The organism is Thalassobius sp. Cn5-15 (assembly GCF_022347685.1).
In the GTDB taxonomy this organism is placed as follows: domain Bacteria; phylum Pseudomonadota; class Alphaproteobacteria; order Rhodobacterales; family Rhodobacteraceae; genus Thalassobius.
On the sequence record NZ_JAKRGF010000004.1, the window covers coordinates 56,672 to 112,883 of the forward strand.

Consider the following 56,212-nt stretch of genomic DNA (forward strand, 5'->3'; position numbering starts at 1 on the left):
CCGCGCCGTGCAGGGTTACGCCTGTTGCGCGATTGTGATGGAACTCGGTTGGATGAGGCCCTGATCCTAACCTTTGAGGATCGTGCCAGTTTCACTGGCGAGTCGGTGGTCGAGCTGCAATTGCACGGGTCCGTCGCTGTCGTCGCTGCTGTTTTGCGTGAATTAGGATCCATTTCTGGCCTCCGTCAGGCGGATCCGGGTGAATTCACCCGTCGCGCTTTGGAAAACGGGCGCTTGGATCTGGCACAGGTCGAAGGTCTGGCAGACCTGATCGAAGCAGAGACAGAAGCGCAGCGTCGTCAGGCTTTGCGCGTCCTATCCGGCGACCTAGGTAGCAAGGCGGAAGGCTGGCGACGGGATCTAATCCGCGCGGCCGCGTTGATCGAGGCAACAATTGATTTTGCTGATGAAGATGTTCCAGTTGATGTGTCACCAGAGGTGACGCAACTGCTGACGCGCGTGATGTCATCATTAAATGAAGAGATTGCCGGTGTTTCCGCCGCTGAACGTGTGCGTACCGGGTTTGAGGTTGCCATTGTTGGCGCTCCGAACGTTGGAAAATCTACACTTCTCAATGCTTTAGCAGGACGTGATGCAGCGATTACATCTGAATTTGCGGGAACGACCCGCGATGTGATCGAGGTGCGTATGGATATTGCCGGCCTACCTGTCACGTTGCTGGATACCGCTGGATTGCGCGAAACGCAGGATAAGATCGAGGAGATCGGTATTCAAAGAGCCCGAGAACGTGCTGCCTTGGCTGATTTGCGCGTGTTTTTGGTGGAGGGTGATCAGCACCCGGACTTCACACCAGAAATGGACGACATCGTGTTGAAGGCTAAAGCGGATCTACTAGATGATAAGTCAGGCGCAGTATCTGGTATCAGTGGAGATGGGGTCGTCGGATTGATAGACGCTGTTTCTGAAAAACTGTCGCAACGTACGGCGAATATTGGGATTGCGACCCGTGAACGTCATCGGATTGCAATGGAACGCGCGGTCGAAGCCCTAACTAGCGCAAAAATGTTCGCTGCGATGGGGGAGGATATGACCGAACTGGCTGCTGAGGAGATGCGCACGGCAATCCGCGCACTTGATGCGCTGGTGGGACGTATTGATGTTGAAAACCTGCTGGATGAGATTTTTTCCAGCTTTTGTCTTGGGAAGTAAGGAGTGTTTCACGTGAAACAATTCGACTTCGATGTTGTGGTGATCGGTGCTGGTCACGCTGGTTGCGACGCCGCTGCTGCCGCTGCACGAAAGGGCGCGAAAACCGCTTTGGTAACGCTCAAACGCCAAGGTATTGGCGTAATGTCCTGTAATCCGGCCATCGGCGGACTGGGGAAGGGGCATTTGGTCCGAGAGGTGGATGCATTGGATGGTGTGATGGGCCGCGTTGCTGATGTGTCCGGCATCCAGTTTCGCCTGCTGAACCGTCGTAAAGGCCCCGCGGTGCAAGGTCCGCGATGTCAGTCGGATCGTAAACTCTACCGTGAGGCGATGCTGGCAGAGATGGAAGCGCAAAGAGGCCTTGAAATCATTGAAGGCGAAGTTACTGATTTCATTATGAAAGGTGGTGTCGTTTGTGGTGCGATTTTAGATGATGGAACTGAGCTGAACGCGAAACAAGTGGTTTTAACCACTGGAACCTTCCTGCGCGGCATCATTCACATCGGTAACGAACAGCGTCCCGGTGGACGTATGGGGGATAAACCTTCCGTGAAATTGGCTGAGCGTATTGATAGCTTCAAATTGCCGCTTGGGCGCTTGAAAACCGGTACACCGCCACGTCTGGATGGTCGAACCATCAAATGGGAACTGCTGGACAGCCAACCAGGTGATGATGATCCTGTTGTATTTTCTTTTATGTCTAAAGGCGTTACCGCGCCGCAGGTCAAGTGTGGCATCACCCATACAAATGAACGTACACATCAGATCATCCGCGATAATCTGGAGCGTTCTGCGATGTATGGTGGACATATCGATGGCGTAGGACCGCGTTATTGTCCGTCGATTGAAGATAAAGTTGTACGTTTTGCCGACAAGACCTCTCATCAAGTTTTCTTGGAGCCTGAAGGCGCAGATGACTATACCGTTTATCCGAATGGGATTTCGACCTCTCTGCCTGAGTATGTTCAGTTAGATTACATTCGTTCAATTTATGGCCTGGAAGAAGCGGTGATCTTGCAGCCGGGGTATGCGATCGAATATGATTACGTGGATCCCCGTGCTTTGGATGACGTTCTGTCGGTAAAAACCGTTCCAGGCTTGTTTTTGGCAGGCCAAATCAATGGCACAACAGGATATGAAGAGGCTGCAGCGCAGGGACTTGTCGCTGGCGTGAATGCCGCGGCGCGCGCGTTAGGGCAGGCCCCCGTGACTTTCAGTCGCTCTGACAGCTATATTGGTGTTATGATCGATGATTTGACAACGCGCGGTGTGACAGAACCGTATCGAATGTTTACCTCTCGTGCTGAATTTCGCCTGTCATTGCGGGCAGATAACGCAGATCAACGCTTAACACCGAAAGCGATTGAGCATGGATTTGCCTCGGAACGTCGACGTGAAGTGTTCGAGGATAAGATGCAGCGGCTAGATTCTGCACGTAGGCGTTTGGAGGAGACGACTTTCACACCACGACAACTGTCTGCGCATGGGTTGAAGGTGAATCAGGACGGCGCGCGCCGAAGCTTGTTCCAGATCTTGGCGTTTCCTGATGTTGATTTTTCTAAACTCATTGATCTAGATCTGACGCTTGCAGATATTGATGTTCCAATCCGCGAACAGCTGGAAAAGGATGCACTATATGCGAATTATATTCAGCGCCAACAGCGTGACATAGAGGCTGTAAAACGGGATGAGCAGCAGGTAATTCCTACGGATTTTCAATATGATGCGATTGATGGCCTGTCGAATGAGCTGAAGTTGAAATTGAACCAAGCGCGCCCAGCAAACCTTAGTCAAGCGGCTCGAGTGGACGGTATGACACCTGCTGCTTTGACGTTGTTGCTGGCGAAGTTGCGTCAGGCAAAACGGGAGAAGCGCGCGTGAATGACCTCGGACTTGATGTTTCACGTGAAACATTAGATCGGCTACACGCCTATGTCGCGTTGCTGGAGAAGTGGAATCCGCACATAAATCTCGTGGCGCGATCGACGTTGAGTCGGATCTGGGAGCGGCATTTCGTCGACTCCGCACAGATTTTTGGTTATGCGCCGGAATATGCCGATCATTGGGTTGACCTTGGCAGTGGGGGCGGCTTCCCGGGGCTCGTTGTGGCAACGCTTTCGTTGGAATTACGGCCCGACATGCAGGTTACGCTGGTTGAAAGTGATACACGCAAGGCGACATTCTTGCGTACTGTCATCCGCGAACTAGGATTGAAGGCAACAGTCATTGATCAGCGGATTGAGGCTATTAGACCGTTGAATGCAGATGTGTTGTCTGCACGGGCGTTGGCTGATCTGACGATGCTTTTGAGTTTTGCCGATCAGCATCTCAGCGAAACCGGCATTGCGTTGTTTCCGAAGGGGGCCACTTGGGAAAAAGAGGTTCAAGATGCACTGCAAACATGGCGATTCTCCTCAGAGCGTTTTACAAGTAAGACAGAGTCCGAAGCCGTTGTTCTGAGAATTAGGGAAGTGTCGCATGTCTGATCCCACCCGTCCGAAGGGGCCAAAGATCGTTTCCATCGCCAACCAGAAAGGTGGCGTGGGCAAAACCACAACCACGATCAATCTAGGCGCGGCGTTGGCGGCGCAGGGGTTGAACGTTTTGGTTGTGGATTTGGACCCGCAGGGCAATGCGTCCACTGGATTGGGAGTAGAGAACGATGCGCGGGAGTTCACGACATACGAGTTGCTGCTGGATGAGGTGGATTTGGATCAGGTGATTCAGCCGACCAGTACGCCTGGGCTCAGTATTATTCCGGCAACTGTTGATCTTAGCTCGGCTGATATCGAGCTGATTTCCAATGAAAAACGAGTGTTTTTGTTGCATGACGCATTGCGTCAACATGCGATGGATCGGCTGAATTATGATTATATTTTGATTGATTGTCCGCCGTCCCTGAACTTGTTGACGGTAAATGCTATGGTGGCATCCCATTCAGTTTTGGTGCCGCTGCAGTCAGAATTCTTTGCGTTGGAAGGTCTGTCGCAATTGATGCTGACAATTCGTGAGGTGCGCGGCACCGCCAATCCTGATCTACGGATCGAGGGCATTGTTTTGACGATGTATGATGCGCGTAACAATCTGTCGCAACAGGTTGAAGCGGACGCCCGCGATAATCTCGGCGAATTGGTGTTTGAAACCGTGATCCCGCGCAATGTGCGGGTATCTGAGGCGCCGTCTTATGCGGTGCCGGTATTGGAATATGATCCGAATTCCAAAGGTGCGCAGGCTTATTTGCAATTGGCGCGTGAGTTGGTTGGAAAATCTGTTCGCGTTGCGGCACAGTAAGAATAGCAGGAGGTAACGATGGTTGATCGTCCGAAAACTCGTGGCTTGGGGCGCGGTCTTTCCGCTTTGATGGCGGATGTAACACCGCCGTCGACTGCAGTGGAATCGGGGCAGGGAGACGCTGCACGTCGTCCTGATATGATGGTGCCTATAGAGAAGGTACACCCGAATCCAGACCAGCCGCGTCGCACCTTTACTGAGGACCAGTTGCAGGAACTGGCCTCCTCGATCAAGGAAAAAGGTATCATTCAGCCGCTGGTCGTGCGCGAACGCCCTGGTGATAAGGGTGCCTATGAAATCGTTGCCGGTGAACGCCGCTGGCGCGCAGCGCAGATTGCAATGCAGCATACGATTCCGGTGATTGTGCGCGATTTCGATGATACTGAGGTTCTGGAAGTTGCGATCATCGAAAATATTCAGCGGGCAGACCTGAACCCAGTGGAGGAGGCTGCTGGCTACAAGGCGTTAATGGATAAATTCGGCCATACGCAGGAAAAACTGTCAGAGGTTTTGGGTAAAAGCCGCTCCTATATTGCGAACCTTGTACGCTTATTGCAGCTACCCGATGAGGTGCAGGAGTATTTGCGCGATGGTAAGTTGAGCGCAGGCCATGCGCGCGCGTTGATCACATCTGATGATGCGGTGTCGCTTGCTAAGAAAGTGATTAGTTCTGGCTTGTCTGTACGTGAGACGGAACGTTTGGCGAAGAAAACCGTTTCTGAATTGTCTGAGATTGATCAATCGCGCCCGAAAGCGCCGCGTAAGTCTGTGGAGAAAGATGCTGATACCCGGGCGCTGGAAGCGGATTTGTCGGCTGCATTGCGCATGAAGGTTTCGATTGAGCATGGTGCAGGCGGTGAAAGCGGCAAGCTGATTATCTCTTACGATGATTTTGATGGTTTGGATGAGCTGTGCCGCAAACTGTCGGTTGGTAGCTGATTTGTTTCACGTGAAACATTGAATAGGGGCTGTGCCCGGACTAATTGTTCGGGCGGGTCCATATGAACAACAGCACGCAGGACAGCGTCACAGCCTGGATCAAAATCACCTTCACCGGCACCCCAACGATCATGGATACGCCAAACACCGCGATGATAGAGATGGTGGCGTAGCGCTTTCCGCGCGGGTTGATCGCACCGCGTTCTTGCCATTCACGAATTGAGGGACCAAAGGTAGGGTGTGTGATCAACCAGTTGTGCAAGCGCTCGCTGGATCTGGCAAAGAAGAACGCCGCCAGCAGCATAAACGGCACAGTAGGTAAGAGGGGCAGGACTACGCCTAATAGCCCCAGCCCAACGCTGATCAATCCTAAAGCTGCCCAGAGGTAGCGCATTTCAATCCACCAATAACTCTTTGATAACTGCATTAAGGACCATGCGCCCGTCCTCTGTCACTTGGACAGAGTGTCCCGTATCAAGGATCATTCCAATATCAGAGAGATAGCTCAAACGTTCGACGTTCAAGGGCTGGCCAGCCAGCATTTCGTATCGGTGTTTGTCTAGGCCATCACGGATGCGCAGCCCCATCATCAGGTATTCACCTGCTTGATCTAGTGGGGCAATGACATGTCGGGCCTCTGCGCTTTCACCCGCTTCGATGCTGTGCAACCATTTACCGGGTGTCTGTTCGGTGTTGGTCCCGTGGCGTTGGCCGTCCACAGTAATCCGGCCATGTGCGCCCGGACCGATGCCGATGAAATCGCCGTAGCGCCAGTAGATCAGGTTATGGCGGCTTTCAGCGCCGGGTAAGGCGTGGTTGGACACCTCATAGGCCTCCATCCCGGCCTCGGTACAGATCTCTTGTGTTGCAGTGTACATGTCAGCGGCGCTGTCATCTTCGGGTAGGCCACGCAGCAATCCGCGATCATAACGGTCGCCAAAGGCAGTGCCCTGTTCGATTGTCAGCTGGTAGAGGGACAGGTGATCAATCGCCATGCCGAGGGCCTGACGCAGTTCTGCCTGCCAATCGGATAGCGTTTGGTCCTGACGGGCATAGATCAGGTCAAAACTGACGCGGTCAAACTGGTTGCGGGCGATGTCAAAGGCGGCCTGTGCTTCGGCCACGCTATGCATACGGCCCAGGCGTTGCAGGTCGCGGTCGTTGAGTGATTGAATTCCCATCGACACACGGGACACCCCAGCCTGCGCGTAATCGCGGAAACGGCCAGCCTCGACCGAGGTGGGGTTGGCCTCTAGCGTGACCTCCAGATCATTGGCCTGTGGCCAGATCTGGCGCACCCGTTCTAGGATGCCGTGGACCACAAAGGGTTCCATCAAAGAAGGCGTTCCGCCACCGAAGAAGATGGATTTCAGTACCCGATCCGGTATTTCCGTTGCGTAGCGGTCCAGCTCTTTCAGGTAGGCGTCCAGCCATCGGCGTTGGTCAATCTGGCGGGAGACGTGCGAATTGAAATCGCAGTAAGGGCATTTGGCCGCGCAGAACGGCCAATGCAGGTAGAGGCCGAAGCCCCCTTGCTGCCAGTCGGTGGCCAGCGCCGCGCTGCGGTCACTGGCCTGTGTGGTGGCAGGGGCAGGTGATTTAGCCAAAGCAACCGGCAAGGAAGGCCTGAACAGCGCGGCCACGATGGCTGATGCTGTTCTTTTCTTCCTTCTCCATTTCAGCGCAGGTGATGTCATAGCCATCGGGCATGAACATCGGATCATAGCCAAAGCCGTGGGCACCACGGATCGGCCAGACCAGCGTGCCGGGCATCACGCCTTCAAACACCTCGTCATGACCATCGGGCCACGCCAATACAAGTGTGCAGCGGAACTGTGCGGTGCGGGGTGCGTCGGGGCCTTTGGCGGTGATTTCGTCATTGGCGCGGGTCATCGCCATCATGAAATCACGTCCATCGCCGGTTTCGGCCCAATCGGCGGTGTAGACGCCCGGGGCGCCGTCCAGCGCATCAATTGTAATACCGCTATCATCGCTCAGTGCCGGCAGGCCGGTGGCCTTGGCCGCTGCATGGGCCTTGATGCGGGCGTTGCCGACAAATGTATCCTCAGTCTCTTCCGGCTCCGGCAGATCCATCGCGGCGGCACCCACCACGGTTACTCCGTGGGGGGCCAGCATTTCGGTCATTTCTTGTAGCTTGCCTGCGTTATGCGTGGCGACCAGTAGCTTATCACTGTCAAATTTGCGCATCAGATCATTCTCCAACCGCAGCCAGCTGAGCGGCGGCCAGTTCGGCAACACCCTGCTCGGCCAGATCCAGCAGCTGGTTCATCTGGTCGCGGCTGTAAGTCGCGCCTTCGGCGGACATCTGGGTTTCGATCATCTGGCCGTTGGCCAGCATAATGAAATTGCCGTCAACGCCTGCTTCACTGTCCTCGGGATAGTCCAGATCCAGCACCGGCTGACCGGCGTAGATGCCACAGGACACCGCTGCGACGGGAGAGATTAGTGGGTTTGAGGTGACCTGACCGGTTTTCATCAGTTTCTGCACTGCCAGTTTCAGGGCAACCCAGCCGCCGGTGATCGACGCACAGCGGGTGCCGCCATCGGCCTGAATAACGTCACAGTCGACGGTGATTTGACGCTCCCCCAGTGCGGAACGATCTACGCCTGCACGCAAGGAACGGCCAATCAGGCGTTGGATTTCTACGGTGCGACCACCCTGTTTGCCCATCGCCGCCTCGCGGCGCATGCGCGAAGTGGTCGAACGCGGCAACATACCGTATTCGGCGGTTACCCAGCCAAGGCCCGATCCTTTGATAAAGGGCGGCACGCGGTCCTCAATCGTGGCGGTGCACAGCACGTGGGTGTCGCCCATGCGGATCATGCAGGATCCTTCGGCATGTTTGGTCACGTTGGTTTCAATCGAAACAGGGCGCATTTGGTTCAGCTGACGGCCGGATGGGCGCATGATTTTGGTCCTTGTTTAGGAAATGTCGATAGAATTGAGTGGGGGATACAGGGCTAGGGGGGCGTCTTGCAAGCCTGTCCTGCCTGCCTGTCCAGCAAGTGTGATTGACCTTTCTCCACCATACGATTTAATGAACGACAGAGGTAGAGATGACAGATCGCAGCAAAACCCTGAACCAGATGAACGACCGCTCCCGCGAGGTGTTTCGCCGGGTGGTAGAGGGGTATCTGCACAACGGTGATCCCGTTGGCTCGCGTACACTGACGCGCGAAATGAGCGAAAGAGTCTCCGCCGCGACCATCCGTAATGTGATGAACGACCTTGAATACCTTGGTCTTCTGGATAGCCCGCATATCAGCGCTGGTCGAGTGCCGACGCAGCAGGGGTTGCGGATGTTTGTTGATGGGCTGCTAGAGGTGCGCGATCTGGATCACACAGACCGTCACGCACTGGACCAGACGGTCAGTAGCAATGAAGGCGATGTTCAGGACGTGCTGGATCGTGTGTCAACCGCGCTGTCTGGCGTCACACAGGGTGCTTCTCTCGTTCTGACGCCGAAACATGAGGCTGCAATCAAACATGTGGAGTTCGTCAGCTTAGGTCCTGACCGTGCGCTGGTGGTTCTGGTGTTCGCAGACGGGCATGTGGAAAACCGCGTGTTCACCCCGCCGGTGGGGCAGACCCCGTCCGCGATGCGGGAGGCGGCGAATTTCGTAAACGCCTTTGTCGAGGGTAAGACGCTCAGCGAATTGCGCACGTCGATGAAACAGCAGATTGAGGCGCGCCGCCAAGAGATTGACACGCTCGCCCATGCGCTGATCGACAGCGGGATGGCAGTTTGGGCCGAGGATGGCGATCAACACGAACGTTTGATCGTGCGTGGCCGGTCGAATCTGTTGCAGGCAGAGGGCGCCGAAGAGGATCTGGACCGCATCCGCGAGCTGTTTGATGACCTGGAACGCAAGCGTGACATTGCTGATTTCCTTGATCTGACCGAGGCAGGCGATGGAGTTCGCATTTTTATTGGCTCTGAGAACAAACTTTTTTCACTTTCGGGTTCCTCTTTGGTGGTCTCTCCATATATGAACGCTGACCGTAAGATTGTTGGTGCGGTAGGGGTGATCGGTCCCACACGACTGAACTATGGCCGGATTGTTCCGATTGTGGACTACACGGCGCAGTTGGTGGGGCGGATGATTTCGGATCGCAGCTAAAGTTGGAAAAGGTGGCACATGCCTAGAGAAGACGAATTCCTCGACGATATCGAGACCAGCGAAGCCGAACTGGAAGCGGAAGAGCTGGCCGAAGACGCGGCGCTGGAGCTGGAAGAAGAAGCAGACGAGCTGGAGGCGCTGCGCGCCGAGCGTGACGATTTCCGTGATCGGTTCATGCGGGCCTTGGCGGACGCTGAAAACTCGCGCAAGCGCGCGGACAAACAGCGCCGTGAGGCAGAGCAATACGGTGGCTCGAAACTGGCGCGTGATATGCTGCCGGTTTACGATAACCTGCAACGCGCGATGGATGCGATCAGCGAAGAACAGCGCGAAGCCATGGGCGCGATGCTGGAAGGTCTGGAGCTGACCCTGCGCGAGCTGAAGAACACCTTCAAGAAGCACGGTATCGAAGTGATCGCACCCGAGGTGGGTGACAAGTTCGATCCGAACGAACATGAAGCGATGTTCGAGGCACCGGTGCCCGGCACCAAGGCGGGGGAGATCATTCAGGTATCCGCCGTGGGCTTCATGTTGCACGACCGCCTGCTGCGTCCGGCGCAGGTTGGCGTCAGCTCGATGGCTGGCTGATCTCGCCCATCTCACGCGCGCCGATTCTGGCAGGCGTCGATGAGTGCGTATTTTTGATTTTTGAAAGGGGCGGCATCAGTTTGGAGGCCGCCCTTTTTCGTGGCTATTTTTGGGGCTGAGATTTGGATCTTAAGGTGCAATCACACGAGCCGCGCGGATGAGATCGACGAGAGAGCCTGCAAAAAATCGAAAAATAGTCTCTAAACCACTTAAAATAAGGGCCTTAGAGCCTGTTTCGATGGAAAAATCCTAGCACCGTTTTTAGACGATTTAGCTCTTTGTCAGCTCTTTCAGTTCATAAACTAGCTGCAACGCTTCGCGTGGAGACAAATCATCGGGCAGGATGGTGTTAAGACGCTCCTCCACCTCGGATGGGCCTTTTGTGGCTGTCGGGGGCGGCGGTGGCGGCGCGGCGGAGAAGAGGGGCAGGTCATCTATGACCGCCTGCTTCTTGCCACCTTCGCGTTCACCTTTTTCCAGGGCGTCCAGCACCACGCGGGCGCGGGCAACAACCGCATCGGGCAGACCGGCCAATTTGGCCACCTGCACGCCATAGCTGCGATCCGCTGCGCCTTTGCGCACCTCGTGGAGGAAGATCACCTCTCCGTCAAACTCTTTCACCGCGACGGTGGCGTTGTCTACGCCTTTGAGCTTTTCGGCGAGGTTGGTCATTTCGTGGTAGTGCGTCGCGAATAGGGCACGGGACTGGTTCACGTCGTGTAGATGTTCCAGTGTCGCCCATGCGATCGACAGGCCGTCATAGGTCGCGGTGCCGCGGCCGATCTCATCCAATATTACTAGTGCGCGATCATCAGCCTGATTGAGGATTGCGGCGGTTTCGACCATTTCCACCATAAAGGTAGAGCGCCCCCGCGCCAGATCGTCAGAGGCGCCAACGCGGCTAAACAACTGGCTAACGATGCCGATTTTTGCAGACCGTGCAGGTACATAGCTGCCGACCTGTGCCAGCAGGGCAATCAGCGCGTTCTGGCGTAGGAAGGTTGATTTACCCGCCATGTTCGGACCGGTCAGCAGCCAGATATCGGCGCCGGCGGATCCGTCCGCCAGATCGCAATCATTGGCGATGAACGGCGCGCCGCCTTGTTTGCGCAGCGCCAGTTCTACAACCGGATGGCGGCCACCGCTGATCTGTAGGGTGCGGCTATCGTCTACCTCTGGCTTGGCCCAATCCTCAGCTCGGGCCAGATCGGCAAGGGCTGTGGCCAGATCCAGTTCTGCCAGCGCGCGGGCGGCGACGTTGATGTGATCGGCGTGGGACAGAATGGCCTGACGCAGATCCTCGAACAGTCGCTTCTCAATCTCTAACGCGCGGCCACCGGCGTTGAGGATTTTTGTTTCCATTTCTGACAGCGGTACGGTGGTAAATCGGACCTGATTTGCGGTGGTCTGGCGGTGCTTGAACGTGTCGGACAGCGGTTCGGACAGCATCTTGTCCGCGTGGGTTGCCGTGACCTCCACAAAGTAGCCTAAGACGTTGTTATGTTTAACCTTCAGGGAAGAGATGCCGGTCAGTTCCTGATATTCGGATTGCATTGTGGCGATGACGGAGCGGCCCTCATCCCGCAGGGTGCGTACTTCGTCCAGCTCCACGTGAAACCCTGGCGCGATAAATCCGCCGTCACGTGCCAAGAGAGGCGGTTCCGCGATCAGTGCGTTATCCAACAGGTCTATCAACGCGTCATGGCCGATGAGGGCGCCAGCGGCGTTCTGCAACAGGTCGGGCAGGGCGGTGGCGGTTAGCGGTTCGTGGATCTGTGCGGCCTGCGCCAGACCGTTGCGTATCGCGGCCAGATCGCGGGGACCGCCACGGTCCAGACCAAGGCGCGATAGGGCGCGATCAAGGTCTGGCACCTTGCGCAGATCATCGCGCAAATTGGCCGAGAATCGAGACTGTTCCAGCGCAAAATCGACTGCTGCCAGTCGATCGTGAATGACATTCAGCACCCGTGAGGGGCTGGACAGACGCCGTTCCAGCAGGCGTGCACCAGCAGCCGTAACAGTGCGGTCAATCGCGGCCAGCAGCGATCCGGCACGGCCGCCGGACATGGATTGCGTTAGTTCCAGATTACGGCGGGTGGCGGCATCAATCTGCATCACCCGTGCCTGCGCATCACGCACGGGTTTTTGCAGCAGCGGCAGTTTGCCTTTCTGGGTGATCTCCAGATATTCCACGACGGCGCCCATTGCGGATACTTCGGCGCGATTAAACTGTCCGAACGCGTCCAGCGAGCTGACAGAGAATAGCGTACACAGCCGCTTTTCCGCCGACGTGCTGTCAAATGCAGACCGAGATAATGGTGTGATGGCAGAGCCAGATTCAGAGACTATTTCAGCTAAATTCGCGTCTGACTGTTCGGACAAAATTAGTTCTGATGGCATCAAGCGGGCCAGTTCCGGCCCCAGCCGTACTGATGGCAGTGCCATCGCATGGAACGCGCCAGTCGAAATATCGACCCACGCAAGCGCCGCCTCATCCCGTACGGTGGCATATGCAGCCAGATAGTTGTGGCGCCGTGCCTCTAGCAGAGAATCCTCAGTCAGTGTGCCGGGGGTGACCAGGCGCACCACATCGCGTTTTACCACCGACTTATAACCGCGCTTTTTCGCTTCTGCGGGACTTTCCATCTGTTCGCAGACGGCGACACGGAATCCCTTGCGGATCAAGGTGAGCAGGTAGCCTTCGGCGGCATGAACGGGGACGCCGCACATGGGGATGTCTTCGCCGTCATGCTTGCCGCGTTTGGTCAGGGCGATATCCAAGGCCTCTGCCGCCGCGACCGCGTCGTCAAAAAACATCTCATAGAAGTCGCCCATCCGGTAGAACAACAGCGCGCTTTCATGTGCTGCCTTAATCTCCAGATATTGCGCCATCATTGGCGTTACTGCTGCTTTGGCCCCGGCCACCCCATGTCCCCCTGGGTTCGCTTGATCTTGGCGCTGACAATAAGCGGTGGGGGGAATGGGCGAAAGGGGCAATAGAGCGGTGCCGGATGGCGCAATATTGTCAAGAAATGTCGGATTTCTAGGAAAAGCATCCCGACGGTGGTTGAGGCCCGTCGCGGCAACCTGTATGCAACCCTGTAATAGAGTAATATTCGGAACGAAAAACCGCCATGACAAAGCAGAAAATTACGTCAAGTGAGGCGCTGGCCTTTCATTTGGAACCGACCCCTGGCAAGTGGGAAGTGACCGCAACCGTTCCGATGACCACCCAGCGGGACCTGTCCTTGGCCTATTCGCCGGGCGTTGCTGTCCCCTGTGAGGCGATCGCGGAAAACCCTGAACTGGCCTATGATTACACCAACAAGGGCAACCTTGTCGCGGTGATTTCCAACGGCACCGCAGTGTTGGGTCTGGGTAATTTGGGTGCTTTGGGATCGAAACCGGTGATGGAGGGTAAATCGGTCCTGTTCAAGCGGTTTGCCGATGTAAACTCCATCGATATCGAGCTGGATACCGAAGACCCGGATGAGATCATTCAGGCGGTGAAGCTGATGGGCCCGACCTTTGGCGGGATCAACCTAGAGGACATCAAAGCGCCGGAGTGTTTTATCATTGAGCAGAAGCTCAAGGAAGAGATGGACATTCCCGTGTTCCATGATGACCAGCACGGCACAGCGGTGATCTGCGCCGCGGGCCTGATCAACGCGCTGCATCTGTCGGGTAAGAAGATTGAGGATGTGAAAATCGTCCTGAACGGGGCAGGGGCGGCGGGGATCGCCTGTATCGAACTGTTGAAGTCGATGGGCGCGCGGCACGAAAACTGCATCGTGTGCGATACAAAAGGCGTTATCTATCAAGGTCGTACCGAAGGTATGAACCAGTGGAAGTCGGCCCATGCGGTAAAGACTGAACTGCGCACTCTGGAAGAGGCGATGGAAGGTGCTGACGTTTTCCTTGGCGTGTCGGTGAAGGGTGCGGTGACACAGGAAATGGTGCAGGCTATGGCAGAGGATCCTGTGATCTTCGCTATGGCGAACCCTGACCCTGAGATCACGCCTGAGGAAGCGCATGCTGTGCGTCCTGATGCTATCGTGGCCACCGGTCGATCAGACTATCCGAACCAAGTGAACAATGTCCTTGGCTTCCCCTATCTGTTCCGTGGCGCGCTGGATATTCATGCCCGTGCTATCAATGATGAAATGAAGATCGCCTGCGCCGAAGCGCTGGCCGAACTGGCGCGTGAGGACGTGCCGGATGAGGTGGCCATGGCCTATGGCAAGTCGCTGTCTTTTGGTCGTGATTACATTATTCCTACACCCTTTGATCCGCGTTTGATCCACATGATCCCACCGCGTGTGGCCAAGGCAGGCATGGACACAGGTGCTGCCCGTCGTCCGATCATTGATATGGATGGCTATGAGCTGTCGTTGAAATCGCGGATGGATCCGACGGCCAACGTGATGCGTGGCATTCACGCCCGTGCCCGCAAAGCGCAGGCGCGGATGATCTTTGCTGAGGGGGATGATCCCCGTGTGCTGCGTGCTGCCGTGCAGTATCAGCGCGCCGGTTTCGGTAAGGCGCTTGTGGTGGGTCGAGATGCAGAGGTGAAGGCCAAGCTGGAAGCGGCCGGTATGGGCGACGCGGTGCGCGAGCTGGAGGTGGTCAATGCCGCCAATTCTCGTCATCTGAACCAGTATAAGGATTTCCTTTATAAGCGTCTGCAGCGAAAAGGGTTTGACCGTCATGACGTGCATCGTCTGGCCAGCCGTGACCGCCATGTGTTTTCATCTCTGATGCTGGCGCATGGGCATGCGGATGGCCTGATCACCGGTGCCACGCGCAAGTCCGCCTATGTGATGGAGCTGATCAACCACGTCTTCGACGCCGATGCGGCGCATGGGGCTGTGGGTGTAACTGCGCTGTTGCACAAGGGTCGAATCGTGCTGATTGCCGATACGTTGGTGCATGAATGGCCGGACGAGCAGGATCTGGCGACGATCGCTGAGAGGTCTGCCGATGTGGCCCGTCACATGGGGCTGGAGCCGCGCGTGGCCTTCGTCAGCTTCTCCACCTTTGGCTATCCGGATTCGGAACGTGCGAATAAAATGCATATCGCGCCACAGGTTCTGGAAGCACGCGGCGTGGATTTCGAGTTCGAGGGCGAAATGACCGTCGATGTGGCCCTGAACACCACCGCGCAGGAAGCCTATCCATTCCAGCGCCTCAGCGGTCCTGCGAACGTGCTGGTGGTGCCTGCGCGCCACTCGGCGTCGATCTCGGTTAAGTTGATGCAGGAAATGGCAGGGGCCACGGTGATTGGCCCGATTTTGGCGGGTATCGACAACTCGATCCAGATTTGTTCGACCAACTCTACCGCCAACGACATCCTGAACATGGCGGTTCTGGCGTCTTGTAAAGTAGGCTAAGCGACTGCAAATAAATAGGATTAACGCGCCTGATGGAGTGATCCGTCGGGCGTTTTCTGTTGAGCGCTCCCTCCCTTGGGGGAGGGTCTGGCGCGGCCCTTACGGGCTTTAGCGCGCTCTTGCCTTTGATCCACATTCTACGCCATCTTGCGCCAAATGGAGGCACGTCATGGCAATCTGGAACCTCGGATCGATCAATGCGGATCACTTCTATCGGCTCGATCATATTCCCGCCCCCGGTGAAACGATCCTCAGCGGCGGATTGACCACGGGTCTGGGCGGCAAAGGCGCGAATATGTCCGTGGCAGCGGCCCGTGCTGGTGCGCGTGTGACCCATATCGGCGCGGTTGGACGCGATGGGGGTTGGGCTGTAGAACGCCTGCTGGAATACGGTGTTGATACGCGCCAGATCGCCACCAGTGTCGATGCTACAGGTCATGCCATCATCATGTTGGACCCAAGCGGTGAGAATTCGATCATCGTGCACCCCGGTGCCAATGTGACCATCCCGACAGACCAGATTGGTATTGCCCTGACAGAGGCCACGCCGGGTGATACCTTGTTGATGCAGAACGAAACAAATGCCCAAAGTTTTGCCGCTGATACAGCAGTGAAACTGGGCCTGCGCGTCGCCTACGCCGCAGCTCCATTTGAGGCAGAGGCAACCCGTGCCGTGCTGCCGCAGGTCGATCTGTTGTTTCTGAACGCAGTTGAGATGGCCCAGTTGAGCGCCGCAACAGGACAGGGGCCAGCAGATCTGGGTGTACAGACTGTCGTGGTGACCAAGGGCGCGGCGGGCTGCACACTGTATGATCAAGCGGCGGGCTGGGCGGCGCAGGACATTCCTGCGCCGGAGGTTGCGGTGGTCGACACCACCGGCGCGGGTGATACGTTCACCGGCTATTTCCTCGCCGCGCTGGATCGTGGTGCGCCGTTATTGGCAGCGGCCGAGCTGGCGATCAAGGCGTCGGCGCTGATGGTTACCCGTGCAGGCACCGCGGATGTGATCCCCGACCTCAAAGAGGTGCTGGACTGGGCCGTCTGAGGTGGCTGTTCGGGGCGATTAACCAGATGCTAACCACTCTGCGCCAATGTGGAGCGTATGAGAGAGCTAGGCGAATCCCCTTTTCCGCTGTTTGATCACGCATCGCGCGTGCATGCGCCTGTTGTGAAGCCTAAGGCGCCGAAACAGCCCAGCTATATTCAGGGGCACCGTAAACGCCTGCAAAAACGATTTCTGGACGGTGGTTCGGACGCGTTGCCGGATTACGAATTGTTGGAATTGGTCCTGTTCAACGCCATCCCGCGTCAGGATGTGAAACCGCTGGCCTATCGCCTGTTGAACACCTTCGGTGATTTCAACAATGTGCTGTCCGCCCCCATCCCCCGTTTGCGGGAAGTGGACGGTGTCGGTCCCGGTGTCATATGTGAATTAAAGGTGGTGGAGGCTGCCGCGCATCGTCTGTCCCGCGCGCGGGTGCTGAAACGGCAGGTGGTTAGCAGCTGGGAGGCGTTGCTGGATTATTGTCACACCACAATGGCGCACCGCGATACGGAACAGTTTCGGGTGCTGTATCTGGATCGCAAAAACGTGCTGATCGCAGATGAGGCGCAGGCGCAGGGCACCGTTGATCACGTGCCTGTCTACCCGCGCGAGGTGGTGAAACGCGCTCTAGAGGTGAACGCATCCGCTCTTATTTTGGTACACAATCACCCCTCCGGCGATCCCACGCCATCACAAGCTGATATCGACATGACGCAGCAGATTGCATTGGCGGCGCAGGCACTGAACCTGACGCTGCATGATCACCTGATCATCGGCAGATCACAGGAGGTTTCCTTTCGCAGCGAAGGTTTGTTGTAACGTGGGGCCGTTAGTGCACCCAAACCTCAACACGACGGTTCACCTGGCGACCCCAGGCGCTGTCATCACAGGCCATTGGCAGCGCCTCGCCAAATCCCCGCGCATTGAGTGTCAGCTGTTCTAGGTTTGCCGTCTCTGCCGCCTGCTTCACAGCCAGCAGGACCGCGCCCGCCCGTTTTTCGGCGATCCTTTGATTGGCAGCCGCGCCGCCATTGCCATCGCTGAAACCTGCAAACAACAGGTCACGGGCATCGTACTGTCCCGCCTCCAAGGCCTGCGCCAGAAGGGCGACGTTTGATCGTGATTGCGCATCCAGGCGCGCCGACCCCGCTTCAAACCTGAAAGACAGAGATAGACGTTTGCGATCGGATAGATCGGATACCATGGTTTGCAGCGCCTTCAGTCCGACTTCTGGTCCTGCTTGGGCGATGGCATTGGCAAAACGGTCACCTTGGTCGCGGATCGCAATCTCTTCGGGTGCCTGATCAGTCAGGCCAGCGCGGCGAATGACCAACTGCGCAGCATCAGACCGGGTGAAACGGATGAAATCACGGCCCAGTTTCGGCAATCGCCGGGCGGGCAGGTACAGGAACATCGGTGCAGACAGGGGATAATCTTCGGTTTTCAGGCTCAATCGATCGGCCAGCAGGCTGAACCCGCAGGCGCCAGTCAGGCCCAGTGTTTTGTTCGCGCCTGCCGCACTGGCGCTGATCAGCCCCAGACCAAAGGGGTCCTGTGCCACGGCTTTGCCCAGTGCCTGATCGCTGATGTGGCGCAGCGCACCTTCGGTCAGTGTTCCACCAGCGGGGCGCAAAAGACGATCCACCACCACTTGCCATATGCCCGCGCTCTCGTTGCGCAGGTGTAGTGTGATAGGTGCATCGGGCCCGCCCAAATCGGACCAGTTGGTGATCCGACCTGTCAGTATCGCTGCCAGTTTCGGAGTAGAGATTTTGGCGACTGGATTGTCTTGCGCCACCACTGGCACCAATCCGTCCAGCGCCAGAACACGGCCGCGGCGCGCATCCTGCATGTCGCCCAGACCTGCCAGCATCGCATCACTGCGTTCGCGTGGTCGCATTTCGCGTTGGGCCATCACGATGTCCGCGTCATTGGCCAGCAAATCGGTAAATCCCTGATCCGTATTGGCCAATAAAATGGTCAACACACCGACGAAGCGTGCGTTGGCCGCATCTTCTAGCGTCAGAACCAGTTCATTTGTGTTGGGCTGGGTGCGGGTCACGCGATATCCCTGACGGTCGGCAAAGGCCTGGATCAGTGCAGGGACCAACAACCGGCCCATGGTCTCGGAGCCCGAAAAGGTCAGGCGCGCCACGTAATCGGTCAGGTTTGGGCAGGCGGGCCCGTCGCACAAGACGCCGGATCCATCAACGGTCAGTTCGCCATAAAGGGTTTGAACGCGGTAAAATTCACCATCAAAGCCCAGCAAATCGCCAGAGATTTCGACAGTGCCGTCGGGCGATGTCAAAGTGACGTCCTGCGCCAAAACGGTTTGAACCATCGCGCTGATAAGAAAAAGTGCGGCGCAAACCGCCGCACGCAAAATAACCATTCCGCTTGCCCCTGCCTGAGGTGTTTCCACCGCTTAACGTGCGGCGAGTTTCAGGTCTTGTAGCAGGTTTTTCAACAACAGAAAGTCACCAACCGTGTCACAGCCCGGCACAGCCAGCGACAGTTCGCGCACCTCTAACTGGCCACTGGGATGCCATTGGATCGCTTCGGCCTGAATGTCGCGGTTGCAGTTGGCGGCTGTCACTTCGGCCTCAACAGACAGTTGGACGTTGCCGCTTTCGGCCCGTGTGACGGGGACGGTGTAGACCTCCGCACGGTAGCTTTCGGTCAGGTCGCGGTCCCCTAGCAGGATCATCTGGCCCTCCGCTTCGGTTGTGCTGAGGGCGCCAGACCAGACATGGCCTTCTTCGCCGTGGCCGGCACCGAATTCATGGGCGTGTAGGCTGATGCCCAGATCCCCACGCCATTGTGCGGCAGCGCGTTCATATTGGCCCATATCTGGCACCATGACGTGGCCGACAGCGCCGTCGCCATTGCCCAGATCAGCGATAAATACGGCAGAGTCTGAAAGTGCGGGCGCAGTCACAACCAACTGACCGTTTGCATCAGTGAGGTGGGTGAACATCAGCCCGTTGTGGTGCAGCGTAACGCGCTGACCCGGCAGGCAGGGCGCGTCGAGGGAGATCAGAACCATCGCGCCTGTCTGAGCCGTCAGGGTGATTGCGGGATCGCAGGCGCGATCCTCAACCTCCAGAAGGGGGGGCGCCAGATCCTCAAACGGGGCGGTGCTGACCAACTGGTCCAGTTGCAGCGCACCGGAAGTTTCGGCGATGTTTTTAGTGGGGTTTACGGGCTTGGACGGCGCAGACGTTTCTGCAATCGCTGGAGTCGGATCGGCGGCGCCAACTGTCAGTGTGATATCGGTGAGGGCGAATGCATCAGAGCGAGCGGTCTGTTGTGCATTTTGCACAGTTGCCGAGGAGACGCCCTGAACGGTCGTGCCATTTTGCATAAAGAAGCCGATAGCGAAAACCATGGCCAGCGATACGGCGGCCATCTGGTAACGTTGTGTCTGCTTTGTTTCCTTCGTCAGTGCCTTGGTCATTGTCCCGCCTCCGGTCAGAAGAACCCAACCCTGATAAAACGCGGCAAAAGGGGCACAAACATGGCACAGGCGCGGAGTCTTTGGGGACACCGCGCCTGTTGATAAGCGTTTTGTGGGGCGTGGCGGTTAGGCCATCACGATTAGGCGAGGCGCCCGTGGCAGTGTTTGAACTTCTTGCCCGAACCACAGGGGCAGGCATCATTGCGGCTGGGATTGCCCCAGGTTGTGGGGTCGTTTTCATCAAACCCGTCGACCAGCGGTTCACCTGCCAGTTGCTCAGCGGCCGGTTGCTGGCCGGTGCCAGCCGCCGGGGCGGGGGCCGCAGCGGCGGCTGCTTGTTGCATCTGTGCCTGTTGGGCCATCATTTGTTCCATGATGGCACGTTGTTCGTCCTCGGTCATCGGGCGAACCTGACCCAGTTTTTGCGACACATCTTCGCGCAGGCTGTCGAGCAGTGTTTCAAAAAGTTGGAAACTCTCAGTCTTGTACTCGTTCAGCGGATCGCGCTGCGCGTAGCCTCGAAAACCAACGACAGACCGCAGATGTTCCAGTTTAAGCAGGTGTTCACGCCATTTGGCGTCGATCGTCTGCAGCAGAACCTGCTTTTCGATGCCGCGCATGTTGTCGGCACCAAAGGCTTCGGCCTTTTCGGCCATGTTGGCATCTGCAGCTTCTTCCATGCGTTCTGCGATATCGTCACCATCAACACCCTCTTCATCACCCCAGGTGATGACCGGCACATCCAGGTTCAGCTTTTCAATCGCAGCGGCGTAGAGACCTTCGGTATCCCATTGATCGGCATAGGATTTCGGCGGGATATACGTATCCACCAGATCGTCGATCACCTGATCGCGCATGTCCTTGACGATTTCGGACAGGTCCGCAGCCTCCATGATCTCACGGCGCTGGCCAAAGATGACTTTACGCTGTTCGTTCATCACATCGTCGAATTTCAGCAGTTGCTTACGAATGTCGAAGTTGCGGCCTTCGACCTTCGCCTGCGCGCGTTCCAGCGATTTGTTGACCCATGGGTGCACAATCGCTTCGCCTTCTTTCATGCCCAGTTTAGACAGCACCGCGTCCAGGCGTTCAGAGCCGAAGATGCGCATCAGGTCATCTTCAAGGCTGAGGAAGAAGACCGAGCGGCCCGGATCCCCCTGACGGCCAGAACGACCGCGCAGCTGGTTGTCGATGCGGCGGCTTTCGTGACGTTCTGTGGCCAGAACAAACAGACCGCCTGCATCCTTGACCGCCTGTTCGTCGGCCTCATGCGCTGTTTCGATCTGGTCGCGGATGGTGGCGTGATCACCTTCGGGGTTGGCGGCAATCGCTTCCATCACCTTGAACTCAACGTTGCCGCCCAGTTTGATGTCTGTACCACGGCCTGCCATGTTGGTCGCGATGGTCACGGCGCCCAGTTTGCCGGCGTCGGCGACGATCTGCGCCTCTTGTTCATGCTGGCGGGCGTTCAGAACGTTGTGTGGCACCTCGGCGGCAGTCAGCAGCTGACTGAGAAATTCGGACTTCTCGATCGAGGTGGTGCCAACCAGAACCGGCTGGCCCTTGGCATGCGCCTCTTTGATCGTCTTAACCGAGGCGTCGAATTTTTCGCGCACGGTGCGGTAGACCTGATCGTCTTCATCCTTACGGGCAACGGGACGGTTGGTGGGCACTTCAACAACGCCCAGACCGTAGATTTCGGCAAACTCCTCTGCCTCGGTCGCGGCGGTGCCGGTCATACCACCCAGTTTGTCGTAGAGACGGAAGTAGTTCTGGAACGTCACCTGTGCCAGCGTCACGTTTTCAGGCTGGATCTGGCAGCCTTCTTTGGCTTCGATCGCCTGATGTAGGCCTTCGGACAGGCGGCGGCCTGTCATCATACGGCCGGTAAATTCGTCGATCAGCACCACGTTGCCGTCACGCACGATATAGTCTTTGTCACGGGTGAACAATTTGTGCGCACGCAGGCCTTGGTTCACGTGGTGAACGATTGTGGTGCTTTCGGGATCATACAGGCTCTGCCCCTCGGGCAGGATGCTGTTTTTCAGCAGCAGTTCCTCAAGAAACTCGTTGCCTTCATCGGTGAAAGAGACGTTCTTTGTCTTTTCATCAATGGTGTAGTGCTCTTCTTGCAGCTCAGGGATCATCTGGTCGATTGCGATGTACATATCGGTGCGATCTTCGGCCGGTCCAGAGATGATCAGCGGCGTCCGCGCTTCATCCACGAGGATCGAGTCAACCTCATCCACCACGGCAAAATAGTGATCGCGCTGCGCGATTTCCGATAGTTCGGATTTCATGTTGTCGCGCAGGTAGTCAAAGCCCAGCTCGTTGTTGGTGGCGTAAGTCACGTCACAGGCGTAGGCCTCGCGCTTCTCGCCTTCGGGCTGCTGCGGGTAGACAACGCCGGTGGTCATGCCAAGGGCGGTGTAGACCTTGCTCATCCATTCGGCGTCTCTTTTGGCAAGGTAGTCATTCACGGTGACGATATGCACACCACGGCCTGTCAGTGCGTTCAGGTAGGACGGGAAGGTCGCAACCAGCGTTTTACCTTCACCGGTTTTCATTTCCGAAATGTTGCCCTGATGCAGAAATATGCCGCCCATCAGCTGGGTGTCAAAGGCGCGCAGACCCAGGGCCCGTTTCGCCGCCTCACGGCAGTTGGCAAAGGCTTCGGGCAGGATTTTGTCTAGGCTTTCACCACCTGCGACACGCTCTTTAAACTCCGCCGTTTTGTCGATCAGACCCTGATCGGTCAGTTTTTCAAACTCAGGCTCCAGCGCGTTGATCTGCTCCACCAATGGGCGGGTTGCCTTGACCTTGCGGTCGTTCGGCGTGCCGAAAATCTTCTTGGTAAGCGTTCCGAAACCCAACATTTTCTTTCCGATCCGGTCATTGACTATAACGTGTGGCGCATTTGCTTGCCGCTTGTGTACGCAACGCATAAAACAATTACGAAACCCAGCAATATAATGGCCTCAAAGCGATGTAAGGGGCGGCTGGTGCAGTGTCAACGTTGCGCACCTTTTGCGCGCCACCAAAGGGCCTTTCCCATGCTGAATCTCTTGTCAAAACGCCTCACTTTCCTGTCAGTCGCCGCTTTTGCAGCCGCGACGATGCAGCCGTTGCACGCTGATGATGTGCCAACGGTAGACTCTGTCGTGGCTACGGTGAACGGGGCAGAGATCACGCTGGGCCATGTGCTGCAGTCACGCGCTGCGCTGCCGCAGCAGTATCAGCAGTTGCCCGTTGAGGTATTGCTGCCCGGCCTAATCGACCAGTTGGTCCAGCAGACCCTTCTGTCGCAAACCGCGGGCGATGCGCCCAAATCGGTGAAGCTGGCCATGGAAAACCACGAACGCACCCTAATGGCTGGCGTGACGCTGGATGCAGTAATTGCCGACGCGGTGACCGAAGATGCACTGCAAGCGGCCTATGATGCCAGCTACGGTGCAGCAGAACCGACACAGGAATACAACGCCTCCCACATTCTGGTTGAGGATGAAGCCGCCGCCGCCGCACTGACCAAAGAGGCACGCGAAGGCGCCGATTTTGCTGACCTGGCGAAAGAGCATTCCACCGGCCCGTCCGGCCCCAACGGCGGTCAACTGGGCTGGTTCGGCACCGGGGCCATGGTGCCCGCGTTTGAGGCGGCGACCATTGCACTGGAACCGGGTGCGATTTCCGAACCGGTTGAAACCCAGTTCGGCTGGCATGTGATCAAGCTGAACGACGTGCGAGAGAAAGCCGCGCCGACCTTGGACGAGGTCCGCGGTGAACTGGCCGCCCAAGTGCAACAACAGGCGATCGAGGCCCGAATCGCAGAACTGACCGAAGGTGCCAGCATTGATCGTAGCGCGGCCGATGCGCTGGACCCCGCGCTGCTGAACAGCATCACGCTGGACGCGGAGTAAACGCAGATGGCTGGAAACATCCCTGTCTCTCCGCTGGCTCCTGCCAGCTTCCCTCAGTTGCCCGTTGTTCAGGGCGCGACCTTTGCCTCCGCTGCAGCGGGGGTGAAATATCAGGGCCGCACTGACGTGATGCTGGCGCTTTTGAAGCCCGGCACGACGATGGCAGGTGTGTTCACCCGTTCCGCCACACGGTCGGCCAACGTTCTGGATTGTCAGGCGAAAATTGGCGCTGACAGCGATGCTGGTGCGGCGATCATCGTGAACTCCGGCAATTCCAACGCTTTCACCGGCAAGGCGGGTGAAGGGTCGGTCGACGCGATCTGCACCGCAGTGGCTGAGGCAGCTGGTCTGCCCGCGGCACGCGTTTTCACCTCCTCCACCGGGGTTATTGGTGAACGTTTGCCCCATGACCGCATCACCGCCAAACTGGCGGAACTTACGGCAGGGCAACAGGCGGATGGGTTGGAAGGCGCGGCGCAGGCGATCATGACCACCGATACTTTTGCCAAGGGCGCAACCGCGACGGTGCAGATCGACGGTGCGCCCGTGACCATCGCGGGCATTGCCAAGGGTTCGGGCATGGTGGCGCCGGATATGGCGACGATGCTTGTCTATATCTTTACCGATGCTGCCGCTTCCCGCCCGGCGCTACAGGCGATGCTCGGCGCGCATACCGACAAGACGTTCAACAACATCACCGTGGACAGCGACACTTCCACCTCTGACACGCTGCTTTTAGCGGCTACAGGCGCGTCTGGTGTGAATGTGGACGGGAATGACACCTTTGCACAGGCGCTGCATGACGTGATGCTGGATCTGGCACATCAGGTGGTGCGCGACGGTGAAGGCGCGACCAAGTTTTTGGAGGTCCATGTTACCGGCGCCGCATCTGATGCAGATGCACGCACCCATGCGATGGCGATTGCCAATTCGCCGCTGATCAAAACCGCCGTAGCGGGTGAGGATCCGAACTGGGGCCGCGTTGTCATGGCTGTGGGGAAATCCGGCGCAGCGGCGGATCGCGATCTGTTGACCATCCGGTTTGGCGATATTGTGGTCGCGGAAAACGGCTGGGTGTCAGAGAGCTATACCGAAGACGCCGGCGCCGCCTATATGAAGGCGCAGGATTTGGTGATCGGCGTCGATCTGGGACTGGGCAGTGGCACATCCACAGCATGGACCTGTGATCTGACCCACGGCTATATCACCATCAACGCAGACTATCGTTCGTAAGAACACCATCAAAGGAACCGCCCCTCATGAGTGATCACGCACAACAGACCGCAGCGCCCGTCAAAACCGTTCTGGTGTCTGCTGTTGCCCTGATTGATACAGAGGGGCGGATTCTGCTGGCCCAACGCCCAGAGGGCAAATCCATGGCCGGCCTCTGGGAATTTCCCGGCGGCAAGGTTGAGCTGGGTGAAACCCCTGAACACGCGCTGATCCGCGAACTGCAGGAAGAGCTGGGCATTGATACCTGGGAAAGCTGTCTGGCACCGCTGACCTTTGCCAGCCATTCCTATGAAAAATTCCACTTGTTGATGCCGCTTTTCGCATGCCGCAAGTGGGACGGCATCCCGCAGCCGCGCGAAGGTCAGGTGCTGAAATGGGTGCGCCCAGCCGATCTGCGCGATTATCCGATGCCGCCCGCGGATGTGCCATTGATCCCCATTCTGCGCGATTGGCTGTGATCTCAGCCTAATTTTTCCGCTTTTGCGCAAATTTATCCGCGTAAACCTGACCTATGGGTTATTCCGGCTTTACTCTTGCGTATAGGTCCGAAGTGAAAATTGCGTTTTTTACTAGGTTCTGGGTATCAATTATGTACTCTAGTCCCATCATTTGTTGGGGAGAGTGATATGATCAAGACCATTCGTATCGGGAACTACATCTCGGTTCAGGGTAATTTCGTCAAGAAAACAGAGGGTGGAAAAATGGTGGTGCGCGTCGGTGACAAGCTGTTCACCGGCACCCCGGTCGGCCAATGCGCCTGACCTGTGACATCTGATCTGCAGCAACCGATTTATGTGAAGCAGTCAGGGTACAGACCCACCAAGAATACCAGAGGCTCCTTGCAGACACTGTAATGTGGCCACTCACGGGGAAAGGGAAAGCGGGGATGCTTTCCCTTTTCTTTTACTTTGCACAACAACTGCGCGCTGTTGCTGTGAGGTTGGAAACGAAAAGGCCCCCGCCGATGGCAGGGGCCTTAATTCATTCACAATGAATGGATTAGTCCAGCTTACGTTCGATCTCTTCACGTTCGAAGATCTCGATAACGTCGTCGGGACGGATATCGTCATAGTTTTCAAACGCCATACCGCATTCCTGACCGGACAGTACTTCTTTGACCTCGTCTTTGAAGCGCTTCAGCGTCTTCAGCGTGCCTTCGTGGATCACCACGTTGTCGCGCAGCAGGCGCACGCCTGCGGAACGGCGCGCCACGCCTTCGGTGACCAGACAGCCGGCAACTTTGCCAACGCCAGTAACCTTGAAGACTTCTTTGATCTGCGCGTAACCGATGAAGTTTTCGCGGATCTCTGCCGATAGCAGGCCGGATGCGGCAGCTTTGACGTCGTCTACCAGGTCATAGATGACCGAGTAGTAGCGGATTTCCACGCCCTTCTGGTTGGCGGTGTTCCGGGCCGATGCGTTTGCACGCACGTTGAAGCCCATGATCGGCGCGCCAGAGGCTTCTGCCAGACCAACGTCAGTTTCGGTGATCGCACCCACACCGTAGTGCAGAACGCGCACGCGCACTTCGTCGTTGCCGATCTTTTCCATCGCCTGAACGATTGCTTCGGCAGAGCCCTGCACGTCGGCTTTCACCAGAATGGGCAGTTCTTGCACATTCTCGTCATCCTTTGCCTTCTGCATCAGCTGTTCCAGCGTTGCAGCGGCACCGGCGGCGGCGCGTTTTTCTTTGGCGGCGTTATGGCGGTATTCCGCGATCTCACGCGCCTGCGCTTCGGTTTCAACCACGTTCAGGACATCGCCCGCCTCGGGTGTGCCGTTCAGACCCAGAACCTCAACCGGAACCGAGGGACCAGCAGTCTGTACACGCGCACCTTTGTCGTCGACCAGCGCACGGACGCGGCCGTACTGCTCACCCACAACGAAGATGTCGCCTTGTTTCAGCGTACCTTTTTGCACCAGAACGGTGGCAACAGGACCACGGCCAACATCCAGCTGTGCCTCGATCACGGCACCTTCGGCGGCGCGGTCGGGGTTGGCTTTCAGTTCCAGAATTTCGGCCTGCAACGCGATCGCGTCCAGCAGTTCATCCAGACCCTGACCGGTGATGGCTGACACCTCAACGTCCTGCACATCGCCGGACATGTCTTCAACGATCACCTCGTGCTGCAGCAGTTCTGCGCGCACTTTCTGAGGATCCGCCGCAGGGCGGTCGATTTTGTTGATCGCAACGATCATCGGCACACCTGCCGCTTTGGCGTGGTTGATAGCCTCAATCGTCTGCGGCATGACCGAGTCGTCAGCTGCAACAACCAGAACAACGATGTCCGTTACCTGCGCACCGCGCGACCGCATGGAGGTAAAGGCCGCGTGGCCCGGCGTGTCGAGGAACGACAGAACCGCGCCATTATCGGTTTTTACCTGATACGCACCGATGTGCTGGGTGATGCCGCCCGCTTCGCCGGAAACAACCTTGGCATTGCGGATTGCGTCCAGCAGCGAGGTTTTACCGTGGTCAACGTGGCCCATGATGGTCACAACGGGGGGACGCGATTTCAGATCTTCGTCGCTGTCGTCGATCTGCTGGATCACGTCCTCAACGTCAGAGTCGGAGACACGTTGGATATTGTGGCCAAACTCTTCGATGATCAGTTCTGCGGTGTCGGCGTCGATGGTTTGGTTCTGTGTGACCATCATGCCCATTTTCATGAGCGATTTCACCACATCGGCCACACGTTCGGCCATACGGTTCGCCAGTTCCGACACCACGATCGCCTCGGGCACCTGAACGTCACGGACAACCTTTTCGCGCTCAACCGGTGCACCCATGGCTTTCTGACGGGCGCGTTCCTGTTTCCGCTTCATCGCGGCCATGGACTTTTGACGGCCACCTTCGCCACCGGTCAGCGCCTGATTCACAGTCAGCTTGCCCGAACGGCGGTTGTCGTCGCGGCCTTTGCGACCACGCTCTTCGCGCTCTTTTTTGCGCTCGGGCGCGGCGGGGGCAGGCGCAGCCTTGAGGTTACGCGCAGGTGCAGCGGCCTCTTTCTTGGGCTGGGCGGCTTCAGCGGCAGCGCGTTTGGCAGCCTCTTCGGCTTCTTTTTTCTTGCGTGCGTCTTCTTCAGCCTTGGCTTTCAGGGCTGCTTCACGCTCACGTTCGGCACGCTCTTTGGCTTCGGCCTCTTCGCGGCGACGCTGACGCTCTTCTTCGCGTGCTTTCTCTTCGGCTGCGCGCTTCTCAGCTTCCTCGGCCTCACGGGCCTTTGCGGCCTGCAGCGCGCGCATGCGACGCTCCATTTCCGCGTCGGAGATGCCCGCCGGGCGTTTTGAGGGATCGCCCCCCGCTTGGCCGGGACGACCACCGCCGGGTTTGGCTGCGCCGGGCTTGGGCACCACAACGCGTTTGCGCTTGGTCTCCACCACGACGTTTTTGGTACGGCCATGGCTGAAGCTCTGCTTCACATTACCCGGACGGGCACCGCCACGAACTCCCAAAGTCTTTTTACCGTCGTTTTCGCTCATCTGGCTCTCTTCATCCTTTCCGGTGGTCATCGTCGCCACCACGGGTGCGTATACCCTTAAGTCTTGCGGCATCCTCTACTACACGATGGGTCAAACCACCAGCGCCTAGGGCCACATGAATTACAGTTTGTCGCCCAAAGGCCTGTCCCAGCTCATCCGCAGTGAGCCAACCAATGAACGATCCGCCTTCCGGCGTGCGCAGTTTCGACTTGCCACGGCCCGAACCATCGGACGCCTGGATCAGCACTTCGGCGTAATCCTTGACCAGCCAGTCTTTGACCTTTTCAAATCCGGTGATGGCATCGCCCGTCTTACGGGCGAGGCTGATCAGATCAACAACACGACGCACCAGCATCGCCTCAACCTGATCCACCAGATCCTCTGGCACCGTGACTTGCTGTTTGGCGCCACGGTTAAACGCGCCTTTCTTTGACGCTTGCTGTAGCGCGTTCCGATCAGAACTGACCCAGATACCGCGCCCCGGCAGTTTGTCAGCGAGGTCCGGCACGATCTGGCCGTCCGGACCCACAACGAAGCGGATCAGCCCAAACTTAGGCTGCACTTCGCCAGTGACAACGCACTTGCGCTCAGGACCGTTTTCCCGATCCTTGGATTTTCCGCCGCGCCCCATGCGACCAGCCTCCGAGGCCTGAAAATCAGGCCTCGGCCTCCTCTGCGGGGGCACCTTCTTCGCCTTCGGCCTCTTCTTCGGCTGCCAGCTCTGCCGGATCGACCCAGCCAAGGGTGATACGGGCGGTCATGATCAGATCCTGTGCCGCTTCAAGAGTTACACCGAAGGGTTCCAGCGTACCGTCGTCTTTGCTGCGCTCACCGTTCACAGTGGTCCAGCCGCCGGCCAGCTCCCAGTCCGCGCAGGTGGCGAAGTCTTCCAGCGTTTTGACGTCATCTTCGGCCAGCGCCTGGATCATCTGCGGGGTCAGGCCTTCAAATGCGAACAGGCTGTCCTCTACGCCCAGTTCACGGGCGCGTTCGATGGCAGCGTTTGCCTGTGCTTCCAGATAGTCGCGGGCACGGGCCTGCAGTTCGCCAGCGGTGTCTTCATCAACACCGTCGATGACCAGCAGTTCGTCGATCTCAACATAGGCCACTTCTTCGAGGTTGGTGAAGCCTTCAGCAACCAGCAGCTGAGCGAAGAATTCGTCCACGTCCAGCGTCTGAACGAACAGCTTGGTGCGCTCTTCGAACTCTTTCTGGCGACGTGCCGATTCGTCCGATTCGGTCATGATGTCGATGTCCAGACCGGTCAGCTGCGACGCCAGACGCACGTTCTGACCGCGACGGCCGATGGCCAGGCTCAGCTGTTCGTCAGGAACAACAACTTCGATACGCTCGGCGTCTTCGTCCAGAACAACCTTGGAAACCTCTGCCGGTTGCAGCGCGTTCACCAGGAAGGTCGGCACATCTTCGTTCCACGGGATGATGTCGATCTTTTCGCCCTGCAGCTCGTTCACAACGGCCTGCACACGGCTGCCACGCATACCTACACAAGCACCAACCGGATCGATGGAGTTGTCGAAGGACACAACAGCGATCTTGGCGCGCGAACCGGGGTCACGGGCAACGGCCTTGATCTCGATGATGCCTTCGTAGATTTCCGGCACTTCCATTTTGAACAGCTCGGCCATGAATTCAGGCGCGGTCCGGCTGAGGAAGATCTGATGACCACGGGTCTCACGGCGCACATCCTTGATGTAGCAACGCACGCGGTCGTTCGGGCGGTAGCTTTCGCGGCCGATCTTTTCGTTACGGCGCAGCGAAGCTTCGCCGCGGCCGTTCAGATCAACAACAACGTTGCCAAACTCTTCGCGTTTGACGGTGGCGTTGATGATGGTGCCAACCTTGTCTTTGTATTCCTCGAACTGGCGGTCACGCTCTGCTTCACGAACCTTTTGCAGGATCACCTGCTTGGCCGACTGTGCCGCGATACGGCCCAGTTCTACCGGCGGAACCTCTTCGACGTAGGTGTCGCCTACCTCGGGGTTTTCCATGTACTGACGCGCCTGCGCGACAGTGAATTCAGCCTGATAGTTTTCCAGCTCTTCGTCCTCAACCACGGTACGCACGCGGGTGAAGGTGGCGCGACCGGTTTTGCGGTCGATGGAAACGCGGATGTCCATTTCGGCGCCGTAGCGCGACTTGGCCGCGCGGGCCAGCGATTCTTCCATCGCTTCGACCACCAGACCGGGGTCGATCATTTTTTCACGGGCGACCGCTTCGGCGGTTTGCAGCAGTTCCAGCTGGTTAGCAGAGGTAATTGCCATCTTTATTCATCCTCCTGAGAACCGGATTCGTCGGTTTCAATCTCGTCAAATTCGTCTTCGTTGATCAGGCCAGCGTCTTTACGCTGTTTCAGCATTTCCTTGATCAGCTCATCGGTCAGAACCAGTTTGGCGTCAGACAGCCAGTCAAAGTTCAGACCAACGGTCACTTCTTCATCGCCACGCTCAAGGTTCAGCAGAACCTCTTCGTCCTCGACACCTGCCAGCACACCTTTGAAACGGCGCTGACCGTCGATCAGTTCGGTGGTCTCAACCTTGACCTCATAACCCTCATAGGTCTCAAAATCCTTGAGACGGGTCAGAGGACGGTCGATGCCGGGGCTGGAAACCTCAAGGGTGTAGTGATCCAAAATCGGATCCTCTACGTCCAGCACGGCAGATACGGCGGTCGAGATGCGGGCACATTCGTCCACTTCGATCCCGCCTTCGGGACGCTCTGCCATGATTTGCAGGGTGGCGGTCTTGCCACTCATCAGGCGAATGCGCACCAGTTCAAACCCCATGTCTTCGACAACGGGGGACACGATTTCGGCAAGACGCCGATCCATCGCAGCTTTGGCTATCAGGTCGTTGGTCATATCATCCAAACACAAAAAAACGGGCCCGCGGCCCGTCGATATTTCCCGGTGGAGCGTTGTGTCCGACGCGCCGCTGTTGAGGGGGATATACGCCTGTGGTTGGTAAATTGCAAGGGGGCGGCGCGATCCCCCTTATACAGTGGCAAGAATCACCCCAACCCGCCAATCTCGGCGATCTGGTCCATCACCCGCACCAGTTCGGCGCTGATGCCCGGTTCGCTGAGGGCATGGCCGGCGTTACGGATCATTCGCAGCTCGCCCTTGCGCCAGTCGCGGGCTAGGTTCCACGCCGCCTCTGGCGGGCAAATCATATCGTAGCGGCCCTGAATGATGACACCGGGGATATGGTCGATCAGGTGCACATCACGCAGAATCTGACCGTCTTCCTCAAGGAAAACACGGTTGAGGAAATAGTGATTCTCTAACCGGGAAAAGGCACGGGCGTATTCACCTGGCGCATCGCCGCCGTAGCCGTTGGACTGGACGGATGCCAGAGCGTTTTCCCACTCCGCCCAGGCCTTGGCATATTGGGTCTGCACCCTCAGGTCGGGACCAAACAGGCGTTTGTGGTAGGCGGCGATGAAATCGTTCTGCTCACCCTCGGGAATCAGATCCGCAAAGCGTGCCCATGTTTCCGGCCAAAATCGGCCCGCGCCGCCGCCATAAAACCACTCCAACTCGGTTTTGGTGCCCAGAAACACACCGCGCAGGATCAATCCCAGAGGACGATCTGGATGGGTTTCGGCATAAACCAGTGCCAGCGTTGCGCCCCAGCTGCCGCCGAAGACATACCATTGTTCGATGCCAAGCTCCGTGCGAATCCGCTCAATATCAGCAACCAGATGCCAAGTGGTATTATCCTCGACCGAGGCATAGGGGCGTGAGCGCCCACAGCCGCGCTGATCAAACAGGATGATGCGGTAATATTGTGGGTCGAAATAGCGTCGCATCGTTGGGCTGCATCCGCCACCGGGGCCGCCATGCAGCACCACCACTGGAATCCCGTTTGGATTGCCGCTTTGTTCCAGATAAACCTTGTGACCATCACCCACGTCCAGCATACGCTGATCGAACGGGTCGATCGGCGGGTAAAGATAATGCACTGCGCTTTTTTGGCCCGAGAATCTGTCCATAACCGTCCTATATAGTGGCGCAGACCTAAAAGAGCATATGGAGAGCAGAATGCAAACCGCTCAGACCACAGTTGATCCCAACGAAGTCGCCAAATTCGAAGCGATGGCTGCCGAATGGTGGGACCCGAAGGGCAAGTTTAAACCGCTGCACCTGATGAACCCCTGCCGTCTGGATTATATCACACGCCAGATCGCGGCGGAATTTAACCGCGACCTTGGTGCGGAGCGCCCGTTTGAGGGGCTGCGCCTGCTGGATATCGGCTGTGGTGGTGGGTTGCTGAGCGAACCGATGGCGCGTCTGGGTGCCACGGTGGTCGGCGCCGATGCGGCGGCGGGCAACATTCCGGTGGCGCAGGTGCATGCACAACAGTCGGGGCTAGAGATCGACTATCGCAACATCACCGCCGAAGAGATGGCGAGTGCTGGTGAACAGTTTGACGTGGTGCTGAACATGGAAGTGGTTGAACACGTCGCCGACCCGCAGGCCTATCTGACCGCGTGCCAGCAGTTGCTGAAACCCGGCGGGCTGATGATCTGTTCGACCATCAATCGTAACGCCAAAAGTTTTGCCATGGCGATTGTCGGCGCGGAATATGTGATGCGCTGGCTGCCGAAGGGCACACATGAATGGAACAAATTCATCACGCCGGATGAGCTGTTTGCCCTGATTGGCAATGCAGGGCTGGAGGCGGTGGACCGCAAGGGCTTCGTCTTTAACCCCATCAGTTGGCAGTGGACGATTTCAGACCGCGATCTGTCAGTGAACTATGTGACTGCCAGTGTGAAGCCGCAGCAGGGTGGTGTTTGAGTATTTGCAGATCATTGAAAGGAGCGGGCTATGAGTGATCCCAAGAGCATTTATCTGGTTGATATCGAATATATTGCGGAAACCGATGCGGTTATGGCGCAGCTGGACGCTCATATGGAATTTGTTGGCGCCGGTTTCGGGCGTGGCGATTTTCTGGTCGCGGGTCGCAAAATGCCGCGCACCGGTGGCATCATCCTGGCGCGCGGTCCGTCCAAGACAGCGGTAGAGGAACTGATGGCAACCGATCCTTTCGCCACCTCCGGTGTGGCGCAGATCACCGTCACCGAGTTCTGGGCTGGCACCGTGCAGGACGGTTTGGCGGTGGCGCTGGATCAGGCGCTGATCTGATCGCATTAAAAAGGGGGGAGGGCGGTTAGTCCTCTTCCAGCTTCAGGCGCAATTCGCGCAGGATGGGCAGCGCGGCGCGGACTTTATCCTCACCCAGTTCGCCCACCAGATCGCGAATCATCGGGGCTATACCGGCCAGCGCCGCATCGCGGGCCTGACGGCCCGCCGGGCTGATCGCCACCATTTTACGCCGCGCATCGTCCCAGTCGGGGCGGATGTGAATATAGCCCGCCCATTCCAATTTGCTGAGCGTGTTGGTCATAGCGCCGCGCGTCACGTGGAAGCTTTTGGCCAGTTGGGCGGGCGTGCGCTCTTCACTGACTCGCGCCAGTTGGTTCAGAACCGAGAAGTGAGAGATTTCCATTCCCTTCGGCAACACCTTGGACAGGCGGTTGCGCACCAGCTGATCCGCTGTCAGCAATTCACTGAACAGCGCAATGGCCAGAGGATAGGGGTCGGTGGTCACGGTCCTGAAAACTTTCGCGTATGGGTGAGGGAGGGCACCTTGCGGCGCGCCTCAGTCACCGCACTGGTATCAAGATCAACGAAGGAGACGCAAGGCTGATCGCCTGCCTCTGCCAACACCTCACCCCAGGGGCTGATGGCGATGGAATGTCCGTGGGTTTTCCGTGTCTTGCCATTGTGGCTGTCATGGCTGCCGCATTGGCCAGGGGCCAGAACGTAACAGCCCGTTTCAATCGCCCGTGCGCGCAGCAGTGGTTCCCAATGGGCCGCGCCGGTTACAGGGCTGAAGGCGGCGGGCGCGGTCAGGATTGTGGCGCCATGATCGGCCAGCGTGCGGTGCAGGTATGGGAAGCGCACGTCATAGCAGATGGTCATGCCAACGCGGCCAAAATCAGTGTCCGCGACAACCGCGCGGTCGCCGGGACGATAGCCATCGGATTCCCGGTAGGTTTCTGTTGGCGAGACGTCCACATCAAACATGTGGATTTTGTCATACCATGCGCGGATGCCGCCATCGGGGCCAATCATGAAGGACCGGTTGGCAAAGCGGCCATCCGCATCGCCTGTTTTCAACGCCAGCGATCCGATCAGCAGCCAGATCCCCAGATCAGCCGCGGTTTCACGCAGGCCCCGCAGCGTCAGGTCATCATCCTGATGTTGCAGCACTGCATTTTGATGCACACGTGAAGAGGACAGGCAATTCGTCACTTCCGGCGTGAGGATAAAGCGGGCCCCGCCTGCTGCTGCCTCACGCATAAATCCCTGGGTCACCGGCAGGTTGGAAACGGGGTCGTCGGAGGCGTTCAGCTGGATCAGGGCCGCTTTGGTCTGCATCGGTTAGCTCTCAGGCTGCCAGCAGCGGGTCAAGTTTGCCCGCGCTTTCCAGTGCATATAGGTCGTCACAGCCACCTACGTGCACATTGTCGATAAAGATCTGCGGCACGGTGCGGCCACCATTTGCACGCTCGATCATTTTTGGCTTCAGTGTGGGATCGGTCAGGACGTTGTATTCAGTAAACTCCACGCCTTTTTCGTTTAGCAGACGCTTGGCCGCGTGGCAGAAGCCGCACAGCGGGGAGGAGTAGATTTCGACGTTGGGCATTTGGCGTTTCCTAAGTGTCTTCGGTTGTGTCTTGGTCAGTGTCTTCGATCTTGCCTATGTAGGAGCCCTTGTGTGCCCGTGCCAGTAACAGAACCGATAGATGTGTTGCGCCGCCATCTTTGCAGGTTTCAGCCACTGCCGCCAGTGTGGCACCTGTGGTCATCACGTCATCCACCAGTAAAACAGGCCTGCCCTGTAGCAGATGGGCGCGTTTGGGGTGGATACGGAACGCGCCCTGCATCTGGGTCAGGCGTGCGGCGCGGCCCTGTCCTCGTGTTGATGGCGTTGCACGGTGACGCTGGATCAGATCGGGGCAACAGGGGCGGTTCAGACGTTTCGCTACGCCCCACGCCAGTAGCGCTGCCTGATTGTAGCGCCGCGCGATCCGTCTTTGCCAATGCAGCGGGACAGGGGCAATAAGCGTATCGGGCTGGATTAAATCCGCGCCCACGCGTGCCATCCATGCGGCGGCGACTGGTGCGATATCCAGCCGGTCGCCATGCTTCAGCGCCATGACCAGATGCCGGCCCTTACCCTCATACAGTAGTGGCGCGCGTCCCTGCGACCATGGACGGGGATGGGAAAGGCAATCATCACACAGTTCCACCCGATCCGATTGGCCAAGCAGAGGCACACCGCAGGCGTCGCAGGTCAATCCGCCAGCAAAGGCCACCTCGCGCCAACAGGGCGGGCATAAACCAGCAGATAGCTCCGCCATCGGTTCCACCATATCGCCGCAACTCAGGCAGCGGGCAGGGTAGACCACCTGCGCCAGTTGGCGCAGCATCGGTATAGCGTTTTGCGAGATTGCGGTTTGAATTAATCTGCCTGCCATTCTATTTACCCCGCATGAGCGATTTCAAAATGCCCTATACCGCAGATGAGGCGCCGCGCCTCACCGACCGCACAGCGCTGTTGCGGAACCGCGCCCGTGCGCTGGGCGCTGATGCGCCTGCGCTGTTCCTGCAAGAGGCCGCGATAGATGAGGTTCAGTATCGTCTTAGCCTGGTTAACAGGACGTTTACCGATATGGCGATTGTCACAGGCTTCTCCGATCTGTGGCAGGCGGCGTTTCCCAATGCGCGGATCGTCGCGGATGAAGAGGTGCTGGACCTGCAGGTCGAGGCGCATGATCTGGTCCTCCACGCGATGGCGCTGCACTGGGCCAATGACCCGGTGGGGCAGTTGATCCAGTGCCGTCGTGCGCTGAGGCCCGATGGCTTCTTCCTCTCGGTTGGGTTTGGTGGTCAGACACTGGCAGAACTGCGCGCGGCCTTGGCAGAGGCAGAGGTAGAGCAGGCCGGTGGCCTTAGCCCGCGCATCCTGCCGATGGCGGAAATTCGGGATCTGGGCGCGCTGTTGCAACGTGCTGGCCTTGCGCTGCCGGTGGCGGACACGCTGCCCTTGGATGTCAGCTATCAGACCGCGTTTCACCTGATGCGCGATCTGCGCGCGATGGGCGAGGCAAACGCGCTGCATGCCCGCCTGCGCCGTCCGACCCGCCCCGGTGTATTGCGACGCGCGGCAGAAATTTATCACGATCACCACGCAGATGCTGACCGGCGTATTCATGCGACTTATGAGTTGATCTTCCTCACTGGATGGGCGCCGGACGCCAGCCAGCCGCAGCCCAAACGCCCTGGATCTGCGACAATGCGTCTGGCAGAGGCGCTGAATACCCAAGAAACGAAGCTGCCCGATTGACCTGTGGGACAAAGCGGTTATGTCCCATAAAAACGTATCAAAAAACGCTGTATAATCGCCGCATAAACCGGGCCCACCGCGCGGCCATCAAGACATGTAACGAAGGACGCTATGATGCTGGACGCCCAGACCACAGCCCAAGTACCCGCCCACGCCGACAAGGATCATCCCAAGGTGCCGCGCCCAAAGATCGGTGTTTTGCTGGCAAACCTCGGCACGCCCGATGATACCGATTATTGGTCTATGCGCCGTTATTTGAACGAGTTTCTGTCCGACAAAAGGGTCATCGACCTGCCATCATGGAAATGGCAGCCGTTGTTGCAGCTGATTATCCTGACCAAACGCCCCTTCACATCGGGCGCGGCCTATCGGTCGATCTGGAACGAGGAAGCAAACGAAAGCCCGCTGCTGACGATCACCAAGGATCAAACCGCTGCAATGACGCAGCGGATGCAGGACCGCTATGGCGATCAGGTGATGGTCGATTTCTGCATGCGTTACGGTAATCCGTCGACCGAATCCAAAGTGCAGGAAATGGTGGCTGCCGGCTGCACTAAAATCCTGTTCTTCCCACTGTATCCGCAATATGCAGGCGCGACGATGGCGACTGCCAATGATCAGTTCTTCCGTGCCTTGATGCAGGAAACCTATCAGCCCGCGGCCCGCACTGTGCCCGAATATTTCGACAACCCCGCTTATATCGAGGCGCTGGCCACCTCAATTGAGGAAGCCTATGCCGCTGCAGAGGATAAGCCGGAGATGCTCGTGGTGTCCTACCACGGTATGCCGAAGCGCTATCTGATGCAGGGTGACCCCTACCACTGTAAATGTCAGAAACAGACCCGCCTGTTGAAGGAGCGTCTGGGCTGGGATGACACGCAGATCAAAACCACGTTCCAATCGGTCTTTGGCACCGAAGAGTGGCTGCGCCCTTACACTGTTGAAGAGGTGGCGCGTCTGGCCAGCGAGGAGGGCAAGAAACACATCGCTGTGGTTGCGCCTGCGTTTTCTGCCGATTGCATCGAGACGCTGGAAGAGATCAACGAAGAGATCAAAGAAAGTTTTGAACATGCAGGTGGGGAGAAGTTCACCTATATCCCCTGTCTCAACGATCGCGATGATCACATGGATGCATTGGCGCAGATTGTTGAGGACAACCTGAAAGGTTGGATCGACGTTTGATAAACGATTCGTCGATCAGTCAAAACAAAAGGCGCAGCCGTCCGGTCTGCGCCTTTTGTTTTGACCGGGTGATGTGGGCAGCTGATCAGCGCTGCAGATACACGAGGCATGAAAAAGGCGGCAGGGTAACCTGCCGCCTTAATTCAGCGTAATACTGCGCTTTGGCGCAATATTAGTCAGCCGCAACAGCTGCTACGATCGCCAGCAGTACCAGCGGTACGATGATGCCAGCGGAGGAAGAGGATGCTGCTGCTTCTTGAACAACAACTTCTTTTTCCATCACGGGCTCAACAATGTTGCCAGCGAAAGCGGTGGATGCAGCGGCGGTCAGAGCGGCGGCGAGTACGAGTTTTTTCATTTTATCCTCCAAAGAGATTTCCCAACTTCGGAAACATACATGAAGCTGGGTGCAAGACGTCCTTGTGACACTGTCTAAACATCAAATGACGTTTAAATGCAAATATATCGTAGCCAAATTTCGGCTTCATGCGTCAAAATGTGGTCATATTAGCAACACTTGTGTGCCAACTTTCGCCATGGCGAAAAGTTCTGAGATATGCTCGTTATACATGCCGATACATCCATTGGATGAGCGACGGCCGATTTTGCGCGTGTCGTGGGTGCCGTGAATGCGATAATAGGTCCAGCTGAGGTACAGCGCATGGGTGCCAAGGGGGTTATCCGGGCCGGGACCGACGAAATCAGGCCATTCCGGATTGCGCTCTTTCATCGACGGAGTCGGCCGCCAGCTGGGGCCTTCGACCTTGCGGGTCACCTTAGTGCGGCCACGGCGTGTCAGATCCTCGGTCAACGGCACCGACGAGGGGTAGAGTTTGTAGACCGCTTCATCTTCGGACCAGTAGTGCAAGGCCCGCGAATCAAGGTCGACAAGGATCGCGCCGTTTTTTAGGTCGCTGAAATAGGGGCGCCAGTCGAGCGATCGGAAGCTGGAGATGTTACGGCGTACCGTCTGGGACACCTCTGCCTCAATCTCGGTTGTGTCAGCCTCAGCAACGGACTGCGCAATGGCGGGCGTGCCGATCAGCGCCGCGCTGCCCGCCAGAAACCCACGGCGGTTGAGCAGGAAAGGCGAAGATTTGGTCATGGAAGGTCCTCAAAAGAGTAAGTAGCCAGATTTCCGCATATAATATGGCTGGAATGACGCAGTCGCAATTCAAACACCTGTCATCTGGCAACTTCACGCGCATGTGGGTTTGAAACGCAACGCCTTAGCCTGTAGACCAGCGACAATCGGAAATATGCAGGTTTGACTAATGTTGCGTTCATTTTGCTTGATGGCTTTAACCAGCCTCGCCCTCGCCGCGTGCGGCACGCCATCGGTGCAATTGGGCGCGGATGGGAAGCCGCTGCCGAAACTTTACCGTATCAAAGACAGTGATGTGTCTGCGATTCAGTTCCGCATGCTGGATTCGGTCAACGCCCTACGTCAGGCGTCAGGCAGCCCTCAGGTACAACTGAACGCTCAACTGAATGCAGCTGCTGCGACACATGCCCGTGACATGGCGGTGCAGAATCGCCCGTGGCACTTCGGTTCTGACGGTTCCTCGCCTTTGGACCGGATTGTGCGCGTCGGCTATCTGGGTGCGCTGGTGGGCGAAAACATCTCGGAAACCTATGAGACCGAGATTGAGACGCTGGGCGCATGGATGGAACAACCCGACACCCGCCGTGTTATCACCGCGCCAGAGGCCAGCGATATGGGCTTTGCGTGGTTTCAGGAAACCAATGGCAAGATCTGGTGGACGCTGGTCATGGGCGACTCCACCCGCAGCCAGTTGATCGCTGCGCCCGTGCCCAATGCGGATCTGTCGGGGCCGACTGAGTAAGGCCTGAGTGAGAGAAGAATGAGAAAGGCGCCGCGGAAAGTTGGCGCCTTTTTTGATGGAAGAGGAGTAGGGGTAATGTCGGCTTTGAGCTGAATACTTTCAATGGTGTGTGGTGCACGGAACGCGTGTCTCCTCTATTGCCTCGTACGCACCCTAAGGCGTTTGCAAATTCAAGATGGGCCCGTTAGGGGGGGCGAAAATGAGCTGCAGTCGTTCAATTGCGCGTTCAGAACGCAGTTTGATCTCCGCAGAACTCAAAATTTCGACTGTGCCGATAGCGCGTCTAATCTGAAGATCACCCAAAAGAAGGGAGAGGAAGCATTCCAGATGTTCGGTCACGTCCTGCTCTTCGCCATAGGCCTCTTTCAGGAGATCGACCAAAATGGGCAGCACCTTGTTGCGCCCCTCTTGTCCTAAGGCGCGACCGAGTTCACCAGTTACATCTCCAGCGGCCGCCCGATTTAGCGCGATGGCATGTTCGGATGTGACCATTGCCAATAGCGACCCCCCAACGTGTAATAATGCCGCCAGCCCGGCTTTGCCGTTTCCTTTTGCCTTGAGGAGATCACTTTCGACACGTTGAGCATTGCTTTTGATCATTGCCGAAAAAAGCCCAATCTTGTCGCCGTACCACGCGTAGAGCGTTTCGTTGGATGCCTTTGCCTCTCTGGCAATTGCCAACATTGATGCGCCCTTGAAGCCCTTTGCTTCCAGTACCTTGTAAGCCGCTGCTTCGATCTTTTTTGTGCGCTCCTGTTTGGTCAATGTTCGACTCCAAATGTTTGTGTTGACATCAATCGTACATAAATTTACGGTTTCTTGCAATAACCGTACACTAATGTACGATTTTAATGGAGAAGTACTATGCACCCGCAGACAAAAACTGCTGCCCTTGGAACATTGCTAATCCTCCAAGGCGTTATGTTTGCCGCGTTACTATTCAAGTTGCCACCACATCCACCCGAAGTGATACCAATCGCAGGCATGGCGCCCACACTGGGTGCTTCCTTGTGCGCGGCCTTTGCCGCCCTCGTTATGAGGGGAGAAGGCATTGCCGGAAAACTACTTATCATCATCGCTTGCCTGCTCGCGGCGATTTCCTATGGCCCGCAGAAGTACTTCGATCCCGCCTTTTCACTTGTTTGGCCTGCTGTTATAACGGCTCAACTTGCGATTGTTGCGCTGCTTGGCGCACTGGTGCAGGAGAAGGTTTAAGCTGGCAGGGAATGACGCGACCCACCCTGCCGTATCATAGGCTCGCTGGGGGTTTTGAACTCCATTCGGACCTACGTGGCACCACAGCCAAGGTCCGCTTCGTTCACAAAGGTGCTATAAAAGGCGCTTTCGTTTGTCTGCCGTTCCGGGTAGCGGCCCTCTAAACCTAAGGCTTAATAAAAATCGGTGTCCCGACCTCAACCATCGCGTAGATCTCTTCGATCTCTTCGTCGGTGACGGCGATGCAGCCGGCGGTCCAGTCTTCTACCCCGTTGCGGAACCGTTTGGGGCGGCCGTGGATGAAAATGTCGCCGCCCGGATCAACGCCTTCGGCGCGGGCCTCGGCGCGGTCGCGGGCGTTAGGGTAGTTGATGCCCAGTGACAGGTGAAAGCGGCTTTGTGGGTTGCGGCGGTCGATGAAGTAGAGGCCTTCGGGCGTGCGGCCATCCCCCTCTTTCAGCTTGTCGCCTGTTGGGGCGAAGCCGAGGCTGATATCATAGGCTTTCAGCACTCGCTTGTTGTGCAGAAGGTACATCTGACGGCTGTCCTTTTCGACAAGGATCTGCGTGACCTTTGGGCCGGAATATTGTTTGAGAAACGGATTACTGCTGCAGCTCGACAGCACCAGAAGGGCCACAAGGCCCAGAGCCCATTTGAGTTGTTTCATGCCTGTTCGCCCCAGCGCGGTGAATAGTGGGATTTCCCATCTTTGAGCGTCACAGTTTAGACCACGCGCGGGCAGGCGCGTAGTCTAAATCAGATAGAATTTACGTGAACTCAGGCCATGCGGCTGAATTTTGCCACCAGCTCCACATGCGACGACCAGCGGAATTGGTCGACAACCTGGACCCAGTCCAACTGATAGGGGCCATCGGTCAGGATGCGGGCATCGCGGGCGAAGGTGACAGGGTTGCAGGAGACAAAGGCAATCACCGGCACGTCAGACTGCGCAAGTTCGCGCACCTGCGCCTCTGCGCCTGCGCGCGGCGGGTCGATGACGACAGCGTCGGTCTTGCGCAATTCATCCGGCATCAGGGGGCGGCGGAACAGGTCGCGGGCCTCATGACTGACCTTTTTCAGTCCCTGCGCCTGTCGCCAGCCGCGATCAAGGGCGGCCATCATTGCCTTCTCCCCCTCGACTGCGTGGACTTCTGCCGTTTTCGCCAAGGGCAGGGCAAAGGTGCCGCATCCGGCGAAGAGGTCAATCACCTGTTTGGCTTTGCCGACGATTTCCTGCACCGTGGTCAGCAGATCCTGTTCGCCCTCAGGCGTGGCCTGCAAGAAGGCGCCAGCGGGTGGGGCAACCTGCGCGGCGCCGAACTGTTGCAGGGGTGGTTCACGTTGACCGATCACCTCACCATCCCAGGACAGGCGCGCCAGTTTGTATGCCTCTACCTCGGCCGACAGGGCAATGCGCAGTGCCTCATCCAGCGGTTTTCCACCAGAAACGGCCAGATCCAGACCGGTCAGCGACATGGTTGCCAGAACGCTCAACTCTCCCTTGCGGCTGCCGCCGATTGTGGCCAGTTTTTCGGCCACGGGCATCGCTTTCATCACCTCGGGGTGCAACAATTGGCAATCGGGCACTTCGACGATCACGTCGGATCCTTTGGCGTGGAAACCGGCCATCGCACCTTTCTTTGTACGGCGCACAGACAGGCTGGCGCGGCGGCGGGTTTGCGGCGGGGAGGTCAGGATAGGGCGCAGCGGCGCCTCCAACCCTTGTGCGCTCAGAGCCTGTTGCACCACGCCCAGTTTCCAGTCGGCAACAAACCCGTCTGAAGCATGCTGCAGCTGACAGCCGCCGCATGACTTGTAGTGACGGCAATCTGGCGACACGCGGTGGTCAGACGGTGTCGCGATACGGATATCGCACAGCTTCTGCCCATCGATGCGGCCGCGCACTTCTTCCCCCGGGAGGGTCATCGGAGCGAAGATCGCGCCCTCATCGCTTTGCACAATGCCATCACCCTGATGGCCCAAACGTGTGATCTGATATGTTTGCATGGGCGCCTGATAGCCAAAGCGCCCAAGTTTCACTAGTGCTAAATGCGTTTATGCTGCGGCTTCTGGCTGACCTGCATTCTCATCCGCGCCGATAAATCCACCGGATTGACGGTCCCAGTAACGCGCATAAAGGCCATGTGCTGCCAGCAGATCGTCATGACTGCCCTGTTCGACAATGCGACCCTGATCCATCACGATGATGCGGTCCATCTTGGCAATGGTGGACAGGCGGTGGGCGATTGCCAGTACAGTCTTGCCCTCCATCACCCGTTCCAGTGCGGTTTGAATGGCGGCTTCGACCTCACTGTCCAGTGCTGATGTCGCCTCATCCAGCACAAGGATCGGTGCGTCCTTCAGGATGGCGCGGGCCAGCGCGATTCGTTGACGTTGTCCGCCTGACAGCTTCACACCGCGTTCCCCCAGATGAGCGTTATAGCCTTCACGCCCTTCACTATCGCGCAAAGCACAGACAAATTCATGTGCCTCGGCTTGCGTCGCGGCGTGGATCAGTGCGGCCTCATCCGCGTCCGGACGACCGTAGCGGATATTGTCACGCGCCGATCGGTTGAACATCGCGGTTTCCTGCGTGACCATGCCGATCTGACGGCGCAGGCTTTCCTGCGTTACGCTGCGCAAATCCTGTCCGTCGATGCGGATCTCGCCGCCTTCAGCCTCATATAGTCGCAGCAGGAGGGAGACGAGCGTAGATTTCCCTGCGCCAGAGGCACCGACAATGCCGAGCTTCTCGCCGGGTTTGATGGTGAGGGAGATATCGCTTACCCCGCCCACATCGCGGCCATAGGCGAATGTGACCTGATCCAGAGTGATCTCGCCGCCACGCACCTCAAGAGCGCGGGCATCTGACGCATCCTCCAGCCGGTTGCGGCGGGTCAGGGTTTTTACACCATCCTCCACCTCGCCGATGCTGGAATAGATCCCCATCAGGGCAAAGCTGAACCAGCCGGTCATCTGCGACAGACGCAGCGATACCGCACCAGCGGCCACAATATCACCGGGGCTAGCCTGCCCCAGCGTCCAGAAATACAGCGCCGCACCGACAAGGCCGAGGGGGAGGAGGCCCCCCACCAGCATCAGTACCGTACGAAACGCTGCAGAGGTGGCGCCAAAGGCCAGCCCGATGTCACGGAACCGGCGCATCTGATCCAGCGCCGCGCGATCTTCGTGATCGGCGTGGGCAAACAGCTTCACCGTTTTGATATTGGTGATCGTGTCCACCACTTGTCCGGTGACGCCCGCACGGGCACCAGCCCGCGCCTTTGACCGCACCCGAACACGCGGCAGGAAATAGCGCAGCACGCCGACATAGGCCGCAAACCACAGGGCAAAGATTCCCGCCATCCGCCAGTCAATCGCCATCAGCAGTACCATGCTGCCCACCGCCGCCGCTGCGGCAAAGGCGACCACGTGGATCACCTCATTCACTGCTTGGGTCAGGGCGCTGGCGGTTTGCATTTGTTTCTGGGCAATGCGTCCGGCAAAATCACTGTCAAAAAAATCGACCGATTGACCCATCGTCCAGCGATGCAGTCGGGACAGCACCAGCGGGTTCAGGTTCGGCCCGACGATATAGCCCGTGGTCAGCGCCGACAGCCCCTGAAACACCGGCCGCACGAGGACGAAGAAGAAAACTGCCGCGATCAGCAACGCCGCGTTGGCGTCCAGATAGCCTGCCACCGCGCCTTGGGCCGCCGAATCGACCACGCGGCCCAGAATGTAGGCGGTCGTTGCCTCCAACGCGCCGCCAAGGCTGGCGAGGACAAAGGCCAGAAAAAGCACCGGCCCGGTGCCTCGCAGCGCCCACCGCACGAATGGGACAGAGGCCGTCGGCGGCGGGCTGTCCGCGGGTTTGAAGGGGTCAATCAGGTTGAGGTGTTTCAGAAAACCGGACATTGGGCGCCTTAACGAGTGTGGGATGTAAACGGTTTAGCACCCTGGCGGTTTGGCTGGGGTCTGAAAACGGCGTTTCGATAGGGTTTACAGATAGCAGTACCCGAAATTTAGCAAGGCTTCGGTGTTAGCTTGCGTCAATTAGCGTCGCGCGGTCAGCGGTGAAATCGGATGCGATCCACAGGGCCTCCAACCGACGCAGGGCATCGCCGAGGGCACGGCCGTGGAAACGACCGGGGAAGGTTTCCATCAGATCAGCAGCTCTCACCGGGAACGTGGCCGCAGCGCCGTGATCCACAGCGGCGAAACTGCCGGGCATCAGGGGCATTTCCAACATCGCCGAGCGTAGCAGCAAGATACCGCGCGCCATGTCTGCCCCATGACGATAGCCCAGTTCACCCGCGCCCTCAGTGGTGCCGATATGATCGCGGTAGATCGCCAGCCGCTTGCGCTGTTCATTGGACAGACGCAGACCACGGCCATCCTCCTGCCCGCCCAGCGCGGCTAGACGGCGAATACCGTCGGGGGCCATGTCTGTTTGCTGTTCCAGATGCACCAAAGGCGCCAGCGCACGATCGTCCACACCCTCCAACACCATCGCCAGCACACCGCATTGGCGCATCGCGGCAACAGCTTGTTCAGGTACAGGCGCGGACAGCAACTTGATCAGTTCTGAGCCCACGCGTTCGCGGGATAACGTCTCTATTCCAGCCAAATTCGTGGCAATTGCAGAGAGCGCGTCAGGGTCTAAACCCTCTGCCGCGTCGCCGTACCAAGCGTGAAAGCGGAAGTATCGCAGAATGCGCAGGTAATCCTCGCGGATGCGCTGGGCGGGATCGTTGATAAACCGGAACCGCCGTGCCGCCAGATCATCCAGCCCCTGACCTAGTGGATCCACCACCACGCCCGCAGCATCGCAGTAAAGCGCGTTCATGGTGAAATCGCGCCGCTCTGCATCTTCGACCATCGTGTCGGCAAAGGCGACCACGGCACGGCGGCCATCGGTTTCGACGTCTTTGCGATAGGTGGTAATCTCATGCGGGATGCGACCGCTGATCACCGTGATGGTGCCATGATCAACACCGGTAGGCACGGCGGTCAGCCCCGACGCCTCTGCCAGTTCCATCACCCGTTCCGGCAGCGCATCGGTGGAGATGTCCAGATCGCTGACTGGCGCGCCCAACAGGGCGTTGCGCACGCACCCACCGACAAAATGCGCTTGGTGGCCCGCGTCTGTCAGCATCGCGCAAACGGCCTGCGTCTGAGGCTGCGTCAGCCAATCGCCATCAACCTTAACCATACACCTGCACCATCTGTTAATCCGCCATCCGTTCTGCCAGCCCGCGCAGCATTCGCGCGGTGGCGCCCCAGATGTAATAGGGTCCCCACGGGACAGTGAAATAGGGGCGTGGCTTGCCTGCCCAGATGCGTTGCTGGACCACATAATTCGCCGGATCGGCCAGATGGGACAGCGGCACCTCAAACACCTCTTCGACCTCACCGGGTTCGGGTTTGGCGACAAAATCGGCACTAATCCGGCCCAAAATGGGGGTAACGGTGAAGCTGGTGACGGTTTCATGCGGTGGCAGTTGTCCGAACACCTCGACCTGATCAGCGTGCAGGCCGACCTCTTCCCACGCTTCGCGCAGGGCGGTGGCGGTGACGTCTGCGTCGCTTTCGTCCACCTTGCCACCTGGGAAGGCGATCTGCCCCGGGTGGTGTTTCAGCCGCGACGACCGTTTGGTCAACACCACATGTGGCCCATGCCCGCGATCAATAAAGCCCACCAAAACGGCCGCAGGGCGCAGTGTGCGCCCCGCTGGCAAGATCAAATCGGGATTCAGGTCGAAATCCGAAGTGTCAGCGCCGGATCGGTCCAGCGCCGTCACCACAGTATTCATCAACCCCGTGTGAAGGGGATCAGCTTTCTGACTGTCCTGCATGCGGTCCTGCATCTTGCGTCTTTTCTGCGTCAAACCCGACGGTGGTTGGATCCAGATCGTAATGCGCCCCGCAAAATTGGCAATCCGCTGTGACGCGGCCATCCTCTGTGGTCATCGTTTCGATGTCCTTGGCGGAATAGATCGACAGCGACTGGCGCACGCGATCCTCTGAACAGGTGCAGCCGAAGGTGATCGGTTGCACATCATACACGCGCGGCTGTTCTTCGTGAAACAGACGGGTCAGCAGAGTGGTTGAAGTGACCTGTGGGCCTATTAGCTCCAGCTCTTCAACGGAATCCAGCAGGATGTTCACGCGGTTCCAGTTTTCACCGTCGTCACCATCCACCAGATCGCGGGCATGTAGCAGGCCATCGTCGCCGGTGGCCTCCTCGCCTTTGGCGAAAGGCGAGGCCTTCGGCATGTGTTGCAGCATCACGCCGCCAGCGCGCCAGTGCTCGCCAACGCCCGGTTCAATCGACTGACCGAAGGACAGCTGAAACCGTGTCGGCAGTTGTTCAGATTGGGCAAAATACGCTTCGGCGCATTCGGACAGGGATTTTCCTGCCAGCGGTGTCAGGCCCTGATAGGGGGTCATGTTCTGGCCCTGATCGATCATGATGGCAAAGTAACCCTTGCCCAGTTGATCAAACGGTGCTGCGTCGGTCAGGCGGTCGGGATCATAACTGGCGTAGGCGCGGATGCGGGCCGGTTCGCCTTCATCCGTTGGGCCGTAATAGTCGGTGGCGATCATCCGTACCGGACCGTCGGACTGCACCTGCAGCGACAGTTTCCAGCGTAGTTTCACCGTCTGACCGATGAGTGCAGTCAGTAGCGCCATTTCCGCCACCAGCGCCTCTACCACGGTGGGGTAGTTGTGCTGTTTCAATACGTTGCTCAACACACCATCCAGCCGCGCAACACGGCCACGAATATCAGAGTTGTCCAACTGGAACGGCAGTACAGTGTCGTCCCAAGCGAGTTTCGATCCAAGGGTCATGGGGTTTCCTTATGCGCCGTCGCTTGGCATAGAGGGAGGACAAGCTGAACGACAGTCTGTGGCAAGGGTATTTCTCAGGCGGTAGCCCTGATTTTGGCACATGGCATACAGGCTGAATATAGGCAGGACAAGCGTCAGTCCAAGGGGCTACGGGCCTGTAACGATAGTGGAACGGCGTATATGGGGTTGAAAGCAAGGCAACAAGCAGGGGGCATCAGCAGATGATCCGACGGTTCGGGCAAGTACCAAGATCTGACAAACGCTATAAAATTCGCCCTGGCGCCTATGTGATCCTGCCGCGCGGACGCGACATGTTGGTCACCTTTCAGGAAGAGCCGACACCGGAATATCAATTGCCCGGAGGCGGTGTGGATGCAGGGGAATCATCCCTTGTGGCGCTACACCGTGAGGCGTTTGAGGAAACTGGTTGGTCGATTGCCTATCCCCGTCGTCTGGGTGCCTTTCGCCGCTATACATTCATGCCGGAATATGACCTCTGGGCAGAGAAGGTCTGCACCATCTATATTGCCCATCCTGTGCGTCAGATTTGTGCGCCATTGGAGGAGGGTCATAGTGCGCACTGGCTGCCTATTGAAGCCGCAGCGGAGTTGTTGGGCAACGAGGGCGACCGCCACTTTGTGCAAAAATTGCTGTGATCGGGCTACATTCATCCTTCGTTAAGCCGTTTCTGACAGCATTGCGTTAAAGGTATGAGGTGTATGATGATCAATTGGGACCATATTCAGGAGTTGCACCACCAGTTGGGGCCGTTTGATTTTGCCACGGTGGTGGAACAACTGATTGACGAAATGCACAGCGTGACAGGCCGTCTGCACACACCCGATCCGCTGACGCTTGAAAATGACGTCCACCGGCTGAAGGCCTGCGCAACTACGCTGGGTTTTGATGACCTTAGTGCCAAGTGTCGCGAGGTGCAGCGTCAGCTGGATCTGCATCAGGATTTGCTGGCGCGTGACGCAACACCACCGCAAGCGATGTCTGCACTGCTCAGCTGTTGTGACCGTTCGGTCGCCATATTTGATGGCGAGGTATCAGGCCGTCTGGCGGCCTGACACAACTGGCCGCGATCAGATCACAAATTCCGCGATGCTTTCATTTTCTGTGATATCGGAATAGAGGAAGTCGCTGGCATCCAAGCGGGCAAAGAGAGCCTCAAAGTTTGCAGCCGTAGAGGTTTCGATGCCGATCAGCACCGACCCGAAGTTACGGGCGCTTTTCTTCATATACTCAAACCGGGCGATGTTATCGTCAGGGCCAAGGATATTGAGGAAGTCTTTCAGCGCGCCAGGCCGCTGGGGCAGGCGCAGGATCAGGTATTTCTTGACCCCGGTGTAGCGCTGGGCGCGTTCTTTCACTTCTGGCAAGCGTTCGAAATCAAAATTCCCACCAGAGGTGACGCAGACCACGGTTTTGCCGCGGATGTCCGCTGTCAGATCCTGCAGGGCATCGACAGACAGGGCGCCGGCGGGTTCCAGCACGATGCCCTCTAGATTCAGCATTTCCAGAATCGTGGTGCAAATTCGATCCTCTGGTGCGTCCAGCATTTTGGCAGGATCGGTGCCTTGCAGGACCTCAAAGGGATGTTTGCCGATCTGCGCCACGGCGGCGCCATCGACGAAACTGTCCACACCATCCAGTTTCACTGGCTCGCCTGCCGCCAAGGCGGCGCGCAGGCTTTGCCCGCCGGTAGGCTCTACAAACCGCAGGTCGGTGCCTGGTGCAACCTCATCCATGTAGCGGGTCACCCCCGCCGATAGACCACCACCGCCCACAGGCAGCACGACCATATCCGGTACGCGGCCCAGCTGTGCGGTCATCTCAGCCGCCACGCTGGCCTGTCCTTCGATCACGTCCAGATCGTCAAAAGGCGACAGGAAATAGCCCCCCGCCTCGGCGCAATAGGCCTGCGCGGCCTCAAGGCAGGCGTCGAAATAGTCGCCAACCAGACGAATTTCGACACTATCCCCGCCAAACATACGGGTTTTGTCGATCTTTTGCTGCGGTGTCGTCACCGGCATAAAGATCACGCCTTTGACGCCAAAATGCCGGCTGACATAGGCCACCCCCTGCGCGTGGTTGCCTGCGGAGGCGCAAACAAATACTTCCAGCGCCGGATCGCGCGCCAAAGCTTTGCCCATCGCGTTCAGCGCGCCACGGATCTTGTAGCTGCGCACAGGGCTCAGGTCTTCGCGTTTCAGCCAGATATCCGCGCCGTATTTCGACGACAGATGGTCATTGCGTTGAAGTGGCGTGGCGGGAAACAAGGCCCGCATCTGCTGCTCGGCCACGCGGGCCTTTTTCAGAAAATCGCTCATACGCCTATCTTGAAACAGCCTTGCCGCAAAGGCAAGCGGTTTGGGCCATGTGTGCCCAAGTATACACTTAGTCCAGCGGTCGTTCTTCGACGAAGTGGCCATAGATGGTCGTGATCAGGCTCACACCGATCATCGCCAGCAGCATCTGAACCACGATCCCAACAAGGCCTGCCACCTGCATGTTCAGCATCGCCAACTGGCGCACCAAAACGTCACCAGTCCATTCGACAGCTCCCAAACCAATTGCGCAGACGATCAATGTACCAAGGCTGCCAGACATTGCGGATAGCGCGGCGCTGATCGTGATGTTTCGATCAATCGCATTGGCGGGCAGGATCGGGCTTAATGCCAGAAACCCAGCGGTAAAGAAGAGGCTCAACACAATCATAATCCCCCGCGCAACAAGGATATTTCCATTCCTTAATAACTCCATAGCAATCTTTCCGAACACCATTCCCAGCAACCAGAACGGCAGGATCAGCAGCAGGCCAATCAGAATGCCACCGACGATATATTTCGCCGCCTGCCGCCATGACAGACGCAGCATCAATGTGCGCGGGGTCTCCTCCAACAGAATATACCGGTGCCAATGCACAACCCCGTTCATCAACGCGATCCAGATGACAAGGAGGGTGCAGAAAAACACTACGAGAAAACCGCCCGACATGTTGTCGAACCGTACATTCTGACCACCCAAGAAGAAGAACGGTCCCACTCCGCTATACGTGCTAAACGCCATCACAACCGCCATAACAACCAACAGCGGCAGCGCAAAAATCTGCACCATCGGCACCAGATTGGTAAACACCATCCGCACCGCGTGCCAAAACAAACGAAATCCCAGCATCTCAACCTCAAATATTTTTGCGCACATAAACACAACCCAGATACCGCAACAACCGCATCGCACCCTGCGCCACCTTGCTCTTGGTCCCAAAACCCGATATCGCGCTTGCGATTAAACGGATTCTACGAACTGTTAGGGGGTCATCATGTCCGCGCCCAAGAAAGTTGTCCTGGCCTACTCCGGTGGCCTCGATACCTCGATCATCCTGAAATGGCTGCAAACCGAATATGGCTGTGAGGTTGTCACCTTCACCGCTGACCTCGGTCAAGGCGAAGAGCTGGAGCCGGCCCGCAAGAAAGCAGAGATGCTGGGCATCAAGCCGGAAAACATCTACATCGAAGATGTCCGCGAAGAGTTTGTGCGCGACTTTGTTTTTCCGATGTTCCGCGCCAATGCCCTGTACGAAGGTGAATACCTCTTGGGCACCTCGATTGCGCGCCCGCTGATTTCCAAGCGTTTGGTGGAAATTGCGGCTGAGACCGGCGCCGATGCCGTTTCCCACGGTGCGACCGGTAAGGGCAACGATCAGGTGCGTTTTGAACTGGCCGCCTACGCGTTGAACCCGGAAATCACTGTGATCGCGCCGTGGCGTGAATGGGACCTGTCCAGCCGAACCAAGCTGTTGGAATTTGCCGAACAGAACCAGATTCCGATCGCCAAGGACAAACGTGGTGAGGCACCGTTCAGTGTGGACGCCAACCTGTTGCACACATCGTCCGAAGGTAAAGTTCTGGAAGATCCCGCCGAAGCGGCGCCGGATTACGTCTACCAGCGCACCGTGAATCCCGAGGATGCGCCGGATACGCCTGAAATCATCACTATCGGTTTTGAAAAAGGCGACGCAGTGTCGATCAATGGCGAAGCGATGAGCCCCGCCACCATCTTGACCGCGCTGAACGACTACGGTCGCACGCATGGCATCGGTCGTCTGGACTTCGTGGAAAACCGTTTTGTCGGCATGAAGTCACGCGGTGTCTATGAGACACCCGGCGGCACCATCCTGCTGCAGGCACACCGTGGCATCGAACAGATCACTCTGGACAGCGGCGCAGGCCACCTGAAGGATTCGATCATGCCGCGCTATGCGGAGCTGATCTACAACGGCTTCTGGTACTCGCCCGAGCGTGAGATGTTGCAGGCGCTGATCGACAAATCGCAGGAACATGTTACCGGCACCGTGACACTGAAGCTGTACAAAGGGTCTGTTTTTGTTGTGGCTCGTGACAGCGATCATTCGCTGTATTCCGAGGCGCACGTGACCTTTGAAGAAGACGCAGGCGCTTACAATCAGGAAGATGCTGCAGGCTTCATCCAGTTGAATGCTCTGCGTCTGAAGTTGCTGGCCGCACGTGATCGTCGCCTGAAAAGTTGATCCTGTTTAGCGGCTAAAAGCGCTAATTAAATTTGAGAGCCACCCTGTTTCAGGGTGGCTATTTTTTGTGCGCTCTACTAGCAGGAGAGTTATTGGCTACGGCCACTCCAGTTGTTTGATTTTCGCACGCTAGAATTTTCAGAAACCTTTGGGCAAGCAATAGTCGGGCCGGACATGACCACATAGGAGAATTTTGAATTTCGTGGCACGGGACGTGAATGGTGCGAAATCTGGATCGTTAACGTATTGTTTTCTATGCTGACTCTGGGCATTTACTCGGCCTGGGCCAAGGTGCGCATGAAGGCGTATTTTTACCAGAACACCTGGGCGACAAGCAGCACCAGTTTAAATCCACCATCGCTGTCGGCCCGCTGCTGTGGATCGCTACGCGCTGCATTTGCTACAAGACATCGGCTATTCCAATGCCGGATTGCAGCGCTTCTTTCGCGAAATGGCGGTGCAGGATCACGGCATAGCTGGTCCTCGACGCATCTGCACAGCGCTGAGCGGCTACAGGCGATCAATGCGTTCGATCAGTAAGAAGGCGCAGAGGCTTAGGCCGGCTGATCTGATGTTAGTTTACCCTGTGTCAGCATTGTGGTGGTAGGGCTGCCTCGCTAGCAACGTTGCATAGCTTTAGCGGAGGATGGCCATGACTTTGGATGAGATTGCAGCGCTGGTGCAAAAAGGCGTTAGCCATGCAGGGTTTTCAGATAGTCTGCAGTTTGATTGCGGTGATGCTGGCGTTGTGCGAATTGTCGATGGTGCGGTCAGTCTTGAGGCGGGAGATGCGGAGTGCACCCTGAAAATGTCGTTGGATAATCTGGCGAAGCTGATCACCGGCAAATTGAACCCGATGACCGCCGTAATGATGGGTAAAATCAAGGTGTCCGGCAATCCCGCGGTGGCGATGAAACTGAAGGATCTGCTGTAAGCGGTCTGTGGGCCAAAGTTCAGGCAATCGTCTGTTTTCGGCGGTCTTGCCTTGGGGGCGTTAATCCTATTTTAACCGGCTTTGTTGCAGGGTTGTTCTGTCGATGCGGCGTGTCTGCGATGCGCTGCGAACGACGTAGCCCACTGTCCTTTTCGTCAAAGGGAACGCAACATGGTTCACGCGCCAATGCAGTATTACGTAAACGACCGCGCGTTATCTTCAGGCGCGCATGAGGTTCACCGGCAGGACTGTCAATACCTGCCGCTGATCCGTTCTACGTCATCTCTGGGTAAGTTTGATAACTGCGCTGAGGCCTTGTTAAAGGCGCAGGCGGAATATTACCCGAATTCTGACGGTTGCGCTTACTGTTGTATCAATTGCCGCAACCGTCCTTAGATGTGGTGCTTAGGGCGCCAATTTCACCGCGGCCATGCGTTCATAATGCGGCAATGCCTGTGTCAGTAGATCTGCCTGCGTGCCTGTCAACTCTGGCAAGGGTCCCTCCGCTCCGGCGAAGGTGGTGGATTGATGCACTGCCCCATACCAATGCGCGGCCCAGACGCCATCGTCTTTGTGCCCACCTGCGGGCCAGTTGAGCATGGCAGGATCCCAATCCAGTCCGATCGCATCACACAGGCGTTTCAGCATCCCTTCAGGGTCACGGCGGATGTCGGCGCTGTCGATCACCACTGGCGTCTGCCCTGCGGCACAGAGTCCCTCATAAAGCTCTGTCTGTTGGGTGAACCCGATGTCGCTGAGGGTGGGCTTCTCAAACTTGGCCCCGAAGCTGGCGATCACTCGTGCCGGGTGACGCAGCAGGAAAACATTCACCACCTTCCGCATCCAATCCCGGGGCACGCCGTCGATCATGTGCTGGCACATGTGTTTCTGATAATAATGCGTTTTTTCCGCGGGAATAGAGTCTAAAAGAGATGCTGCCACCACTTCAGGGTCCTGCGATTGGGAGGCCAGAACCTGATCGCCCATCGGGTGTTCAATCCCTGTCATCGCCAGATAGGCGGCATAAAAAGGTTCATCAACAACGGCGCAATCTGACCGTGCGGCGAAGCTATACATCATCGCGGTAGACAGGTTACGGGGGCCGGACCACATGGCAATTCGCATCAGGCGCATTCCTTTTCGATCAGGTCTTTGTAGAGGTGGCGCAGTCGTTTGGTCATTGGACCCATTTTTCCATCACCAATCTGGCGGCCATCAATGTTGCCCACTGGTGTCTGCGCTCCAAAGGTGCCAGTCAGGAACGCCTCATCCGCGCCGTAGGTGTCGACCAGTGAATAGTTGCGTTCATAAACGGGGATGTCATTGGCGCGGCACAGGTCGATCACCTTTTGGCGGGTGATGCCGTTCATGCAGTAGTCCCCGGTAGAGGTCCAAACCGCCCCTTTGCGCACGATGAAGAAGTTGCAGGCGTTGGTGGTGTTCACAAACCCATTCACGTCCAGCATCAGCGCCTCATCCGCGCCGGCCTTTTCGGCTGCGATGCAGGCGAGAATGCAGTTCAGTTTGGAATGCGAGTTCAGTTTCGGATCTTGCGTCATCGGCAGACCTCGTTGATGTGGCACGGTGGCCAACCGGATTGGACGCGGGATCGCTGGTTTGGAATGTTCCATGATAATCGTCACTGTCGGCCCCTGCTGGGACAAGCTGGGGTGCTGAAACGGGCGCGATTTCACCCCGCGGGTAATCATCAGACGCGCGTGGGCATCTGTGGTCATGCTGTTGGCTGCCTGCGTTTCTAACAAGGCGGAGATCACCTGATCACGGGTCATGCCGATATCCAAATCCAGCGCCAGCGATGCCTCAAACAGACGGTCTATGTGGTCGTCTAGAAAGGCCCAACGATTGTTATAAAGGCGCAGTCCCTCCCAGATGCCATCGCCCAGCATGAAGCCGCTGTCATAGACCGACACAACTGCCTGCTCTTTGGGAACGATGCGGCCGTTCAGGTAAATTTGAATGGCCTCATTGCGGGCGTCTTCTTCGGCCTGATGGGTGCTAACGTGATCTGATTGCATGAAAATCCCCTATGTTTGCGCTGACGCTAGGGGCTGCGCGCGGGGGTGGAAAGGATTTTCTGCGCTTCACTTGCTCTCAAGCCTTTGTGAGAGGGTCTATCGTCAATGAAATAACTCGGTAAACCTGTCCTCAACCTTTTGGAGGACGACTCATGCTGAACATTCAACACCTGAAACCCGCCGTACTGGCACTGACCATCGGCCTTGGCCTCGCTGCGCAGGGCGGCATGGCTGAAGCTGCCCCGAAAGAAGAGCTGATCGTTGCCGGCGGCTGCTTTTGGTGTGTGGAGAGCGATTTTGAAAGCGTTCCCGGCGTGATTGAGGCGGTATCCGGCTACACTGGTGGCGACGTGAAAAATCCGACCTACAAACAGATCGGCAAAGGAGGAACTGGTCACTATGAAGCGGTTTCGATCACCTTTGATCCGGCGAAAGTCAGTCGTGATCAGCTGTTGAACATGTTCTTCCGCTCGGTCGATCCGACTGATGCGAGTGGG

55 protein-coding genes and 1 pseudogene (2 of these 56 cut by a window edge) are annotated in these 56,212 nt (G+C 57.5%); 26 read left to right on the top strand and 30 right to left on the bottom strand.

Annotation, left to right across the window (positions count from 1 at the left end; translation table 11 throughout):
* The 5 genes in view from mnmE to MHM86_RS10330 are tightly spaced (at most 18 nt apart) and all read left to right on the top strand, a layout consistent with a single transcriptional unit that may run on beyond the window.
* Positions 1–1,170, top strand: partial view of a tRNA uridine-5-carboxymethylaminomethyl(34) synthesis GTPase MnmE gene (gene mnmE, locus MHM86_RS10310; protein ID WP_239198840.1) — the 3' portion only. It extends 117 nt beyond the left edge of the window; only the last 1,170 of its 1,287 coding nucleotides appear in the window; its start codon lies beyond the left edge, outside the window; the stop codon is at positions 1,168–1,170.
* A gap of 3 nt (positions 1,171–1,173) precedes the next feature.
* Complete coding sequence (gene mnmG / locus MHM86_RS10315) at positions 1,174–3,051, top strand: tRNA uridine-5-carboxymethylaminomethyl(34) synthesis enzyme MnmG (RefSeq protein WP_239198843.1); 1,878 nt, start codon at positions 1,174–1,176, stop codon at positions 3,049–3,051.
* Positions 3,048–3,656 (top strand): 16S rRNA (guanine(527)-N(7))-methyltransferase RsmG, encoded by a 609-nt coding sequence (rsmG, locus tag MHM86_RS10320; protein WP_239198846.1) that lies wholly within the window; start codon positions 3,048–3,050, stop codon positions 3,654–3,656. The genes mnmG and rsmG overlap by 4 nt, the downstream gene beginning before the upstream one ends.
* Positions 3,649–4,461: a ParA family protein gene (locus MHM86_RS10325; RefSeq protein ID WP_239198849.1), complete on the top strand. Its 813-nt coding sequence runs from the start codon at positions 3,649–3,651 to the stop codon at positions 4,459–4,461. Before rsmG ends, MHM86_RS10325 begins: the two co-directional genes overlap by 8 nt.
* Positions 4,462–4,479: 18 nt before the next feature.
* A complete protein-coding gene (locus tag MHM86_RS10330; RefSeq protein WP_239198852.1) occupies positions 4,480–5,400 on the top strand; it encodes a ParB/RepB/Spo0J family partition protein in 921 nt (306 codons plus the stop codon).
* Positions 5,401–5,440: 40 nt separating this feature from the next.
* Here the strand turns inward: MHM86_RS10330 and MHM86_RS10335 are convergent, their stop codons facing one another.
* The 4 genes from MHM86_RS10335 to rph are packed head-to-tail and all read right to left on the bottom strand — an operon-like array spanning position 5,441 to position 8,329.
* On the bottom strand, positions 5,441–5,794 hold the full coding sequence (locus MHM86_RS10335) for a YbaN family protein (RefSeq protein ID WP_239198855.1): 354 nt from the start codon (positions 5,792–5,794) through the stop codon (positions 5,441–5,443).
* 1 nt (position 5,795) lies between these two features.
* Complete coding sequence (hemW, locus tag MHM86_RS10340) at positions 5,796–6,953, bottom strand: radical SAM family heme chaperone HemW (RefSeq protein WP_239199652.1); 1,158 nt, start codon at positions 6,951–6,953, stop codon at positions 5,796–5,798.
* Positions 6,954–6,999: 46 nt separating this feature from the next.
* On the bottom strand, positions 7,000–7,611 hold the full coding sequence (gene rdgB, locus MHM86_RS10345; protein ID WP_239199654.1) for an RdgB/HAM1 family non-canonical purine NTP pyrophosphatase: 612 nt from the start codon (positions 7,609–7,611) through the stop codon (positions 7,000–7,002).
* Between the two features lies 1 nt (position 7,612).
* Complete coding sequence (gene rph, locus MHM86_RS10350; protein ID WP_058319555.1) at positions 7,613–8,329, bottom strand: ribonuclease PH; 717 nt, start codon at positions 8,327–8,329, stop codon at positions 7,613–7,615.
* Between the two features lie 149 nt (positions 8,330–8,478).
* On the opposite strand from rph, the gene hrcA reads away from it, so the two are divergent.
* Positions 8,479–9,543, top strand: a complete 1,065-nt coding sequence (gene hrcA, locus MHM86_RS10355) for a heat-inducible transcriptional repressor HrcA (RefSeq protein ID WP_239198858.1) — start codon at positions 8,479–8,481, stop codon at positions 9,541–9,543.
* A gap of 18 nt (positions 9,544–9,561) precedes the next feature.
* Complete coding sequence (locus MHM86_RS10360) at positions 9,562–10,131, top strand: nucleotide exchange factor GrpE (protein ID WP_239198861.1); 570 nt, start codon at positions 9,562–9,564, stop codon at positions 10,129–10,131.
* A 270-nt stretch (positions 10,132–10,401) separates the two neighbouring features.
* Here MHM86_RS10360 and mutS read toward each other — a convergent pair whose 3' ends face one another.
* Complete coding sequence (gene mutS, locus MHM86_RS10365; protein ID WP_239199656.1) at positions 10,402–13,026, bottom strand: DNA mismatch repair protein MutS; 2,625 nt, start codon at positions 13,024–13,026, stop codon at positions 10,402–10,404.
* Between the two features lie 239 nt (positions 13,027–13,265).
* On the opposite strand from mutS, the gene MHM86_RS10370 reads away from it, so the two are divergent.
* The 3 genes from MHM86_RS10370 to radC all read left to right on the top strand — a co-directional run bounded on the left by MHM86_RS10370 (position 13,266) and on the right by radC (position 17,385).
* Positions 13,266–15,521 carry an NADP-dependent malic enzyme gene (locus MHM86_RS10370; RefSeq protein ID WP_239198864.1) on the top strand — a complete coding sequence of 752 codons (2,256 nt, stop codon included), beginning with the start codon at positions 13,266–13,268 and terminating at the stop codon, positions 15,519–15,521.
* 169 nt (positions 15,522–15,690) lie between these two features.
* Positions 15,691–16,566 (top strand): PfkB family carbohydrate kinase, encoded by an 876-nt coding sequence (locus MHM86_RS10375; protein ID WP_239198867.1) that lies wholly within the window; start codon positions 15,691–15,693, stop codon positions 16,564–16,566.
* A gap of 57 nt (positions 16,567–16,623) precedes the next feature.
* A complete protein-coding gene (radC, locus tag MHM86_RS10380) occupies positions 16,624–17,385 on the top strand; it encodes a DNA repair protein RadC (protein ID WP_239198870.1) in 762 nt (253 codons plus the stop codon).
* Positions 17,386–17,395: 10 nt separating this feature from the next.
* Here radC and MHM86_RS10385 read toward each other — a convergent pair whose 3' ends face one another.
* The 3 genes from MHM86_RS10385 to secA all read right to left on the bottom strand — a co-directional run bounded on the left by MHM86_RS10385 (position 17,396) and on the right by secA (position 22,899).
* Positions 17,396–18,958, bottom strand: a complete 1,563-nt coding sequence (locus MHM86_RS10385; RefSeq protein ID WP_239198873.1) for a phosphate ABC transporter substrate-binding/OmpA family protein — start codon at positions 18,956–18,958, stop codon at positions 17,396–17,398.
* A gap of 33 nt (positions 18,959–18,991) precedes the next feature.
* Positions 18,992–20,023 (bottom strand): hypothetical protein, encoded by a 1,032-nt coding sequence (locus MHM86_RS10390; RefSeq protein WP_239198876.1) that lies wholly within the window; start codon positions 20,021–20,023, stop codon positions 18,992–18,994.
* A gap of 140 nt (positions 20,024–20,163) precedes the next feature.
* Positions 20,164–22,899 (bottom strand): preprotein translocase subunit SecA, encoded by a 2,736-nt coding sequence (gene secA, locus MHM86_RS10395; RefSeq protein ID WP_239198879.1) that lies wholly within the window; start codon positions 22,897–22,899, stop codon positions 20,164–20,166.
* Positions 22,900–23,076: 177 nt separating this feature from the next.
* On the opposite strand from secA, the gene MHM86_RS10400 reads away from it, so the two are divergent.
* From MHM86_RS10400 to MHM86_RS17055, 4 genes are all read left to right on the top strand, one after another.
* A complete protein-coding gene (locus tag MHM86_RS10400; RefSeq protein ID WP_239198882.1) occupies positions 23,077–23,937 on the top strand; it encodes a peptidylprolyl isomerase in 861 nt (286 codons plus the stop codon).
* A 6-nt stretch (positions 23,938–23,943) separates the two neighbouring features.
* On the top strand, positions 23,944–25,170 hold the full coding sequence (gene argJ / locus MHM86_RS10405; protein WP_239198885.1) for a bifunctional glutamate N-acetyltransferase/amino-acid acetyltransferase ArgJ: 1,227 nt from the start codon (positions 23,944–23,946) through the stop codon (positions 25,168–25,170).
* Between the two features lie 26 nt (positions 25,171–25,196).
* Positions 25,197–25,628: an 8-oxo-dGTP diphosphatase MutT gene (mutT, locus tag MHM86_RS10410; RefSeq protein ID WP_239198888.1), complete on the top strand. Its 432-nt coding sequence runs from the start codon at positions 25,197–25,199 to the stop codon at positions 25,626–25,628.
* A gap of 168 nt (positions 25,629–25,796) precedes the next feature.
* A complete protein-coding gene (locus tag MHM86_RS17055) occupies positions 25,797–25,931 on the top strand; it encodes a hypothetical protein (RefSeq protein WP_255723135.1) in 135 nt (44 codons plus the stop codon).
* 238 nt (positions 25,932–26,169) lie between these two features.
* On the opposite strand, the gene infB is transcribed toward MHM86_RS17055, so the two are convergent.
* The 5 genes from infB to pip form a co-directional block, all read right to left on the bottom strand.
* The gene (infB, locus tag MHM86_RS10415; protein WP_239199659.1) at positions 26,170–28,653 is read right to left on the bottom strand and encodes a translation initiation factor IF-2; all 2,484 of its coding nucleotides are present in this window, start codon (positions 28,651–28,653) and stop codon (positions 26,170–26,172) included.
* 10 nt (positions 28,654–28,663) lie between these two features.
* Entirely contained in the window at positions 28,664–29,284 is a 621-nt protein-coding gene (locus tag MHM86_RS10420; RefSeq protein ID WP_239198891.1) for an RNA-binding protein, read from the bottom strand.
* A 25-nt stretch (positions 29,285–29,309) separates the two neighbouring features.
* Positions 29,310–30,935 (bottom strand): transcription termination factor NusA, encoded by a 1,626-nt coding sequence (gene nusA / locus MHM86_RS10425; protein ID WP_239198894.1) that lies wholly within the window; start codon positions 30,933–30,935, stop codon positions 29,310–29,312.
* A gap of 2 nt (positions 30,936–30,937) precedes the next feature.
* A complete protein-coding gene (gene rimP / locus MHM86_RS10430; protein WP_239198897.1) occupies positions 30,938–31,531 on the bottom strand; it encodes a ribosome maturation factor RimP in 594 nt (197 codons plus the stop codon).
* A 149-nt stretch (positions 31,532–31,680) separates the two neighbouring features.
* Positions 31,681–32,664 (bottom strand): prolyl aminopeptidase, encoded by a 984-nt coding sequence (gene pip, locus MHM86_RS10435; RefSeq protein WP_239198900.1) that lies wholly within the window; start codon positions 32,662–32,664, stop codon positions 31,681–31,683.
* Positions 32,665–32,713: 49 nt separating this feature from the next.
* On the opposite strand from pip, the gene ubiG reads away from it, so the two are divergent.
* Together ubiG and MHM86_RS10445 are read left to right on the top strand one after the other, a co-directional pair.
* Positions 32,714–33,472, top strand: coding sequence for a bifunctional 2-polyprenyl-6-hydroxyphenol methylase/3-demethylubiquinol 3-O-methyltransferase UbiG (gene ubiG, locus MHM86_RS10440; protein WP_239198903.1), 759 nt, complete (start codon positions 32,714–32,716; stop codon positions 33,470–33,472).
* Between the two features lie 30 nt (positions 33,473–33,502).
* A complete protein-coding gene (locus tag MHM86_RS10445; protein ID WP_239198906.1) occupies positions 33,503–33,820 on the top strand; it encodes a YciI family protein in 318 nt (105 codons plus the stop codon).
* Positions 33,821–33,845: 25 nt separating this feature from the next.
* Here the strand turns inward: MHM86_RS10445 and MHM86_RS10450 are convergent, their stop codons facing one another.
* Genes MHM86_RS10450 through MHM86_RS10465 form a run of 4 tightly spaced genes read right to left on the bottom strand, consistent with a single transcriptional unit; the run spans position 33,846 to position 36,222 of the window.
* Positions 33,846–34,286, bottom strand: a complete 441-nt coding sequence (locus MHM86_RS10450) for a MarR family transcriptional regulator (protein WP_239198909.1) — start codon at positions 34,284–34,286, stop codon at positions 33,846–33,848.
* Positions 34,283–35,119 (bottom strand): carbon-nitrogen hydrolase family protein, encoded by an 837-nt coding sequence (locus tag MHM86_RS10455; protein ID WP_239198912.1) that lies wholly within the window; start codon positions 35,117–35,119, stop codon positions 34,283–34,285. The genes MHM86_RS10450 and MHM86_RS10455 overlap by 4 nt, the downstream gene beginning before the upstream one ends.
* A gap of 10 nt (positions 35,120–35,129) precedes the next feature.
* Positions 35,130–35,387, bottom strand: coding sequence for a glutaredoxin 3 (gene grxC / locus MHM86_RS10460; RefSeq protein WP_239198915.1), 258 nt, complete (start codon positions 35,385–35,387; stop codon positions 35,130–35,132).
* 10 nt (positions 35,388–35,397) lie between these two features.
* A complete protein-coding gene (locus MHM86_RS10465) occupies positions 35,398–36,222 on the bottom strand; it encodes a ComF family protein (protein WP_239198918.1) in 825 nt (274 codons plus the stop codon).
* Positions 36,223–36,251: 29 nt separating this feature from the next.
* Between MHM86_RS10465 and MHM86_RS10470 the strand changes: the two genes are divergently transcribed.
* Both MHM86_RS10470 and hemH read left to right on the top strand, forming a co-directional pair.
* Positions 36,252–37,091, top strand: coding sequence for a methyltransferase domain-containing protein (locus tag MHM86_RS10470; protein WP_239198921.1), 840 nt, complete (start codon positions 36,252–36,254; stop codon positions 37,089–37,091).
* A 114-nt stretch (positions 37,092–37,205) separates the two neighbouring features.
* On the top strand, positions 37,206–38,273 hold the full coding sequence (hemH, locus tag MHM86_RS10475) for a ferrochelatase (RefSeq protein WP_239198924.1): 1,068 nt from the start codon (positions 37,206–37,208) through the stop codon (positions 38,271–38,273).
* A 172-nt stretch (positions 38,274–38,445) separates the two neighbouring features.
* Here hemH and MHM86_RS10480 read toward each other — a convergent pair whose 3' ends face one another.
* Both MHM86_RS10480 and MHM86_RS10485 read right to left on the bottom strand, forming a co-directional pair.
* Positions 38,446–38,631 (bottom strand): hypothetical protein, encoded by a 186-nt coding sequence (locus MHM86_RS10480; protein ID WP_239198927.1) that lies wholly within the window; start codon positions 38,629–38,631, stop codon positions 38,446–38,448.
* 144 nt (positions 38,632–38,775) lie between these two features.
* A complete protein-coding gene (locus MHM86_RS10485; RefSeq protein WP_239198930.1) occupies positions 38,776–39,378 on the bottom strand; it encodes a L,D-transpeptidase in 603 nt (200 codons plus the stop codon).
* A 169-nt stretch (positions 39,379–39,547) separates the two neighbouring features.
* On the opposite strand from MHM86_RS10485, the gene MHM86_RS10490 reads away from it, so the two are divergent.
* On the top strand, positions 39,548–40,120 hold the full coding sequence (locus MHM86_RS10490; RefSeq protein WP_239198933.1) for a CAP domain-containing protein: 573 nt from the start codon (positions 39,548–39,550) through the stop codon (positions 40,118–40,120).
* A 153-nt stretch (positions 40,121–40,273) separates the two neighbouring features.
* Here the strand turns inward: MHM86_RS10490 and MHM86_RS10495 are convergent, their stop codons facing one another.
* On the bottom strand, positions 40,274–40,885 hold the full coding sequence (locus MHM86_RS10495; protein WP_239198936.1) for a TetR/AcrR family transcriptional regulator: 612 nt from the start codon (positions 40,883–40,885) through the stop codon (positions 40,274–40,276).
* 99 nt (positions 40,886–40,984) lie between these two features.
* Here MHM86_RS10495 and MHM86_RS10500 point away from each other — a divergent pair, with 99 nt between their 5' ends.
* Positions 40,985–41,335, top strand: coding sequence for a hypothetical protein (locus MHM86_RS10500; protein ID WP_239198939.1), 351 nt, complete (start codon positions 40,985–40,987; stop codon positions 41,333–41,335).
* Between the two features lie 166 nt (positions 41,336–41,501).
* On the opposite strand, the gene MHM86_RS10505 is transcribed toward MHM86_RS10500, so the two are convergent.
* From MHM86_RS10505 to MHM86_RS10530, 6 genes are all read right to left on the bottom strand, one after another.
* Positions 41,502–42,002, bottom strand: coding sequence for a murein L,D-transpeptidase family protein (locus MHM86_RS10505; protein WP_239198942.1), 501 nt, complete (start codon positions 42,000–42,002; stop codon positions 41,502–41,504).
* 110 nt (positions 42,003–42,112) lie between these two features.
* Positions 42,113–43,342 (bottom strand): class I SAM-dependent RNA methyltransferase, encoded by a 1,230-nt coding sequence (locus MHM86_RS10510; protein ID WP_239198945.1) that lies wholly within the window; start codon positions 43,340–43,342, stop codon positions 42,113–42,115.
* A gap of 48 nt (positions 43,343–43,390) precedes the next feature.
* A complete protein-coding gene (locus MHM86_RS10515) occupies positions 43,391–45,253 on the bottom strand; it encodes an ABC transporter ATP-binding protein (RefSeq protein WP_370644119.1) in 1,863 nt (620 codons plus the stop codon).
* Positions 45,254–45,377: 124 nt separating this feature from the next.
* Positions 45,378–46,550 (bottom strand): CCA tRNA nucleotidyltransferase, encoded by a 1,173-nt coding sequence (locus tag MHM86_RS10520; protein WP_239198948.1) that lies wholly within the window; start codon positions 46,548–46,550, stop codon positions 45,378–45,380.
* 16 nt (positions 46,551–46,566) lie between these two features.
* Complete coding sequence (locus MHM86_RS10525) at positions 46,567–47,151, bottom strand: CoA pyrophosphatase (protein ID WP_239199663.1); 585 nt, start codon at positions 47,149–47,151, stop codon at positions 46,567–46,569.
* A gap of 19 nt (positions 47,152–47,170) precedes the next feature.
* Complete coding sequence (locus tag MHM86_RS10530; RefSeq protein ID WP_239198951.1) at positions 47,171–48,190, bottom strand: Hsp33 family molecular chaperone HslO; 1,020 nt, start codon at positions 48,188–48,190, stop codon at positions 47,171–47,173.
* A gap of 221 nt (positions 48,191–48,411) precedes the next feature.
* On the opposite strand from MHM86_RS10530, the gene MHM86_RS10535 reads away from it, so the two are divergent.
* Together MHM86_RS10535 and MHM86_RS10540 are read left to right on the top strand one after the other, a co-directional pair.
* Positions 48,412–48,846, top strand: a complete 435-nt coding sequence (locus MHM86_RS10535; protein ID WP_239198954.1) for an NUDIX hydrolase — start codon at positions 48,412–48,414, stop codon at positions 48,844–48,846.
* Between the two features lie 63 nt (positions 48,847–48,909).
* On the top strand, positions 48,910–49,263 hold the full coding sequence (locus tag MHM86_RS10540) for an Hpt domain-containing protein (protein ID WP_239198957.1): 354 nt from the start codon (positions 48,910–48,912) through the stop codon (positions 49,261–49,263).
* A gap of 15 nt (positions 49,264–49,278) precedes the next feature.
* On the opposite strand, the gene ilvA is transcribed toward MHM86_RS10540, so the two are convergent.
* A complete protein-coding gene (ilvA, locus tag MHM86_RS10545) occupies positions 49,279–50,526 on the bottom strand; it encodes a threonine ammonia-lyase IlvA (RefSeq protein ID WP_239198960.1) in 1,248 nt (415 codons plus the stop codon).
* A 67-nt stretch (positions 50,527–50,593) separates the two neighbouring features.
* Positions 50,594–51,373, bottom strand: coding sequence for a hypothetical protein (locus MHM86_RS10550; RefSeq protein WP_239198963.1), 780 nt, complete (start codon positions 51,371–51,373; stop codon positions 50,594–50,596).
* 145 nt (positions 51,374–51,518) lie between these two features.
* Between MHM86_RS10550 and MHM86_RS10555 the strand changes: the two genes are divergently transcribed.
* The 3 genes and pseudogenes from MHM86_RS10555 (at position 51,519) to MHM86_RS10565 (ending at position 53,679) form a co-directional block, all read left to right on the top strand.
* Positions 51,519–52,745 carry an argininosuccinate synthase gene (locus MHM86_RS10555; RefSeq protein WP_239198966.1) on the top strand — a complete coding sequence of 409 codons (1,227 nt, stop codon included), beginning with the start codon at positions 51,519–51,521 and terminating at the stop codon, positions 52,743–52,745.
* A gap of 201 nt (positions 52,746–52,946) precedes the next feature.
* Positions 52,947–53,285: pseudogene (locus tag MHM86_RS10560) on the top strand (DUF898 family protein); the annotation flags it as partial.
* Positions 53,286–53,397: 112 nt separating this feature from the next.
* Positions 53,398–53,679, top strand: a complete 282-nt coding sequence (locus tag MHM86_RS10565) for an SCP2 sterol-binding domain-containing protein (protein WP_239198972.1) — start codon at positions 53,398–53,400, stop codon at positions 53,677–53,679.
* A 405-nt stretch (positions 53,680–54,084) separates the two neighbouring features.
* On the opposite strand, the gene MHM86_RS10570 is transcribed toward MHM86_RS10565, so the two are convergent.
* Together MHM86_RS10570 and MHM86_RS10575 are read right to left on the bottom strand one after the other, a co-directional pair.
* Positions 54,085–54,804: a sulfotransferase gene (locus MHM86_RS10570; RefSeq protein ID WP_239198975.1), complete on the bottom strand. Its 720-nt coding sequence runs from the start codon at positions 54,802–54,804 to the stop codon at positions 54,085–54,087.
* On the bottom strand, positions 54,804–55,715 hold the full coding sequence (locus MHM86_RS10575) for a D-amino acid aminotransferase (RefSeq protein WP_239198978.1): 912 nt from the start codon (positions 55,713–55,715) through the stop codon (positions 54,804–54,806). The genes MHM86_RS10570 and MHM86_RS10575 overlap by 1 nt, the downstream gene beginning before the upstream one ends.
* 152 nt (positions 55,716–55,867) lie before the next feature.
* On the opposite strand from MHM86_RS10575, the gene msrA reads away from it, so the two are divergent.
* Positions 55,868–56,212, top strand: the 5' portion of a protein-coding gene (gene msrA / locus MHM86_RS10580; RefSeq protein WP_239198981.1) for a peptide-methionine (S)-S-oxide reductase MsrA. Its footprint extends 315 nt past the window's final position; the window shows 345 of its 660 coding nt (coding positions 1–345); its start codon is at positions 55,868–55,870; the stop codon falls past the right edge of the window.

Excerpts from the sequence above, each read along its gene's own strand:
- MHM86_RS10485 (WP_239198930.1), bottom strand. The coding sequence starts at position 39,378 with ATGACCAAATCTTCGCCTTTCCTGCTCAACCGCCGTGGGTTTCTGGCG.
- ubiG (WP_239198903.1), top strand. The coding sequence starts at position 32,714 with ATGCAAACCGCTCAGACCACAGTTGATCCCAACGAAGTCGCCAAATTC.
- hemH (WP_239198924.1), top strand. The coding sequence starts at position 37,206 with ATGCTGGACGCCCAGACCACAGCCCAAGTACCCGCCCACGCCGACAAG.
- ilvA (WP_239198960.1), bottom strand. The coding sequence starts at position 50,526 with ATGAGCGATTTTCTGAAAAAGGCCCGCGTGGCCGAGCAGCAGATGCGG.
- MHM86_RS10420 (WP_239198891.1), bottom strand. The coding sequence starts at position 29,284 with ATGGGGCGCGGCGGAAAATCCAAGGATCGGGAAAACGGTCCTGAGCGC.
- MHM86_RS10390 (WP_239198876.1), bottom strand. The coding sequence starts at position 20,023 with ATGACCAAGGCACTGACGAAGGAAACAAAGCAGACACAACGTTACCAG.
- infB (WP_239199659.1), bottom strand. The coding sequence starts at position 28,653 with ATGAGCGAAAACGACGGTAAAAAGACTTTGGGAGTTCGTGGCGGTGCC.
- MHM86_RS10480 (WP_239198927.1), bottom strand. The coding sequence starts at position 38,631 with ATGAAAAAACTCGTACTCGCCGCCGCTCTGACCGCCGCTGCATCCACC.
- MHM86_RS10515 (WP_370644119.1), bottom strand. The coding sequence starts at position 45,253 with ATGTCCGGTTTTCTGAAACACCTCAACCTGATTGACCCCTTCAAACCC.
- MHM86_RS10455 (WP_239198912.1), bottom strand. The coding sequence starts at position 35,119 with ATGCAGACCAAAGCGGCCCTGATCCAGCTGAACGCCTCCGACGACCCC.
- MHM86_RS10540 (WP_239198957.1), top strand. The coding sequence starts at position 48,910 with ATGATGATCAATTGGGACCATATTCAGGAGTTGCACCACCAGTTGGGG.
- MHM86_RS10490 (WP_239198933.1), top strand. The coding sequence starts at position 39,548 with ATGTTGCGTTCATTTTGCTTGATGGCTTTAACCAGCCTCGCCCTCGCC.
- MHM86_RS10555 (WP_239198966.1), top strand. The coding sequence starts at position 51,519 with ATGTCCGCGCCCAAGAAAGTTGTCCTGGCCTACTCCGGTGGCCTCGAT.
- MHM86_RS10385 (WP_239198873.1), bottom strand. The coding sequence starts at position 18,958 with ATGGTTATTTTGCGTGCGGCGGTTTGCGCCGCACTTTTTCTTATCAGC.
- MHM86_RS10550 (WP_239198963.1), bottom strand. The coding sequence starts at position 51,373 with ATGCTGGGATTTCGTTTGTTTTGGCACGCGGTGCGGATGGTGTTTACC.
- grxC (WP_239198915.1), bottom strand. The coding sequence starts at position 35,387 with ATGCCCAACGTCGAAATCTACTCCTCCCCGCTGTGCGGCTTCTGCCAC.
- MHM86_RS10500 (WP_239198939.1), top strand. The coding sequence starts at position 40,985 with ATGCACCCGCAGACAAAAACTGCTGCCCTTGGAACATTGCTAATCCTC.
- MHM86_RS10575 (WP_239198978.1), bottom strand. The coding sequence starts at position 55,715 with ATGCAATCAGATCACGTTAGCACCCATCAGGCCGAAGAAGACGCCCGC.
- MHM86_RS10465 (WP_239198918.1), bottom strand. The coding sequence starts at position 36,222 with ATGGCAGGCAGATTAATTCAAACCGCAATCTCGCAAAACGCTATACCG.
- MHM86_RS10335 (WP_239198855.1), bottom strand. The coding sequence starts at position 5,794 with ATGCGCTACCTCTGGGCAGCTTTAGGATTGATCAGCGTTGGGCTGGGG.
- MHM86_RS10570 (WP_239198975.1), bottom strand. The coding sequence starts at position 54,804 with ATGCGAATTGCCATGTGGTCCGGCCCCCGTAACCTGTCTACCGCGATG.
- mutS (WP_239199656.1), bottom strand. The coding sequence starts at position 13,026 with ATGATGGCGCAATATCTGGAGATTAAGGCAGCACATGAAAGCGCGCTG.
- MHM86_RS10400 (WP_239198882.1), top strand. The coding sequence starts at position 23,077 with ATGCTGAATCTCTTGTCAAAACGCCTCACTTTCCTGTCAGTCGCCGCT.
- hrcA (WP_239198858.1), top strand. The coding sequence starts at position 8,479 with ATGACAGATCGCAGCAAAACCCTGAACCAGATGAACGACCGCTCCCGC.
- MHM86_RS10505 (WP_239198942.1), bottom strand. The coding sequence starts at position 42,002 with ATGAAACAACTCAAATGGGCTCTGGGCCTTGTGGCCCTTCTGGTGCTG.
- pip (WP_239198900.1), bottom strand. The coding sequence starts at position 32,664 with ATGGACAGATTCTCGGGCCAAAAAAGCGCAGTGCATTATCTTTACCCG.
- mutT (WP_239198888.1), top strand. The coding sequence starts at position 25,197 with ATGAGTGATCACGCACAACAGACCGCAGCGCCCGTCAAAACCGTTCTG.
- MHM86_RS10520 (WP_239198948.1), bottom strand. The coding sequence starts at position 46,550 with ATGGTTAAGGTTGATGGCGATTGGCTGACGCAGCCTCAGACGCAGGCC.
- MHM86_RS10470 (WP_239198921.1), top strand. The coding sequence starts at position 36,252 with ATGCCCTATACCGCAGATGAGGCGCCGCGCCTCACCGACCGCACAGCG.
- MHM86_RS10370 (WP_239198864.1), top strand. The coding sequence starts at position 13,266 with ATGACAAAGCAGAAAATTACGTCAAGTGAGGCGCTGGCCTTTCATTTG.
- MHM86_RS10535 (WP_239198954.1), top strand. The coding sequence starts at position 48,412 with ATGATCCGACGGTTCGGGCAAGTACCAAGATCTGACAAACGCTATAAA.
- radC (WP_239198870.1), top strand. The coding sequence starts at position 16,624 with ATGAGAGAGCTAGGCGAATCCCCTTTTCCGCTGTTTGATCACGCATCG.
- nusA (WP_239198894.1), bottom strand. The coding sequence starts at position 30,935 with ATGGCAATTACCTCTGCTAACCAGCTGGAACTGCTGCAAACCGCCGAA.
- MHM86_RS10510 (WP_239198945.1), bottom strand. The coding sequence starts at position 43,342 with ATGCAAACATATCAGATCACACGTTTGGGCCATCAGGGTGATGGCATT.
- rph (WP_058319555.1), bottom strand. The coding sequence starts at position 8,329 with ATGCGCCCATCCGGCCGTCAGCTGAACCAAATGCGCCCTGTTTCGATT.
- MHM86_RS10360 (WP_239198861.1), top strand. The coding sequence starts at position 9,562 with ATGCCTAGAGAAGACGAATTCCTCGACGATATCGAGACCAGCGAAGCC.
- MHM86_RS10325 (WP_239198849.1), top strand. The coding sequence starts at position 3,649 with ATGTCTGATCCCACCCGTCCGAAGGGGCCAAAGATCGTTTCCATCGCC.
- MHM86_RS10565 (WP_239198972.1), top strand. The coding sequence starts at position 53,398 with ATGACTTTGGATGAGATTGCAGCGCTGGTGCAAAAAGGCGTTAGCCAT.
- MHM86_RS10330 (WP_239198852.1), top strand. The coding sequence starts at position 4,480 with ATGGTTGATCGTCCGAAAACTCGTGGCTTGGGGCGCGGTCTTTCCGCT.
- rimP (WP_239198897.1), bottom strand. The coding sequence starts at position 31,531 with ATGACCAACGACCTGATAGCCAAAGCTGCGATGGATCGGCGTCTTGCC.
- MHM86_RS17055 (WP_255723135.1), top strand. The coding sequence starts at position 25,797 with ATGATCAAGACCATTCGTATCGGGAACTACATCTCGGTTCAGGGTAAT.
- MHM86_RS10445 (WP_239198906.1), top strand. The coding sequence starts at position 33,503 with ATGAGTGATCCCAAGAGCATTTATCTGGTTGATATCGAATATATTGCG.
- MHM86_RS10525 (WP_239199663.1), bottom strand. The coding sequence starts at position 47,151 with ATGAATACTGTGGTGACGGCGCTGGACCGATCCGGCGCTGACACTTCG.
- MHM86_RS10530 (WP_239198951.1), bottom strand. The coding sequence starts at position 48,190 with ATGACCCTTGGATCGAAACTCGCTTGGGACGACACTGTACTGCCGTTC.
- secA (WP_239198879.1), bottom strand. The coding sequence starts at position 22,899 with ATGTTGGGTTTCGGAACGCTTACCAAGAAGATTTTCGGCACGCCGAAC.
- argJ (WP_239198885.1), top strand. The coding sequence starts at position 23,944 with ATGGCTGGAAACATCCCTGTCTCTCCGCTGGCTCCTGCCAGCTTCCCT.
- MHM86_RS10375 (WP_239198867.1), top strand. The coding sequence starts at position 15,691 with ATGGCAATCTGGAACCTCGGATCGATCAATGCGGATCACTTCTATCGG.